Raw genomic sequence first — 57671 nt, 5'->3', positions numbered from 1 at the left:
GGTCCGATGGCGGAGCAGGCGGCGAAAACGGAGTCGTACTCACTGAGGTGGTCCAGGACCATCCGCACGGCACGCTCACGCTGGTCCTGGGGGTATCGCTTGGGCATGATCGCCATCCTTCACAAAAAGGAAGCGGCATCAAACCCGGTACGGTTCAATGCCCGGGATGAACGAGTCGTGACCGAATGAGAAAGCGCGCCAATGCGTCGGGCGGCCGCGATAAGCCGCGCTCAGTCGGGCCTCGTGGGTGAGCACGGCCTTTCGGGGACGGTGTTCAGCTGCCGGCCGGGCGCACCTAGAGCGAAGGCTCGCTCATTCTCGGTTTGAGCGAGCCGAGATTAGCGGCTATGGAGCCAGCAGCGCACAAACATCCGTGACTTTGCCGGGGCCGGTGAGCCCTGCGTTCGGATATACCGGCCCATTCAACAGATAACCCAACTGGCCGGAGGTGTAGAAGATCCCAGGGACCCCATAGACCTTCGGGACCGAAATCAGGTTCTTACCGGTCAAGTTGATGAGAAAGTCTGGAATGGTGAAGTCAAATGCCAGCCGGATAGTCCCGTTCAACTTGTAGGTCACGGATTTCGACGACGGTACCCGGCCTGTCAGCGTGACTGAGACGTCGGCACCGACGTTGGTGTAGAACTTCATCGGCTTGGAATCATCGACTATATGGTGGGGAAACTTTTCAAGCACCTTCATCTGGCCCGAATAGACGGCATCGACCTGGAACCCAGGGCAGTCGAGCGTCTCTGATGTCGGTTCCACCGGCGTGACCGGGGCGGCCGCGGCCGGTCCCGGTCCCGCGTAAAGGCCTAGAAGAAGAAAAACAGGAATCAGTGCGCGTTTCATGAGGTGGCTCCTTTTTGCTTTCGGAAAAAGTCCCCCCACGGGTACGGGAAATCCCTAACGTCTGTCCGCGCATCGTAGGCCCGCCGCGCGGTGGCGGCTAGGGCCAGTCTTCCTTGAGGTGCCCTCCTTCGTTTTCGCCGAGCGCCCGGCCACTTCAGGCCCAGAGGCGTGCGTTACTAGCATTGGAGGCCGCGCTTGGGGCGGCCCGCACGGAATTGTTGGCGCGGCGCTCAGTCCTCAAGCTTCGAATGCTCGCCCAGCCGGTGCCATGAACGGTTGTGGTAAACCAGTGCGTCGCCGGGTTCGCCAGCTTGGACCCTCACGCATCACTCGGGACTCCAGGGCGTGAACGGCGATGATTGTGGAGGTCCCTACCTCCATGCGATTAATAACGACGCAACGCACCCAGGCGCGGACATCCTCATACACCGCTTCGCCGGTTGGAAGGGGTGCCCAGCGGTGCGACTGATCAAATCGGTCGGCCCCGGGCGTCGCGCCACACTTCGCCAGGTCGACGTCGTGCGCGTCCAGCAGGTGCACGACGACGGTGTCGGCGCGCAGAAGTACCTCCGACGCAGAGGACAGTGCCGAGACCGAGAAAATCAGCAACGGAGGTTCGGCACTCACAGACACGACCGACGATACCGTCAGCGCCACCGGTCCATCGCCGGCGTCCGCCGTGATGACGGCGACACCTCCCGGGTGGCCACGGAACAGTGCCTTGAATTCGTCGGCCGTGAGGGACGACGGGAAGCGTTGCTCGGGTGGCTGTAGCCAGGTATCCGGAGGGTAGGCGTGGAACACGGTTACGACGCCCCGGGGGCGGAGCGGGCGAGCTCCTCCCGAACGATGTTCGTCCCGGCGCTCAGGGCACTCAGCTTCGCCAGTGCCACATCCCGGGGAAACGGCGCCATGCCGCAGTTGGAGCTGGGGATCAGCTTGTCCGCATCGACGAACTGCAGGGCCTTGCGGAGCGTGTTGGCGACCTCCTCCGGGGTCTCGATGGTCTCGCTGGCGACGTCGATGGCCCCGAGCATGACTTTCTTGCCGCGGAGGAGTTCGATGAGGTCCATGGGCACGTGCGAGTTCTGGCATTCCAGCGAGATGATGTCGATGCTGGAGGCCTGCAACAGCGGGAAGGTCTCCTCGTACTGCCGCCACTGCGCGCCGAGCGTCGCTTTCCAGTCGTTATTTGCCTTGATCCCGTAGCCGTAGCAGATATGCACGGCGGTCTCCGCGCGCAGTCCTTCTGCCGCCCGCTCAAGCGCTGCCACGCCCCAGTCCTTGACCTCGTCGAGGAAAACATTGAACGCGGGCTCGTCGAACTGGATGATGTCCACGCCGGCCGCTTCCAGTTCTTTCGCCTCCTGGTTCAGGATCGTGGCGAACTCCCAGGCCAGCTTTTCGCGGCTTTTGTAGTGGTCATCGTAGAGCGTGTCCACCATCGTCATGGGACCGGGGAGGGTCCACTTGATCGGGCGGTCGGTGGTTGCGCGGAGGAACTTTGCGTCGTCGACGAACACCGGCCGTTCGCGGCGCACCGGTCCGACGACGGTCGGTACGCTCGCGTCGTAGCGGTCGCGGATGCGCACGGTCTTGCGCTGTTCAAAGTCGACCCCGCTGAGATTTTCGATGAAGGTCGTGACGAAGTGCTGGCGGGTCTGTTCGCCGTCGCCGACGATGTCGATGCCGCGTCGGGTCTGCTCGTGGATTGCGATGCGGAGTGCATCCTCCTTGCCCTCGAGCAGTGCGTCTCCCTCCAGTTTCCACGGGGACCAAAGAGTTTCCGGCTGGGCGAGCCACGATGGTTTCGGCAGGCTTCCGACGACGGTGGTGGGCAAAAGTGTGTTCATGAGTGAGAATTCTCCGTGTGTCAGCTGACGAGAGCGGGGTAGTTGGCGGTCCACCGGTCCAGTAGATCCCTGTGGGGTGTGATGAAGTGCTCTTCCGTGTACTTCGCCTGGGTGATCGCGAGCTGACCGCGCTCGACGCGGTCGTAGGCGATCTGTGTCCGCGAGTAATCCTGCTCGCCCAGGCTCGGCTGGTAGACGGCGGCGGCGGCGGAGTTCGCGTTGTAGACCTCCGGGCGGTAGATCTTCTGGAACGTCTCCATGGTGCTGATCGTGCCGATGAGCTGCAGGTTGGAGTAGTCGTTGAGTAGGTCGCCGCGGAAATAGAAGGCAAGCGGCGCAACGCTGCCGGGTGGCATGAAGTAGCGGACCTGCAGCCCCATCTTTGCGAAGTATGCGTCGGTCAGCGATAACTCGTCCTGCTGGTACTCGACGCCCAGGACTGGGTGCCGGTTCTCCGTTCGCCGGTACGTCCTGCTCGTTGAGACGCTGATGCACACCACGGGCGGCTGCGGGAAGCGCTCGTGGCACGCCGGGGAATCGAGGAACTGCTGGAACAGTTTGCCGTGAAGGTCGCCGAAGTCCTCCGGGATGGTGGGCTTGCCGGACTCCGCTGCTGCCGCCGGAAGCACGACGCTGAAGTCGAAGTCACGGACGTAGGAAGAGAAGTTGTTCCCGACGATCCCATGGTGGCGGACCCTGTTCAGTCGGTCGACGATCGAGATGTCGAGAACCTCGAACAGGGGGAACTGCCGATCCGTACCATCCGCGGTGAACTCTATTTGTACGGAGACGATGTCGAGCTCGAGCGCATAGCGGTCCCTGTCAGGGTTGTCCCAGTCTGCGAGATCGTTGAAGCGGCGCCGCATCATTGTCAGGGCGTTGCGGAGGTTCTCCCGGCGGTGCTCGCCCCGTGCCAGGTTGGCGAAATTCGTCGTGATCCGGGAGTCCTCCGACGGGGTGTAGTCCTCGTCGAAGCGTGTCGTGGTGATGCTGAAGGTGAAGTCGTCTGCCATGTGCTGCCAATCCTTTGATGGGCCGGAGACGGCCGTTCCTACGCGGATGTACCCATGGTGCAGTGTCCCTGGGGGTATCGAGTAACTAGTGCTTACTATGCATTCATATAGAATTTGCCTATGGCCCAGATTTCGAGCGGACTGACCCTGCAGCAGCTCCGCTACTTCATAGAAGTTGCAGCTGAGGGGTCAATCTCCGCGGCCGCCGATCTTCTTTACGTAGCCCAGCCGACCATGTCCGCAGCGATGAAAGACCTTGAGGCCCGGGTGGGCCGCGCCCTGCTGGTTCGCTCCGCCCGCGGGGTCACCCTCACCGCGGACGGGGCAGAGTTCCTCGGGTATGCGCGGCAGGTCGTCGAGCAATTCGCCCTTCTCGAGCAGCGTTACCTTGGCAGGCCGCCGACGCGGCGCCTGCTGGGGGTGTCAACGCAGCACTACTCGTTCGCGGTGGACGCGTTCGTCCGGATGGTCAAGGCCACTGAGGTGGCCGAATACGAGTTCTCGCTCCGTGAGTCCCGCACCTGGGACATCATCGAGGACGTCCGCACGCTCCGCAGCGAGCTAGGCATCCTTTACCGGAACGATTTCAACCGCAAGGTCATCGACAAGCTGCTCCGGGAATCCGGGCTCGCGTTCACTCCACTTTTCCACGCCGATCCGCACATTTTTGTTGCACGGAACAACCCGCTGGCGTCCAAGGAGCGCGCGACTCTCGACGATCTCGCCGGCATGCCGCGGCTGACCTTCGATCAAGGTGCGAACAACTCCTTTTACTTCGCCGAAGAGATTCTCTCCACCATGTCCAGCAAGCAGGAGATCAGGGTTTCCGACCGTGCCACGATCTTCAACCTCATGATCGGGCTCCACGGCTACACGATCTCGACGGGCATCATCAGCGGGGAGCTCGACCCCGAGATCGTCGCCATCCCGCTCGACGTTGACGAACGCATCGAGATCGGCTGGATCGGTCACGCCGCAATCCCGCTGACCGAGCAGGCGAAGCGTTACCTCGGGGAATTGCGGGCCGTGGTCTCTGAGTTCGGCATAGGGCTACTCGGCTGACTGCAGTTGAGCGGGTGGGTCTCCCTCGGCGAAGGAGGCGCCCAGTCGCGTTCGATTCCCGCCGCAGTCGCAGTGTCCTGTCCTGTCCTTCTTTTGGCTCCGCGGCGCGTTCCTGTTGCGCCGAATGTGATCTGGGATAAGCTCCAAAGATGGCACCGCGGAGTTTTCTTGAATGGCCGGTCATCCGGCAGCTCAGCACCGGCGATTTGCTGGGGCGCGGTCCCTCCGTGACCTCGCCCAAGACCCGAAGCATCGCCCCGCGCACGGCCACCGCCGACAAGGTGGTGCAGAGCGTCTGCCCGTACTGCGCCGTCGGTTGCGGCCAGCGCGTCTACGTGAAAGACGAACGCGTCGTCCAGATCGAGGGTGACCCGGATTCGCCCATCTCGCGCGGCCGGCTCTGCCCCAAGGGATCCGCCAGCGAACAGCTCGTCAACTCTCCCGGCCGTCAGACAAAGGTCCTCTACCGCGCCCCGCGCGCCAAGGAATGGCAGCGGCTGGAACTCTCCACCGCCGTCGACATGATCGCCGACCGCTTCATCGAAAGCCGCCGCCGGACCTGGCAGCAGACCGACGATCACGGGCGCCTGTTGCGCCGGACCATGGGCATCGCCTCGCTCGGCGGCGCCACCCTGGACAACGAAGAGAACTACCTGATCAAGAAGCTCTTCACTGCCGCCGGAGCGGTACAGACGGAGAACCAAGCCCGTATATGACACTCCGCCACGGTTCCCAGTTTGGGAGCCTCGTTTGGACGCGGTGGTGCAACGCAATCACTGCAGGACATGGCCAACGCCGACTGCATCATCATTCAGGGATCCAACATGGCCGAGTGCCATCCGGTCGGATTCCAGTGGGTAGCGGAGGCGAAGGCACGCGGAGCCAAGGTCATCCACATCGACCCCCGGTTCACGCGCACCTCGGCGGTCGCTGACAAGCACCTGCCGATCCGGGCCGGATCCGACGTCGTGCTTCTTGGCGCCCTCATCAACTACGTCATCGCCAATGACCTGTGGTTTAAGGAGTACGTGTCCGCGTACACCAACGCGGCCACCCTGGTCCACGAGGATTACCGCGACGCCGAGGATTTGGGCGGCCTGTTCTCCGGTTTCGACCCGGAGAAGGGTGCCTACGACAACTCGTCCTGGGCCTACGACGAAGCCGAAGACGGCTCGATCGGCGAACCGGCCGGCCCGGAACACGGCGCTGAGGCCGGGGCCCGGGCCTCCGGTGATACCTTCGGCAGCGGCGGCCCGCCCCTTGAGCACGCCGAGGTGCTGCGGGACGACACGCTGCAGAACCCCCGGACCGTTTTCCAGATCGTGAAGCGGCACTACGCCCGCTACACCCCGAACATGGTGCGCGATATGTGCGGCATCAGCGAGGCGGACTTTGCCTACCTGGCGAAGACCATCACGGAGAACTCCGGCCGCGACCGGACCACCTGCTTCGCCTACGCCGTGGGCTGGACCCAGCACTCCCTGGGCGCCCAGTTCATCCGTGCCGCCGCCATCCTCCAGTTGCTGCTGGGGAACGTGGGGCGCCCGGGCGGCGGAATCATGGCCCTGCGCGGCCACGCCAGCATCCAGGGCTCCACCGACATTCCCACGCTGTTCAACCTGCTGCCCGGCTATCTGCCGATGCCCAGCGCCGGCCGCCACGACACCCTCGAGGAGTACCTCAAGGCCAACGCCTCGAAGAACCAAAAGGGTTTCTGGGCCGACGCCGACGCGTACACCATCAGCCTGCTGAAGGCGTGGTGGGGTGATGCGGCGACGGCGGACAACGACTGGGCGTACGACTACCTGCCGCGCCTGACCGGTGCGCACGGGACCTACGAGACCGTGATGAGCATGCTTCGGGATGAGGTGGAAGGCTACTTCCTGCTCGGCCAGAACCCGGCGGTGGGCTCGGCCCACGGCCGGATGCAGCGCCTGGGCATGTCCCACCTTAAGTGGCTGGTGGTCCGCGACCTGAACATGATCGAGTCGGCGACGTGGTGGAAGGACGGCCCGGAGATCGAGTCCGGGGAACTGAGCACCGAGGACATCGAGACCGAGGTCTTCTTCCTGCCGGCGGCGACCCACGTGGAGAAGGCCGGGTCCTTTACCCAGACCCAGCGGCTGCTGCGGTGGCGTCACCAGGCGGTGGCCCCCCGGGGGAGTGCCAGAGCGAACTGCAGTTCTTCTACGAACTCGGTCACCGGATCCGGGAGAAGCTCGCCGACTCCCAAGACGAACGCGACCGTCCGCTGCTGGACCTGACATGGGACTACCCGACGGACGAGCACGGCGACCTGGATCCCGAGTCGGTGCTGGCCGAGATCAACGGCCGTCACCTCACCGGACCGGATGCCGGGAAGCCCCTTTCCGCCTACACCGAACTCCGCGCCGACGGCTCGACGACGGCGGGCTGCTGGATCTACACCGGCGTCTACGCAGAGGGGATCAACCACGCCGCCAACCGTAAGCCGGGCCAGGAGCAGGGCCCCGCGGCCCCCGAGTGGGGCTGGGCCTGGCCGGCCAACCGCCGGATCCTGTACAACCGTGCCTCCGCCGACCCGGACGGCAAGCCGTGGAGCGAGCGCAAGAAGTACATCTGGTGGGACGAGGAACAAGGCAAGTGGGTGGGCGACGACGTCCCCGACTTCCCGCCGACCCTCGCCCCCGGGACCAAACCCGATCCGTCCGTGGGCGGGCCGGCCGCGCTCAGCGGAGACGATCCGTTCATCATGCAGTCCGACGGCAAGGGCTGGCTCTTCGCGCCGAAGGGACTCGTGGACGGGCCGCTCCCGACCCACTACGAGGCCCAGGAATCACCGGTCGCCAACGGCCTCTACCCGCAGCAGCAGAGCCCGTCACGCCTGAAATACCCCCGGAAGGACAACCTCAGCGCGCCCAGCGCAGGCGACCCTGGCGCTGACGTCTACCCGTTCGTGTTCACCACGTACCGGCTCACCGAGCACCACACGGCCGGCGGCATGAGCCGTTGGCTGCCGTACCTGTCCGAGCTGCAACCGGAGATGTTCTGCGAGGTCTCGCCCGAACTGGCCGCCGAGCGCGGACTGGAGCCCTACGGCTGGGCCACCATCATCTCGGCGCGGTCGGCCATCGAGGCGAAGGTGCTGGTCACGGAGCGAATGACGCCGCTGACCGTCGGGAACCACACCGTTCACCAGATCGGGTTGCCCTACCACTGGGGCGTCGGGAACAGCGCCGTCGTCAGCGGCGACGCCGCCAACGACCTGCTGGGCGTAACCCTCGACCCCAACGTCCAGATCCAGGAATCGAAGGTGGCCTCCTGCGACATCCGCCCCGGGCGCAGGCCGCGGGGACCGGAACTGCTGGCGCTCGTCGCCGAGTACCAGGAGCGCGCCGGGCTCACCGTGGAGACCAGCAACAGCACGGTGACCCATCCGGACGTCGAGGGTGAGCACCCCGGCGAGCATCCGGGCGGGCCGACGCCGTGACCCGCGCCCCGGGAGCTGCCCGGCACGCAGCAAATCTTGCCCGGTCCGGGCGGCGGCACCTCGCCGCCGCCCGGACACCGACCCGACGTTGGAGGACCGCATGGGCCAGCTGACCGGACCGACCGACCCCACCACCGACGCGCACTGGGAACACAACCATCCCCGCAAGGGATTCTTCACCGACACCTCCATCTGCATCGGCTGCAAGGCCTGCGAGGTGGCGTGCAAGGAATGGAACCACAACCCGCAGGACGGGAACCTGGAACTCCTGGGCTCCTCCTATGACAACACCGGGTCCCTCGGTGCCAGCACCTGGCGGCATGTCGCCTTCATCGAGCAGGGCCAGGAACGCATCGCCGAGGCGCGGGAATCCGGCCGTGCGCTGGTGAGCCTGGGCATGCCGCGCATCGGGCCGCCGCCGCGGCCCGGGACGGTCGTCGCGGGTGCGGACACCACGCCGCCGGACACCGCCGACTTCCGCTGGCTGATGTCCTCGGATGTGTGCAAGCACTGCACGCACGCCGGCTGCCTGGACGTGTGCCCCACCGGGGCGCTGTTCCGTACCGAATTCGGCACTGTGGTGGTGCAGGACGACGTCTGTAACGGCTGCGGCACCTGCGTGGCGGGCTGCCCCTTCGGCGTCATCGAACGGCGCAGCAACGGCACCGTCAAGGTTGCCACCAGCCGCGAGGAGCAGCACGCCGGGCACCCAGAGGTCCCGAACGCCGGCGTCGCGCAGAAATGCACGCTCTGCTATGACCGGCTCGTGGCCGACGAGACGCCCGCCTGCGCCAAGGCCTGCCCGACGACGTCGATCAAGTTCGGCGACCACGACGACATGGTGGAGACCGCGAAGGAACGGGTCGCCACCCTGCACGCCCAGGGTATGACCGAGGCGCGGCTCTACGGCGCGAACGAGAACGACGGCGTGGGCGGGACTGGCTCGGTCTTCCTGCTGCTCGACGAACCCGAGGTCTACGGCCTCCCGCCGGACCCTCGGGTTCCCACCGCCGACCTGCCGAAGATGTACCGGCGCGCCGCCGTCGCGGTCGCCGGCATGGCGGCGGCCGCCGCCGTGGCATTCCTTGGAGGACGCGAGTGACGCTTTCCGAATTCGACAGCTTCCGTCCCGCGGAACCCGCCCGACGCCGTCGTAACGGGGGCAAGCGGGGACCCGGCCGACGCAGGGACAACGGTGACGGCTCCCGCGAAATGCCGATGGTGCCGGAGCCGGAGTTCACCTCCTACTACGGCCGCCCCGTCGTCAAGCCGGCGCCGTGGGGCGACGACGTCGCCGCATACCTGTTCCTCGGCGGCGTTGCCGGCGGCTCGGCCCTGCTGGCCGCCGGCGCCCAACTGAGCGGACGGCCGCTGCTGCGGCGGAACGCCCGGCTCGGTGCCCTCGGCGCCGTCGGCCTCGGCGCCGTCGCCCTGGTCAAGGACCTCGGGCGCCCGGAACGCTTCCTGCACATGCTGCGCACCTTCAAGGTAACCTCCCCGATGAGCGTCGGCTCCTGGATCCTCAGCGCCTTCAGCGCCGGGGCCGGCGTCGCCGCCGCGGCGGAGGTCGACCGGCTGACCGGTGAACGGCTGCCGCTGGGACCGCTGCGGGGCGTGCTGCGCGCCGTCGAAGGCCCGGCCGGCCTCGAAGCCGCCGTCTTCGCGGGCCCGCTGGCGGCCTACACTGCCGTCCTCCTCGGCGACACCGCGACGCCGACCTGGAACGAGATGCACGGAGAACTGCCGTTCGTGTTCGTCAGCTCCGCCAGCCTGGCCTCCGCCGGGCTAGCGATGGTGACGACGCCAGTTCGAGAGGCCGGCCCCGCTCGGAACTTCGCGCTCCTCGGCGTGGTCGGGGACGTCGTGGCCATGAAGATCATGGAACGCCGGATGGACCCGGTGGCCGCAGAGCCCCTGCACCAGGGCAAGGCCGGCACCATGCTGACGTGGAGTGAGCGGCTTGTCCTGGCCGGGGGACTGGGAACCCTGCTCGGAGGCCGAAACAGGATCGTGGCGGCGGCGTCGGGACTGGCGCTGCTGGCCGGTTCGGCGCTGACCCGCTTCGGCGTGTTCGAGGCCGGGCTCGCCTCGGCCAAGGATCCCCGCTACACGATCGAACCGCAGAAGCGGCGCCTGGAAAAGCGGCGTGCCGCCGGGATCACCGGCGACGCCATCACCACCGGCAGCTGACGGAGCGGCCCGGGCGGTTGCGGACAGTCTTTCAGTCCTGCGCGGGCCGTCGGCGCGCCGGGCCTAGCGGATCCGGATGCCCTGGCCCGCCGTCGTATGCCCGATCACCGGGTAGCCGGGCACCTCGCCGACCACCAGCAGGCCGCCGGAGGTCTGCGCGTCCGCCAAAAGCAGCAGGTCGTCCTCGGTAATGCCGGCGTCGGCGTCGAGGTGGGCCCGCACCCAGTCCAGGTTGCGCTTGGTGCCGCCGGAGACGAACCCGTCGCGGAGCGCTTCGCGGGCCCCGTCCACCAGGGGGACGGACTGCAAGTCAATCACGGCACCGATTCCGGAGGCGCGGACCATCTTGTAGAGGTGCCCCAGCAGGCCGAAACCCGTGACGTCCGTGGCGGCCTTCGCCCCGGCGGCGACGGCCGCGTCGGAGGCATCCCGGTTGAGCCGCGCCATCGTCTCGACCGCCTCGGCGAAGACCTCGCCGGTCTGCTTGTGGCGGTTGTTGAGCAGCCCGACGCCGAGGGGCTTGGTCAGGGTGATGGGCAGGCCGGGCGCGGCGGCGTCGTTGCGCAGCAGGCGATCCGGGTGCGCGACGCCGGTGACGGCCATGCCGTACTTGGGCTCCGGATCGTCGATGGAGTGGCCGCCCAGCACCGGGCATCCCGCCTCGGTGGCGACGCTGAGCCCGCCGCGGAGCACCTCGGTCATGAGTTCCATCGGGAGCACGCCGCGCGGCCGGCCGAGGAGGTTGATGGCCGTCACGGGCCGGCCGCCCATGGCATAGATGTCGGACAACGCGTTGGCCGCAGCGATGCGGCCCCAGTCGTAGGCGTCGTCGACCACCGGGGTGAAGAAGTCGGCCGTGGTGAGGACCGCCAGGTCCTCGCGGACCAGGACGGCGGAGGCGTCGTCGCCGCTGTCCAGACCGACCAGCACCTCCGGCCCGGGGTGCCCGATCAGGCCGCGGACAGCGTCCTCGAGTTCGCCCGGCGGGATCTTGCAGGCACATCCTCCGCCGTGCGCAAAGCCTGTGAGCCGGATGGGCTCGGCGCCCTCTTCCGGCTCCCGGATAGTTGTCTGGGCCTCGGTCACCCGCCCAGCGTACCCCCAAGCCAACCCTGCTATATTGATGCGCGGTGGCGTCCGGGTCCTGGTGGGCCCCCCGGTCTTCAAAACCGGTGCGGCCGAGCATCTCGGCCTGGCGGGTTCGATTCCCGTCCGCCACCGCCAACTTTCAGGCGTGCCTGCCGCCGGCCGAGGAGGACCGTGGACCAGATCGACCCCCGGCGATTCATTCCGCGGACGAACGACCTGCTTGCCCTGCCCGCTGTCCGGGAAGCCGCCGGGCGGCTCGGCGGCCACGTCATCCGCGAGCTGGTCCGGGACGTCCAGGACCGGGCCCGGCGCGGCGAACTGGCCCCCGACCGGGTGGAACCCACCCTGACCGCGGCGGTGAACGCCCGCCGGGCCACCACCCTGCGGCCGGTACTCAATGCCACCGGCGTCATCGTCCACACCAACCTCGGGCGCGCCCCGCTCTCGGACGCCGCGAAGGAAGCCCTGCTCGCCGCCAGCGGCTACGTCGACGTCGAACTCGACCTCCGGGACGGCAGCCGTTCCAGCAGGGGAGCCGGCGCCCGCGCGGCGCTGCTCGCGGCCTGCCCCGCCGCGGAGGCCGCTCTGGTGGTCAACAACGGAGCGGCAGCCCTCGTCCTGGCCACCACCGCCCTGGCGGCCGGCAAGGAAGTGGTCCTGAGCCGCGGCGAACTGGTCGAAATCGGCGCCGGTTTCCGGCTGACGGACCTGATGGAATCCACCGGGGCCGTGCTGCGGGAGGTCGGCACCACCAACCGGACTCACCGGGCCGACTACGCGGACGCCATGGGACCGCAGACGGGGTGCGTGCTCAAGGTCCACCCCAGCAACTTCCGGGTCGACGGGTTCACCTCTGCCGTTTCGGTGCAGGAATTGAGCCGGCTGACCGGGTCCGGCGGCGTGCCCCTGGTGGCCGACCTCGGCAGCGGACTGCTGGCGCCCGACCCGCTGCTGCCGGATGAGCCCGACGTGACCTCGGCGCTCCTGGCGGGCGCCGACGTCGTGATCGCCAGCGGCGACAAGCTCCTGGGCGGCCCCCAGGCCGGCCTGCTGCTGGGCCGCAAGGACATCATCGACAGACTGGCCCGGCACCCCCTGGCCCGGGCGGTCCGCGCCGACAAACTCGCCCTCGCCGCCCTCGAAGCCACAGTCACCGCCGGCACCACGCCCGTGTCCGAGGCCCTGCACGCCGACGCCGACGAGCTGCGCCGGCGCACCGACCGTCTCGCTGCCGCCCTCGACGTACCGGTCGTGGCGCACGACGGCAGGGTCGGCGGCGGCGGCGCCCCCGGCGTGCCGCTGCCGGGCTGGGCGCTGCGGCTGCCGGAACGGCTCGCTAAGCCGCTGCGAACCGGAACCCCCGCCGTGCTGCCACGGGTTCACGACGGCGCCTGCCTGATCGACCTCCGCTGCGTGCCCGCCGCCGACGATGGCCGGATCCTCGACGCAGTCCGCCTAGCGCAGGCAGGCTCCGCTGGCGCCGGGGGCGCGGCCTGACCCATGCACGTCATCGCCACGGCCGGACACGTTGATTCCGGCAAGAGCACCCTGGTCCGCGCCCTCACGGGGATGGAACCGGACCGGTGGGAAGAGGAACGCCGCCGCGGGCTGACCATCGACCTGGGTTACGCGTGGACCGCCCTGCCTTCCGGCCGGGATGTGGCCTTCGTCGACGTCCCGGGACACGAGCGGTTCCTCGGGAACATGCTCGCCGGCATCGGCCCCGCGCCTGTCGTCTGCTTCGTGGTGGCCGCCGACGAGGGGTGGCAGGCGCAGTCCGGTGACCACCGGGACGCCGTCGTAGCCCTCGGCATCGAGCACGGCGTGATCGTCCTGAGCCGGTCCGACAGGGCCACGGAGCAGCGCCGCGCCGAGGTCCTGGCCAGGACCCGCGCGGAGCTGGCCGGAACCGGCTTGCGCGACGCGCCCGCCGTCGCCGTCTCCGCCATCGACGGCACCGGACTGGACGGGCTGCGGGCCGCGCTCGACGACGTCCTCGCCCGGGTGCCGGCGCCCACCCTGACCGGACGGGTGCGGCTGTGGGTGGACCGGTCCTTCACCATCACCGGATCCGGGACCGTCGTGACAGGGACCCTCGCGGCCGGAACCCTGGCCCGCGGCGACCGGCTGATGCTACTGGGCGACGCCAGCGAGCGGCCGGTGGCCATCCGCGGGCTGCAAAGCTGCGACACGGCGCGGACCTCGGTGGAACCGGTCAGCCGGGTGGCCCTGAACCTCCGCGACGTCGGCCCCGCCGAAATCCACCGGGGCGACGTCCTGGTCACCCCGGATGCCTGGCCCACCACCGCCGTCGTCGGCATCCAACGCGCCTCGGGCCTGGAGTACACGGAGGTGCCGGAGAACATCATGGTGCACGTGGGAACCGCCGCGGTCCCGGCCCGGCTGCGTCCCTTCGGCGCCGACCTTGCCCGTCTGGTCCTCGACCGGGCCCTGCCGCTGGTGCTGGGGGACCGGCTGGTGCTGCGGGACCCCGGCCGGCACTCCGTCCTGGGGGGCGCCCGCATCCTCGATGCCGACCCGCCCGCCCTGGAGCGCCGCGGCGACGGGGCGAAATGGGCGAGGCGGCTGGCCGCGATGGACCCCGCCGGCGACATCCCCGGCGCGGTCGCGGCCCGCGGGGCGGTCCGGGAGGACCACCTGCGGCGGCTGGGGCTGCTGACCAGCCAGGACCCCGCAGGGTTCGAGGACATCCGGGTTGTGGGGGACTGGTGGGTGCACGCCCCCGTCCTGGAGGCGTGGCAGCAGCGGCTGCGGGCGGCCGTCGAGGAGTTGCGGCAACGGGACCCGCTGGCCCCGGGGCTCTCCATGGGGGCCGCGGCCGGCCTGCTGAACCTGCCGGATGAACGGCTGTTGCCCCACGTGATCAAGGGAGCCGCGCTGGAGGCCGACGCCGGCCACATCATGGTGCCCGGCAGCCGCGACGATCTCGGCGCCGCCGAGCCCGCCGTCGCCGAGATCGAACGCCGGCTCACCGCGGACCCGTTCCACGCGCCGGAGGCCGAGGATCTCGCCAAGTTACGCCTGGGCAGCCGCGAACTGGCCGCCGCCGAGCGCGCCGGTCGGCTGCTGCGGCTGCGGGACGGGGTGGTGCTGCTTCCCGCAGCGCCGGCTCTTGCCATGCGTGCGCTGGCCCGCCTGGACCAGCCGTTCACCACCAGCCAGGCCCGGCAGGCGCTCGACACGACCCGCCGGGTGGCCATCCCGCTGCTGGAACACCTTGATTCCCGGGGCTGGACCCGGCGCCTGGACGCGGGTCACCGCACCGTGGTGCGCTGACCCGCTCCGGCCGGGCTACGGGTTGGTGCCGCCGCTCGGGGTGCCGCCACCCTGGGCGCCGTCCTGGGAGCCGTTTTGTGAGCCCGGTCCCGTCGGCTGACCCTGCCCGCCGCCGCGCCGGCCCTGGCCGTTGAAGCCGCCCTGTCGGCCGTTCTGGAACCGCTGCGCGGCCTGGTGCGCCGCGTCCGACTTACCCAGGGAGTACCCGATCGCGGCACCGCCGCCACCGGCGAGCAACACGGCGATTCCGGCGGCCACCAGGACCTTCGGCAGGCTCCACCAGGACCTCTTCGCGGGCCGTCCCGGCCCGGGGAGCCGGGGCCCGGGGCTCCGGGACCGGGGGTAACGGGACCTGCGGACCCGTTGCCCGGGTAAGTCGGGCCAGGGGTTCCCCACGCGGGGGCCGTCGGGGCGGACGACACCGGGTGCGGCCCGGCGCTCGGTGCAGGCGGCCGGGTGTTCGGTGCGGACTGCCCGGTGTGCGGCACCGGCATTGTGGGCGGCGTGGTGGGGCCATAGTGCGGGGTGCCGGGGGCCTGGCCGGCGCCCTCCGGGTAGCTCTGTTCGTCCACGGTATTTCTCCTCAAAACGTGATGTTTCCGCCCCAAGTAAAGGGCAGAAGACTGGGCGGATGCTGTGATCCGGCAGGGGATCCGCCGCGCACTGGCGGGACGGGGCGGACGACGGCGAGTCCGGTCCGCTATCCGGAACGCCGGGGCCAAACCCTTGGGCTGCCAACAATTTGCAGTTACGATGCAAATTGTTGCCCCGATGTGACCTGGATCGCAGGGGCCGCAAACCCTAGGCAAAGGAGCCCCGCAGTGTCCGGACCGGAAATCACCAGTGATTACTTCCTGCTCGACGACGAGCTGTCCGCGGAGGAACGCGCCCTGCGGGACCGGGTCCGCGCCTTCGTCGAAACGGACATCCTTCCCGTCATCAACGACCACTGGGAGCGGGCCGAGTTTCCCTCCGGACTGATCCCCGGCCTCGCGGGGCTGGGCATCATCGGCAGCACCATCCGGGGCTACGGCTGCCCGGGACTGAGCCGACGCGCCGCCGGCATCGTGGCCCGCGAGATCGCCCGCGGCGACGGCTCCATCAACACCTTCGTCGGGGTCCACTCCAGCCTGGCCATGGGCAGCATCAACATGCTCGGCTCCGAGGAGCAACGCCGCCGCTGGCTCCCGGCCATGGCGGCCATGCAAAAGATTGGCGCCTTCGCCCTCACCGAACCGCTGCACGGCTCCGACTCCGTCGCCCTGGCAACCTCCGCCCGCCGGGACGGGGACAGCTACATCCTCAACGGCCACAAGCGGTGGATCGGCAACGGCCACATGGCCGACGTCGTCGTCATCTTCGCCCGCGACGACGCCGACGGCCGCGTGAAGGCGTTCGTCCTGGAAAGGGACGACGACGGCAACCACCCGGCCGGCTACCAACCCACCGTCATCACCGGCAAGATCGGCAAGCGGGCCATCCAGCAGGCCGACATCGTCATCGACAACCTCCGCATCCCGGCCGGGAACCGGCTGGAGAACTGCACCTCCTTCAAGGACGTCACCACCGTCCTGTCCGCCACCCAGGGCGGCGCCGCCTGGGAGGCCATGGGCCACGGCATGGCCGCCTACGAGATCGCCGCCCGCTACGCGCTGGACCGGGAGCAGTTCGGCCGGCCGATCGGCTCCTTCCAGCTGGTGCAGAACAAGCTCGCCAACATGCTCAGCGAACTGACCGCCATGCAGCTGATGTGCCACCGCATGGCCGAACTGGCCGAGTCCGGGCGGCTGACCGGGCCAATGGCGTCCATGGTCAAAATGGCCACCGCACAGAAGGCCAAGTGGATCTGCTCCGAGGCCCGCGACATGCTGGCCGGCAACGGCATCCTCCTGGAGCGGCACGTCGCCCGCCACATGACCGACATGGACGTGGTCAGCACCTACGAGGGCACCGACTCCATCCAGTCCCTCCTGGTGGGCCGCGACATCACCGGCATCTCCGCCTTCAGCTGACCCCTCCACGCCGGAACGGCCTCGGCCGCCGGCAGAAAGGCAGGCACCCCGTGGGCGAACCTGCAGATCGAAGTGTCGACGTCTCAGTAGCGGACGGCATCGCGCGCCTCACCATGCGCAGCGGCAGCGTCAACGCCCTGGGGCGGGACCTGCGCCGTGAACTGGCCGCAGCGCTGGACCGCGCCTCCGCCGACCCGGACGTCACCGCCGTCCTGCTGCTCGGCCAGCCACGGGCGTTCTCCGCCGGCGCGGACATCACCGAGTTCAACAGAGCCGAATCACACGGTGCCGATGTCGAAAGTGCCGGCGCCGGGCAGGCCGGCCACGCGGACGGCCCGGACCTGCGCGCGCTGGTGGCGCAGGTCGAAGACTTCCCGAAACCCGTCATCGCCGGGATCACCGGCGTGGCCCTGGGCGGGGGCTGGAACTCGCGATGGCCGCGCACGCCCGGATCGCCGCCCCTGAGGCCCGGCTCGGACTGCCGGAAATCACGCTGGGCCTGATCCCCGGAGCCGGCGGCACCGTCAGGCTGCCACGCCTGGTGGGCCCCGGCCGCGCCCTCGCCATGATTCTCACGGGCAAGGACGTCACCGCGGCCGATGCGCTCCGCGACGGGCTGATCGACGCGGTGGCGGAAGACCCCGGCGCACCCGGTGCCGTCACGGAAGCCATCGCGCGCGTCAATGCCCTGACAGCGCGGCGCACCCGGGACCGTGGGGACAGGATCGCGGAGGCGGCTGCCGCCCCCGGCACGGTGGAACGGCTCGCCGGGGCAGCGCTCAGCAAGGCCAAGGACCCGTTCTCCGCCCGTGCTGCGGTAGACGCCGTCGCGGCCGGCATCGAGCAGTCCTTCGACCGCGGTCTGGAGGTGGAGCGGGAGAAGTTCCAGGAACGGCTCGCCAGCGCAGAATCGGCGGCCCAGCGGCACCTCTTCGCCGCCGAACGTGCGGCCCGCCGCCCGGCCGGCCTGGACCCGGAGGCGGCCCGGCCCGTCCGCCGGGCCGGGGTGGTAGGCGCGGGAACCATGGGCGGAGGCATCGCCATGGCACTGGCCTCCGCCGGCATCCAAGTCACGGTGGTCGAAGCCGAACGCTCAGCCCTGGACCGCGGCCTCGCCCAGGTGGACAAAAACCTTGCCGTGTCCGTCTCCCGCGGCAGCCGGAGCGAGGAGGAAGCCGCGGCACTGCGGTCCCTGATCACCGGAAGCCTCGACTACGCGGACTTCGCCGACGCCGACCTGGTCATCGAGGCCGCCTACGAGGACCTGGGCGTCAAACGGGGGATCTTCGCCATGCTGGACGCCGTGGTCCGTGCCGAGTGCGTCCTCGCCTCCAACACGTCGTACCTGAGCATCGACGTCATCGCCGCGGGCACCCGCCTGCCGTCCCGGGTGCTAGGCCTGCACTTCTTCAGCCCGGCCAACGTCATGCCCTTGGTGGAGGTGGTGCGCGGGGCCGCCACCGAGGCCGCGGCGTTGGCCACCGGGGTCGCCACGGCGCGGCGGATCGGCAAGACGCCCGTCGTCGTCGGGGTCTGCCACGGCTTTGTCGGCAACCGGATGCTGGAGGTCCGTTCCGCCCAGGCCGAGCAGTTGCTGCTGGAGGGGGCGCTCCCGGGCCAGGTGGACCGGGTCCTCAAGGACTTCGGATTCCGGATGGGGCCCTTCGAAATGGGGGACATGGCCGGCCTGGACATCGGGTGGCGCAACCGCAAGGCCGAGGGCACCACCGCCCCGGTGTCCGACGCGCTCTGCGAGGCCGGGCGGTTCGGCCAAAAGACCGGCGCCGGCTACTACGCCTACGACGGGCGGGAGGGCCGCGAGGACCCGGAGGTGGAACGTCTGATCGTCGAGGTCTCCCGCACCCAGGGCGTCACCCGGCGGGACCTCTCCGACGCCGAGATCCTCGAGCGACTGCTGTTCCCGATGATCAACGAGGGCGCCCGGATCCTGGCCGAGGGCATCGCCGAGCGCGCCGGGGACATCGACGTCATCTGGGTGAAGGGCTACAACTGGCCCGCCTACCGCGGCGGACCCCTCTGGTACGCCGGCCACGTGGGGCACGGGTACGTCGCCGAGCGGCTGCGGCACTACGCCGGGCAGACCGGCGACGCCACGCTGCTCCCGGCCGGGTTACTAGACGGCGCATGACCGCCACCGACGGGCGCAACGCGCGGACTTTGCGGACCCGGCAGGTCATCCGCGACGCCCATATGGCCCTCCTGAGGGACGGCGAACTCAAACCCTCGGCCCGGCAGATCGCGGCCCGGGCCGGGGTCTCGGTCCGTGCCCTCTGGGACCACTTCAAGGACCTGGAGAGCCTCATGGCCGCGACGGCGGCCCGCCAACTGGACGACCAGGATGCCGGCGTCGAACCCGTGCCGGCGGAGCTCCCGCTGGCGGAGCGGATAGAGGCCTACTGCGCCCAGCGCGCCACCGTGCTGGAAGCCCTGGCGCCGCTGGCGCGGGCGGCGGACGTGCAGCGGCCCTTCTCCGCGGCGCTGCAGGAGAACCTGCGCGGGAACCTGGACCGGATCAGGGCCGACGTCGAACGGCTGTTCGACGCGGAACTGGCCGCCCTGGACCCGGAACGCCGAACCCGCACGGTCCTCTCCGTCTGCGCCGCGGCGGACTGGGCCACCTGGAAACTGCTGCGGGACCAGCTGGGGCAGTCCCCCGAGCAGGCCCGGGCGGTCCTGGAGCACACCCTGACGGCCGTCCTGGCCGGACCCCTCACCGGACGTGAACACGAGAGAAAGCAGAACCCATGACAGCGTTGTCGCTCGCTTCGATCCTGGCCGAATCCACCCGCAAGTACCCGGACAAGACCGCCGTGATCAGCGGTGGCCGGTCCTATTCGTACGGCACCCTGTGGCGGCAGGCCCTCAGCTACGCCGGCCAGCTGGAGGACGCCGGGGTCCGCCCCGGGGACGTGGTGGGACTGATGGCCCCCAACGTCGTCGAATTCCCCGCCGCCTATTACGCCATCCAGGCAACCGGCGGGGTGGTGGTGCCCGTGCACCTGTTGCTGACCGTCCGGGAAGTCATCCACGTGCTCCGCGACAGCGGCGCCACGGCGCTCGTCTGCCACCCGGCGTTCCTCGAGGTGGGACGGCAGGCGGCGGGGGAGGCAGGGATTACCCTCCTGCTGGTCGGCCCCGCGGCGGCCGACGGCGGACCGGGCCCGGGCGCGACGGGCGGGAACGGCGACGGCGGTGTCCGGCACCTCGACCCCGAGGCCCGCGGCGGCCTGGAGAGCTACGTAAGCCGTGAGGCGGAGGACCCCGCGGTCATCTTCTACACCTCCGGCACCACCGGCCGCCCGAAGGGTGCCATCCTGACGCACCTGAACATGGTCATGAACGCCACCGTCTCCGCCGTCGACGCCAACGACGTCCGCTCCAGCGACGTCGCCCTCGGCTGCCTGCCCCTGTTCCACGTCTTCGGACAGACGGCCAGCATGAACGCCCTGTTCCGGCTGGGCGGCACCCTGGTGCTGCTGCCCAAATTCACCGGCGAGGCGGCGCTGGAGCTCATCACCACGCATCATGTGGACATCTTCCACGGCGTCCCGACCATGTACATGCAGCTGCTCGCCGCCGCCGAAGGCCGGCCCGACGTGCCGGCGCTGCGGCTCTGCGTCTCCGGCGGCGCGCCGATGCCGCTGGCCGTGATGGAGAAATTCAACGCCGCCTTCGACGTCACCATCTACGAGGGGTACGGCCTCTCCGAGACCTCCCCGGTGGTCTCCACCAACACGCCCCACGCCGGCGCGCGGCCCGGAAGCGTGGGCCAGGCGGTCTGGGGCGTGGAGGTCACGATCGCGGACCACCGCGAGCCCGAGCACGTTGTCCCCATGCCTACCGGCGAACTGGGGGAGATCCTGGTCCGCGGCCACAACGTGTTCGCCGGGTACCTGAACAACCCCGAGGCCACGCGTGAGGCCATGGTGGACGGCTGGTTCCGCACCGGCGACCTCGGCACCATGGACGAGGACGGCTTCATCTACGTGGTGGACCGGACCAAGGACGTCATCATCCGCTCCGGCTACAACGTCTACCCGCGCGAGGTGGAGGAGGTGCTCTCCCGGCACCCCGCCATCGCCCAGGTGGCCGTCGTCGGACTGCCCGACGAACTGCGCGGCGAAGAGGTCTGCGCCGTCGTGGTGCTGGACCCCGCGCACGCCGACAACCCGCCCACCGAGCAGGACATCATCGACTGGAGCCAGCAGCACCTGGCCAAGCACAAGTACCCCCGGCACGTCCGGTTCACCGGCGAATTCCCGCTGGGCCCAAGCCACAAGGTGCTCAAGCGGGAACTGCGCCGCACGCTGGCGGACGGCAAGGGAGAAGGAGACGACGCGTTGTAGGGAGACAACGCAGAAGGCGACGACGGCGGCGGGGCCGGGTGAGGGGGCGGTGCGAGACGGCCACCGCCGCGCAGTGTGATGTTCGCCGGCAGTAGGCCCGGCCGTTACCTTGCACTGGAACAGTGCGGCGGGGATCAACTGTAGAACAATGCATGAGGAGCAACTCAGTGCCAGCCGTGAACCGCCGTCGTTTCCTTCAACTCTCCGCCGCCGCCGGTGCGGCCGCCGCGATCTCGCAGATGATGGGGCAGAGCATCGCCCGCGCCGCCGGGATCCCTGCGAACCGGGCGACCGGGTCCATCAAAGACGTCGAACACGTCGTGATCTTTATGCAGGAGAACCGCGCCTTCGACCACTACTTCGGCACGCTCAAGGGCGTGCGGGGCTTCTCGGACCCGCACCCGGCCCTGCTGCCCTCCGGCAAGGATGCCTTCCACCAGGCCAACGCCACCCGCGAAGTCACGCCCTTCCACCCGCCGGCACCCGACCTCGGCATGCAGTTCATGGAGGACCTCGACCACTCGTGGCAGCTCACCCATGAAGCCTTCAACAACGGCCGGTACGACAAGTGGCTGCCGGAGAAGACCGATGCGACCATGGCGTTCTACGGGCGCAAGGACATCCCGTTCCACTTCGCCCTGGCCGACGCGTTCACCGTCTGCGACCAGTACCACTGCTCGGTGCTCGGCCCCACGGACCCCAACCGCTACTTCATGTTCACCGGCGGCGACGACCCGGGCCGGAAGGGCGGCGGCCCCGACCTGTGGAACGGTGAAAAGGGCTACTGGTGGAGCACCTACCCCGAAGAGCTCGAGAAGGCCGGGGTGAGCTGGAAGGTCTACCAGGACATCGGACAGGGCCTCGACCCGGCGCACTACGAGGGCTGGACCGATGACGCGTTCATCGGCAACTACGGGGACAACTCGCTCCTGTACTTCAAGCAGTACCAGGACGCCAAGCCCGGTTCGCCGCTGTACGACAAGGCCCGGACCGGGACCAACGCCAAGGCCGGCGACGACCTGTTCGGGATCCTCCGGCAGGACGTCAAGAACGGGAAGCTCCCGCAGGTGTCCTACATTGTGGCGCCCGAAGCCTACTCGGAGCACTCCAACTGGCCGCCCAACTTCGGCGCCTGGTACGCGGCCAACGTCATGGACATCCTGACCTCTAGCCCGGAGGTATGGAGCAAGACCGCGGTGTTCTTCATGTACGACGAGAACGACGGCTTCTTCGACCACATCGTCCCGCCGCACCCGAACACCCCGCAGATCCCGGGCGCCTCGACCGTACCGACCGACGGCGAGTGGTACGACGGTACCCCCACCTTCTACGGGAGCAAGGACGTGCCGGGCCACTTCGGCCTGGGCGTCCGGGTGCCGATGATCGTGGCGTCGCCGTGGAGCATGGGCGGGTTCGTCTGCTCCGAGACCTTCGACCACACGTCCATCATCCGGTTCCTGGAGACCCGCTTCGGCGTCGCTTCGCCGAATATCACGCCGTGGCGCCGCTCGGTCAGCGGCGACCTGACCAGCGCCTTCGACTTCTCGACCGCCGGTGGAGCGGCGCCGGCCCTCCCGGACACCTCCGGGTACAAGCCTGCCGACCACGCCCGCCACCCGAGCTACGTACCGAAACCCCCGGCGACGAACACGGTGCCGACGCAGGAGAGCGGAACGCGCCCGTCCCGCCGCCTCGGTTACGCGCTCGGCGTCGAGACCACCCTCGACGGCGGGAAGCTCGCCGCCCGCTGGACGAACCGGGGCACGCTCGGGGCGCAGGTGCAGGTCCGCTCGAACCTGCTGCCGGCCGCGCCGTACTCGTACACCATCGGTGCCGGCGCAGCCCTCGACGCGTCGTGGGCCCTCGGTCCCTCCTACGACGTGCAGCTGCATGGCCCGGCGGGCTGGTTCCGGCGCCTCGCGGGAACGACGGCGTCCCCGGACCTCCGCGTCAGCGTGGCCTCCGACGGCAAGTCCCCGCACGCCCAGTTCCGGATCGAAAACACGGGCCGCTCCGCCGCGCCGCTGACCCTCAAGGACGCCTATGGCGCCGGCAACCAGTCCCTCACGCTCAACCCGGGCCAGGCGAAAACGGTCACCATCCCCACCCAGGGCGGCTGGTACGACCTCACCATCACCTCGGCCGCGGACCCCACGCTGGTCCGGGTCCTCGCCGGCCGGTTCGAAAACGGCGCCGGGCTCACCAGCGACCCGCAACTCGGCACCGCCTCCACCGGCCGCTAATCCCGGCCCGGCCTGCCGCGGTTATCACGCGGCCCCTCAGCGACACTCCACAACTCCTGCGCCGGGCTCACCCCGGCGCGCCCCGAAGGACCACCCATGCCCACCATCACGAAGAACAGGCGGGCGAAGGCAGCGGCTCTCGCCGCCGCCGTCGCCCTCACCGGCCTTGCCTCAACCGGCGCCGCCGCTCCCGCTGACGCACGGACGCCTGCGAACGCCGCCGCACCGTCCGAGGGTCAGGGCGCCAACGGCCCCGACCACGTTTTCGTCATCATGATGGAAAACCACGGCTACGACCAGGTGATCGGCAACACGGCGGACGCCCCGTACATCAACTCCCTCGCCCAGCGGTACAACACGGCAACGAACTACCAAGGCGTCACCCACCCCAGCCTGCCCAACTACCTGGCCAGCATCTCCGGAAGCTCACAGGGGATCTGGGACGACTGCAAGGCCGGAGCCGACGTCACCTGTGCACCCGAGGAATTCGTGCCGGGCTCCAGCGACCCCGGTGCCACCGGAAGCCTTACCGCCGCCCAGGCCGCGAGCGCCGCGTCGACCCCGCACATGTTCGCGGGAAAGACCATCGTGGACCAGCTGGAGGACAAGGGCCTGAGCTGGAAGGCCTACATGGAGAGCCTGCCGGCCACCGGTTCCCAGGTGGAATACGCCCCAACGGTTGGGTCCAGCCCGGTCAAGCTGTACGCGCAGAAGCACAACCCCTTCATGTACTTCTCCAACATCAACTACCCCGGCAGCCCCGGCTGCAGCACATCGTGCCGCAGGAAAACAACCTCACCGCTGACCTGTCCAGCGGCAAGGTGCCGAACTTCGTCTGGATCAGCCCCAACCAGTGCCACGACATGCACGGCATGGCACCCTCGGGCGCGGACCTGATCGGGATGCCCGATTGCGGATACCCCGCATCCGGCCTGGACCACAGCGTGATCCAGCGCGGCGACAACTACGTCAAGAGCACCGTCCGGCAGATCATGGACTCGACGACGTGGAAGACCAGCAAGTCCAGCATCGTCCTGGCCTGGGACGAGAACGACTACTCCGGTTCCACCGGCGGTCCCGGCAGCCCCGTGGGCCAGAACGGTGACGTGCTGGGCGGAGGCCACGCCCCGATGATCGTGATCAATTCGGCCGCCGGACCGCAGAAGAGCACCAACCGCGTGTCGGATCACTACACCCTGCTGTCCACGATCGAGCACATGTGGCACCTGGGGTGCCTGGCCAACACCTGTTCGCCCGAAACCTCGGGCACCTTCGAGGAACTCTTCCGGCCCTGACACCAGGGCTCTGACTCCAGGGGGCGCCAGCGGCTCGGCGTCCGAATGACGGCTCCTCCAACGGCCCGTCCGCGCTTCGGCGCGGGCGGGCCGCTCTGTTCGCTCCGCCTTGCCGGGCGGCCTCCGCTTGGGGCGCGCTGCGGCAGGAGGAAGCAGTAACCAGCGTTTCCCCAGCAATCACGTAGCGCGTTCCCACCCGGCAGACCGACAATGGGGTCGACACCACCAGATGGTGGCGCACGGTATGGTTCGGGGAGATACCCCGAACAGCTCGAGAAGGACCGGCCATGACTGTCCCGCCAAGCACCCCAAATCCCGGGTACGGCGCACCCGGTAACCTGCCCGCGCCGGGTTGGTACGCGGACCCTGCGGGATCCGGTTCCCTGCGCTGGTGGGACGGGACGGCCTGGACCGGCCACCTCAGCGTGGGGCACCAGGGCGTCCCTGCCGCCCCGTACCGCCCCGGGCGCCCGCAGATCAGCCCGTCCACCCCGGTCTACAACCCGTTCATCTGGCTGATCGCCACCCTGCCGATCATCCCGCTGATCAGCCTGGCGTTCTGGAACCCCGTTCTGCGGACCAGGACGACGGGGCTGCGCCGGGTGCAGACCATGGACCCGGCGTCGATCCTCACCCTGCCCTACCTGCTGGCTCTGGGCACCGGCCTGATCATCTACGCCGTCTCCGCCGTGCTGGCCTACCTCGACTGGCAGAAGCTCCGCCGCGACGGCGTGGTCCGCCCGTTCCACTGGGCCTGGGTCTTCCTCAGCCGGGAGCTCTACGTGATCGGCCGCTCGGTGGTGGTGCACGAGGCCGCTCCCCGCCGCGGGCTGGCGCCCGTCTGGGTGACCCTCGGCATGATCGTCCTGACGGCCGCACTCATCGGCATCAAAGTCTCTACGCTGGTCACCGCCGTCGCCGGGCACACCATCATCTGAGTCCCCGGCGACGCCGCTCCCGGCATCGGCGGTTAGTCCTTCTTCCCGGCGATGTTGACCAGCCAGGCGACGCCATACTTGTCGTTGCACATGCCGAACGCGTCGCCCCAAGGCGACATGGACAGCGGCATCGTGACGGTGCCGTCCTGGGAGAGCTTGTCCCAGTAGCCGCGCAGTTCGGCGTCGTCGTCGCCGCTGAGCGAGACGCTGAAGGTGTTGCCCGGCGTGTAGTCCATCCGCGCCGGGGTGTCGGAGCCCATCAGGACGAACCCGCTGGGGGACTCGAGCTGGGCGTGCATCACCAGGGTGTCCTCGGACGGATCCTGGCTGGCCTGGAAGTCGGCGAAGGTGCTCACGGTCAACTGGCCGCCGAAGACATCGCGGTAGAACTCCATGGCCTCGCGGGCGTTGTCGCGGAAGCTCAGGTAGGGGTTGAGATGTGTGGCCATGGCGGTTCTCCTTGCGGGCTGGGGTGGGACTCCGGGATGCGGACGCCTGACCGGGTTTCGGCGGCGTCCGCGCCCATGCTAACAACGCGCTGCCGTCCCGGACAGGGGTCCCGGGACACTTCGGAGGACGCGGCGCCGGGACAGGGCGTACGGGCGTCGCCCACGGCCCGGGCGCGGGAGTCTGCCGACGTCGGCGCCGGATGGTTTGATTAGTCGGTGCTCCGACTCAAACGCCTCCTCGTCTTCGGCCTGCTGGCCGTGGCCGTCATCGCCGGTTTCTCGTTCTGGGCGGTGGGCCGGTCCGGGGAGGGCATCCGGACCGCGGTCGCCGCACCGCCGAGCGCGGTAGCGAAACTCGAGGGCGCCGACATCACCACGGCGGTCAACGTCACCCCCAGCCCGGATGCGCAGTGGCTGACGGGCGCCGCCGCCAGGACCGGCGTGCCGGCCCGGGCACTGCGGGCCTACGTCGCCGCCGCGGTGACCGCGAACGCCACCACCCCCGGCTGCGGCATCGGCTGGAACACCATAGCGGCGATCGGCTTCGTCGAAACGGCGCACGGCAGCTACGGCGGCGGCAGCCTCAACGCGGCCGGCCAGGTCAGCGGCCCGATCGTGGGGCCCAGCCTCAACGGCGACGGATTCGCGGCGATCCCGGATACCGATGGCGGGGCGCTCGACGGCGACCCGCACTGGGACCACGCCGTCGGACCGATGCAGTTCATCCCCTCCACCTGGCGGCTGGCCGGCCGGGACGGCAACGGCGACGGCGTCGCCGATCCCTTCAACATCGACGATGCCGCCCTCAGCGCCGCCGACTACCTCTGCGGGCACGGCCGGGACCTCACCACCCCGCGCGGATGGACCGACGCCATCTACGCCTACAACCAGTCCGACGCCTACATCCGCAACGTCCAGGCCCGGGCCACCGCCTACGCCGCGCAGGCCGCCGCCCAGGGCTGAGAGCCCGGCAACGGCGGCGCACCGGACCGCACCGCGGCCGCCGCCGGCCGAGACCGCAGTGCCGAAGCCCTTGAGCGGGCCGCCCGCCGCTCCTAGAGTGGGCACGGAAACCCGGCCACCGCCAAGGAGCTCACATGTCCCTCGTCCGTGTTCACAACTTCTCTATGTCCTTGGACGGCTACGGCACCGGCGAGGGCCAAAGTCTCGACGCGCCCTTCGGCCACGCGGGCACCCGTCTGATGCAGTGGGCGTTCGGCACCCGCACCTTCCGAGCCATGGGCCTGCCCGGCGACGGCGAACCATCCTTCGGCGTGGACGAGGCGTTCGCCGGCACCTGGGCGCCCGGCATCGGCGCCGAAATCATGGGCCGCAACAAGTTCGGACCGCAGCGCGGACCCTGGCAGGACGAGGACTGGAAGGGTTGGTGGGGAGACAACCCGGTCTTCCACACGCCCGTCGTCGTCCTCACCCACCACCCCCGGCCCGTGCTGGAGATGGAGGGCGGGACCACGTTCCACTTCCTCGACGCCGGCCCCGCCGAGGCGCTTGAACGGGCCCGGGAGCTCGCCAGCGGCAAGGACGTCAGGATCGGCGGCGGGGTCGCCACGGTGCGTCAGTTCCTCGCCGCCGACCTGATCGACCACCTGCACCTGGTCCTGGTGCCGATCCTCCTCGGCCGCGGGGAGCGGCTCTGGGACGGGCTGGAAGATCTTGAGCAGCGCTTCGAGATCGAGGCGACGCCCTCGCCGTCGGGCGTCACCCACCTGGTCTTTACCCGGCGTCCGCGGGACTAATTCCCGTCCCGCCGGAGTTATGACCTCGGAACCGCGCGGTTCCGGGCGCCGTACGGCGTGGACGACGACGGGAACGAAACCAGTGACGACAACAAGCGACGGAGTCGGCTTCCGCTCCACCCGGGGACCGATCCTCATTGCCCTGATGCTCTCGACCGGCCTGGTGGCGATCGATTCGACGATCGTGGCCACCGCCGTGCCCTCGATCGTGCGCGATGTGGGCGGCTTCTCGTCCTTCCCGTGGCTGTTTTCCGCCTACCTGCTGGCCCAGGCCGTCTCCGTACCGGTCTACGCGAAACTCTCCGACGTGGTGGGCCGCAAACCCATCATCCTGATCGGCATCGGCCTGTTCCTGCTCGGATCCATCCTCTGCGGCATCGCGTGGAGCATGCCCGCACTGATCGCCTTCCGGGTGCTGCAGGGCCTCGGCGCGGGCGCCGTCCAGCCGATGGCCATCACCATCGCCGGCGACATCTACACCCTGACCGAACGGGCCAAGGTGCAGGGCTACCTCGCCAGCGTCTGGGCCATCTCCTCCGTGGTCGGCCCCACCCTGGGCGGCGTGTTCTCCACCCTCGGCATCTGGCGGGGCATCTTTCTAGTGAACATCCCGCTCTGCCTGCTGGCCGGCTGGATGCTGCTGCGTTCCTTCCGGGAGGACGTCAAACGCCAGGGCCACACCGTGGACTACCTCGGCTCCGCGCTGCTCACGGCGGCGCTGACCCTGCTGATCCTCGGCGCCCTCGAGGGTGGCCAGGCCTGGGCCTGGAACTCCGCCCCCAGCATCGGCGTCTTCGCGGGAGGCGCGGTGCTGCTGGCCGTCTTCGTGCTGGTGGAACGCCGCGCGGCCGAGCCCGTCCTCCCGCCGTGGGTGGTCTCCCGCCGGCTGCTGGCGACGACGGCGCTGGTCTCCTTCGGCGTCGGCGCCGTCATGCTGGGCCTGACCTCCTACGTGCCGACCTTCCTCGAGGGATCCATCGCGACGTCGCCGATCCTGGCCGGGCTCGCCCTGGCGGCCCTGACCATCGGCTGGCCTATCAGCGCCTCCCAGTCCGGCCGCTTCTACCTGCGCCTGGGCTTCCGGACCACCGCGCTGATCGGCGTCAGCATCACCGTGGTGGGGACCGCGGTGCTGGCGCTGACAGCTTCCACGCCGAGTGTGCTCCTGGTCGCGGCCAGCTGCTTCATCGTGGGGCTGGGCCTGGGCCTCGTCGCCACGCCCACGCTGATCGCCGCCCAGTCCAGCGTGGAATGGAACGAACGCGGCGTGGTGACCGGCACCAACCTGTTCGCCCGCTCGATCGGCAGCTCGATCGGCGTGGCGGTTTTTGGCGCCGTCGCGAACGCCATCTACGCCGGGACCCCGGGCGGGGACACGAATCCCGGGACCGTCGTCACCGCCTCCGGCGCGGTGTTCCTGGCCGTATTGGTGGGCGCGGTCCTGACCGTGATCGCCGTCGTCGCGATGCCCGCCACGGGCCGGAAGCCCGCCGAGCAGGCCCACGCCGGTGACGCCGCGGATTCCGCGGTGGCGGAGCGCAGCTAGGCGCTTTGCTTGTTAGGGACGGGGCTGGTTAGAGACGGGGCGGGCTAGGGACGCTGCGAGGCGGCGGCCTCGGGGCTGAGATCCGAGAGTTCGAGACGGTGCCGGGGCCCGTCCGGGAACGGAAACGTGGACGTGACCGCCAGATCCGGGCCCACCCGCAACAGCTCCCCGGGGGCCAGCGCCCGCCAGCCGGGATCGTGGTCCATCGGTTCGGTGGCGATCAGCACCTGCGGTCCGGCGGCGAGGTCCTCGCTGCGGGCGTGGATGCGGTGGCTGCGGGCCTCCAGCGGCGCGGAGGGGCCGTGGACGCGCCCGGGATCACGCTCCAGCACGTGCAGCTCGTGGGTGTCCGGGTACCGCAGCGCCCACAGCTCCGTGGCCGTGGTGACGATCAGGTTCAGGCTGAACACCGGCAGCTCCGCGGCGGCCCAGGCCACGGCCCGTGTGATCCCGGCGCCGACGTCGCCGTCCGCCCGCCGGGTCTCGGCGGTGATCAGGGCGAAGAGGCGTTCGCTGTCCGTCTGCCCCCGGACCAGGTCCGCGACCCCCAGCGCGGCGAGCCGCGCGTCCAGCCGGTCCAGGCCGCCGAAGGCACCGTTGTGCGCGAACACCCGCCCGTCCTGCTCGAACGGGTGGGTGTTGGCCACGGTATGGGCGCCGGTGCTGGCGTAGCGGACGTGCGCGAGGAACGTGGTGCTCCGCAAGGTCCTGGCCTCCCGCGCGAAGGCGTGGTCCTCCCACGCAGCGAGCGGCTGTTTCGCCACGTGCGGTTGTCCGAGCTCATCGAAGGTGCCGATGCCCGCCCCGTCCGGCTCGCGCCGGCTCTGGACGGACAGGCTGTCCGGCGCGTCCAGGAGCCAAAACGTGGCGCGGACTGTTCGGGCGCCGGCGTGGAGCCCGAACAGTCGGCACATGCTGGCTCCTCCGTGGTTGGCGCGGCGTTATGGGAGCCAGTGTACGTCCGTGTCAGGGGCCGCGGGTCAGGGTCCGCGGCGTCCCGGCCAGGCAGAATGCAGCAGCGGGAGCGCGGAGATGGCCAGGAGTACTGTTCCGAGCGCCGGGTCGTCGTGCCGGAGGATGGCGCCGGCGATCAGCAGGGCGGCGAAGAGGACGGCGGACACCGCGCGGCGCACGGTGCGGTCCAGCCGGGCCACCTGGCGCTCCAGCCGAGGGTTTCCCGCGGTCAGGGACCCCTCCTCGGCGCGCGCCGCCAGCCGGTCGAGGCGCTGCGGCAGGCGGAAGGCCACCGCCGCGGCGTCGACCACCTGGCGGGAGGCGTCCTGCAGGAGGTTTCCCCGCTCCTCGCGCAGCAGCCGAGCCGCGTATGGCTCCACCGAGTCCCAGAGGTTGAAGCGCGGGTCGAGGGAACTGCACACCCCGGAGGTCAGCGACATCGCCCGGATGATGAGCAGGAAATTCTCAGGCACCTGGAACGGCAGCGACCGGACCAGTTCGCCGAACTCGTTGGCGAAGGCCAGGAACTCCCGGGGATCCACCTCGCGCAGTTCGGCGAAGCCCATGCCGCCGAAGCGGGTGAACAGCCGGGACATGGCCCGCTCCAGTTCGGCGGTGTCCGCCGAGGGCAACAGCACGCCGATCTCGCCGATCGCCGAGACCAGGCCCCCGCCGTCGCGCGCGGCTGCCGCGATGAGCAGCTTCCTCAGCCCGCTCCGGGTCCCCGCGGGCACCTCGCCCATCATGCCGAAGTCGATGAAGGTCAGCCGCCACGGAAGCCCTCCGGCGCCGGGGGTCGGGGTGACGAAGATGTTCCCCGGGTGCGGGTCGGCATGGAAGAACCCGGTGGTGAAGAGCTGGTCGAACATCACCGACGCGAAGACGGGGGCCACCTCCACGGGATCGATTCCCGCGGCGCGGAGGGCCTCCGTGTCCGTGATCTTGATGGCCGTCACGTCCTCCAGGGTCAGGACTCGGCGGGTGGTCCGTTCCCAGGCGACGCGGGGGACCGCCACCCGTTCGTCGCCGGCGAAGTCGGCGTCGAAGCGCTCGGAGTTGGCCGCCTCCTGCAGGTAGTCGACCTCCTCGAGGCTGGTCTGGGCGAACTCCTCCACCAGGGAGGGCATGTCCGCCCGGTCCGAGACCAGCCGGAAGTGGCTTAGCCAGCCTCCCACCCGGCGCAGGGCGGCGAGGTCGACGTCGACGATCGCCTCGATGCCGGGGCGCTGCACCTTCACCACGACGCCGCTCATGCCGGCGTCCTCCGCCGCCGCGGGCAGCAGCCGCGCGCGGTGCGCCTGGCCAAGGGACGCCGCGGCGATGGGGGTCTCCTCGATCACGGCGAAGATGTTCCCCAGCGGTGTGCCCAGCTCTGCCTCGGCCAGGTCCCGGATGGCCGGGAAGGGGACCGGGGGAACCTCGTCCTGGAGGTCCTCGAGTTCCTTCGTGATCTCCGGCGGGAGGACATCCAGGCGCGAGGAGAGGAACTGGCCGACCTTGATCATCAGGCCGCCCAGCTCCACGGCCAGGGCGCGGAAGCGCCGGGCGAAGCGGATCATCCGCCGGGTCCGGGTGCGCTCGGTGATCCGGCGCAGGCCCAGGCGGGGGAGCAGCAGCTCGTACCACCAGGTCAGGGCCAGGTGCCAGGCCGCGAAGCGCAGGATCCGCCGGTAGCGGGCGCGGGTGCTCCCGGCCCCGGCCGCCGGGTCCGCCCGGGCCCGGTCAGCCTCCGCCACCCGCGTCAGTCCTGGGCCAGGATCGAGTACAGCCGGCGCCGTGCCTCGTCCAGTACGGCCACGGCCTGCTTGACCTGCTCCGGCGTGCCGGTGCGGCCCACCTGGGACGCCGCCTGGGCCAGCTCGATGCCGGCCTTCGGGAGTGACCCGAAGGCGGGGCCCTGGTCCGTGGCGGCGGACTCCCAGGGAGCGGAGGTGCCGCCGGAGACCTCTTCGCGGCCGGCGTCCGTCAGGGAATAGATTTTCCGCCCGTTGGACTCCTCGGCGCGGATCAGGCCCTCGTCTGCCAGCAGCTGCAGGGTCGGGTACACGGAGCCGGCGCTCGGCTTCCAGCTGCCGCTGCTGCGCTCCTCAATCTCGCGGATGATCTGATAGCCGTGCATGGGCCGCTCCGCCAGGAGTGCCAGCACGGCCGAGCGGACCTCGCCGCGGCCGGCGCGGCTGCCGGTGCGCTTTTCGAAGCGTGAACGCAGATCCTCGACGGCCTGCCACATGCCATCAAAGCTGGGGGCGCCGAAGCCGCCCATCGGGTATGAGTTACGCATGATGCTCTCCTTCAGGGGTTCGCTAACGATACTTAACGATACGTCCCGATATGCGGAAACAACAGGGTTGCGCTGTGGGCGATAGGGCGGCCGCCGTCAGTGCCCCGACGCCCTGCGCGACGCCAGGCGCCACGGGGGCTGAGCGCAATCGGGTGCGCCGCGTTGACGCCGCTGCGCGTCAGGCGGCGGCGGGCCGGGGAAGGTGGACGAAGACCTCGCCGCGCTGCTTCATCGCATCGAGCGCGCGGGCCAGGCCGGCCGCGGTCCCGCCGGCGGGGTGGTTGGCGTGGGAAATGACGATGTCCCCGGCGTGGGCGCCGGAGATTTCCTTGGTCACGGCCGGGGCGGGAAGCGTCGCGCCGGCGTCGCCGTTGATGGAGAAGCCGACGGGCGTGACCCCGAGGGCATGCACGATCTGGGCGGAGACGTCGTCGAGGTAGGCGGTCCCCGGCCGGAAGAAGAGCGGGCGCTTTCCGGTGAGCTCCGCGATGCGGGCGTCGTTGGTCATGATCTCGTCGTAGACCTCGCCCGGGCTGCGGGTGCCCGGAATGTTGTAGGCGCTCTTGCCCGACACGGACAGCGGCCGGTGCGAGGTGCCGTGGTTGCCCAGCTCGAAGAGCGGATCCGCGGCCAGTTCCGCGGCCAGGGAGGCGTTGGCGGCGATCCAGCGGTGGTTGAGGAACAAGGTTGCCGGAACCCCGTGACGGCGGAGTTCGGTGAGGACTCCCGTGTCCGCGGCGTTCCCGCCGGGACCGCCGCAGAAGTCGAAGGTCAGGGCGACGCCGGCGGGCGCGGCCAGGCGCGACAGCACGCCCGGGGCGGCGAGCCCCCAGTAGCCGGCGGCGCGGTGGGAGAACGACGCAATGACCTGGTCGCGGGACGGGGCACCCGGGGGCTGGGCACTGGCCGGGGCCGGGGCGGGCTGCGCGTCGGCGCCGGCCGTCTCGACGAGCGGCCCGTCGGCCGGAGTGGCGTCGGGCTCGCGGAGATCCTTCGGGCGGCTGTCCTGCGGCAGAGCCGCCAGGGCCCCGAGGGAAAGGGCGGCGGCGGCCGCCAGGAATGACCTCCGGTCAGGGGTCCACGCCACGTCCATGTCCGTTCTCTTCGCGGCCCGGCTACTGGGTAGTCTGCGGAATCCTGCCATCTCAAACCTCGCCCATCGTAGTGGACTCCGGGGCGTGCTGATGGCCCGGTGACGAGGTGTACCGCTGCGTGTCGCCCGCTACCCGCCGGCGGTGGCCTGGCAGGTCGTGTCGCTGCCGGTCTGGGACACTGCCCCGCCTGCCTGCGACGGCGGCGCCGCGGGCTTGGTACCGGTGGCGAAGTCCTCGCCGGCGTAGAGCTGGACGCCCTGCACCCCGGGGACCTGCTGCACGCTGGAGGCCGGCAGGCCGAACACCGCCGCAACGTCGGCGGCGACGTCCTCGAACCCGGCGCCGAAGTAGACCATGGTCTGCTGGCGCGCCTCGGCCGGTATGCGGGAGAGCTTCGTGAACCCGGCGTCGGAGAGGATCGTGCCGATCTCGGCGGCCCGGCTGGCGACGTTGGTGCCGTTGGCCACGGTGACCGGCTGCAGTGCCTTGTTGTAGGCGGGGGCGGCTGGGGCGCTGGAGGTTTCCGGGGCCGCGGAGGCCGGGGCGGGCTGGGACAGGTCAGGGCTGCGGCGGAGGGCGGCGAAGAGGTTGTCCGCCGCCGGCTCGTCCAGCGTCAGCCGGTTGGGATCCGACGGGGCCGGGACGGTGGGGGCGGTGATGAAGTTGACCTTGGCCGGATCGATGTTCTTCAACCGGTTCGCGAGGGTCAGCATGGTCGGGACCGAGGCGAGCCCGTCGTCGACCGTGAGGTTCTTGGTCATGGTGTCCGCGATGCTGAGCACCTTCTGCGGATCGCTGAGCGTGCCGTCGGCCTTCAGCTTGCGGGTCAGGGAGGCCAGGAAGGACTGCTGGGCCTTGATCCGGCCGAGGTCCCCGCCGTTGGCGAAGGCGTGCCGGGTACGCAGGAAGGCCAGGGCCTGCTCGCCCTGCACCTGGGAGGTGCCCTTGGGCAGCTTCAGGCCGGAGTCGGGGTCGTTGACGGCGGTGTCCACGCAGACGTCGACGCCGCCGACCGTGTTGGAGAGTTCCTTCACGGCGTTGAAGTCGGCCATCATGAAGTGGTCGATTTCCATGCCGGTGAGCTTGTTGACGGTGTCCACCGCGCAGCCGATGCCGGCCTCGGCCATGGCGGAGTTGATCATGACGCCGGAGCGGGCCGCGTGCTGTTCGTTGGTGGCGGTGTCCTTGCAGGCGGGGACGTCCACCAGCAGGTCCCGGGGGAAACTGACGACGTTGACGTGGTTGTTGTCCGCCGAGATGTCCAGCAGCATCATCACGTCCGACTGTCCGTAGCCGGAGGAGTCCGCCGTCGAGCCGTACTGGCCGTTCTTGCCGCTGCGGGTGTCGCTGCCCAGGACCAGGATCTGCAGCCGGTCCTTGCTGTCGTTGACCGGGCCCTCGGTGCGGACACCGCCGGCGCCGAGCGCCGAGGTGCTGATGTTGGACTGGAGCCGCCAGAGCCAGTAGCCGCCGAAAGCGATCACGCCCACGAGGAGCACGGCCGCGGTGATGCCGGTGATCTTGAGCCAGCGCGGCCGGCGGGGCCGCCGGTAGTTGCTGCTGCCCTCCACCAGGGTGCCGTAGCCCGGGTAGGGCTCAGGGGTCCCCTTGCCCGGGGCGGACGATTCGTGACGCAATGGAGCAACCTCTCAACAGACTCTCGAACCCGGCCATGATACTGGCCGCCGCTGGAGATTTGCCCTGAAAACGCCAGCGGCACCGGCCGGGGGTATCAAGTCCCCCGCCGGTGCCGCAGCCAATAAGCGGGTGGTTTCTCAGTCCACCTGGGCGGTCAGGCCGGCCGCCCGGACGGCGGTTGCGGCCGCCGTCTCATCGTTGTCCGAGGTGTCCCCGCTGATACCGACGGCGCCCAGCAGCGCGCCGTCCGCGTCGCGGATCAGGACCCCGCCGGGGACCGGGATCAGCCGGCCGCCGATCGCCGCGGCGGCCGCGGCGATGAAGTACGCCTGCTGTTCAGCGCGCGCCATGATCGAACGGGAGCCCATGCCCAGGGCCAGCGCCCCGTAGGCCTTGCCCTGGGCGATCTCGAAGCGGTTGTTCGACGCTCCGTCCTGGCGTGCGGCGGCGGTGACGTGGCCGCCGGCGTCCAGGACGACCACCGTGAGCGGCTTGAAGCCGTGCTCGGCGCCCGTGGCGAGGGCCTGGTCGATGATGGTCCGGGCGGTGTCCAGGGTCAGGGTCATGAGGCGTTCCTTGCGAGGTCGTTGGCGTGCTTGTGGGCGGCCCGGCGGCGGTGCAGCACGGGTTCGGTGTACCCGGAGGGCTGGGCGGCACCCTCGAGGACCAGTTCGCGGGCGGCGAGGAAGGCCTCGCCGTCGAACGCGGGGGACATCGGCTGGTAGCCGGGGTCGCCGTCGTTCTGCCCGTCGACGACGGCGGCCATCCGCCGCAGCGAGGCCTCCACCTCCTCCTGCGTCACGATGCCGTGGAGCAGCCAGTTGGCCACGTGCTGCGAGCTGATGCGGCAGGTGGCGCGGTCCTCCATCAGGGCGGTGCCGTGGATGTCGGGAACCTTGGAGCAGCCCACACCGTCGTTGACCCAGCGGACCACGTAGCCCAGGGTGCTCTGGATGTTGTTGTCCAGCTCGTTCCGGCGGTCCTCCGCGGACCAGCCGGCCGGCTCGCCCAGCGGGATGGTGAGCAGCTGGCGCAGGGTGGAGCGGCGCTTGCCGGCCAGTTCGGCCTGCCGGGCGTCGACGTCCACCTGGTGGTAGTGGATGGCGTGCAGCGTCGCCGCGGTGGGGGACGGGACCCAGGCGCAGTCCGCGCCGGCCTGCGGGTGGCCGGCTTTCTGAGCCAGCATGTCCGCCATGTTGTCCGGGGCGGCCCACATGCCCTTGCCGATCTGTGCGCGTCCGGCGAAGCCGCAGGCCAGGCCCGTGTCCACGTTGGACTCTTCGTAGGCCTTGATCCAGCTGGAGTTGCGCATATCCGCCTTGCGGACCATCGGCCCGGCGAGCATGGAGGTGTGGATCTCGTCGCCGGTGCGGTCCAGGAAGCCGGTGTTGATGAAGGCGACGCGGTCCCGGGCCTCGTTGATGCAGGCCTTGAGGTTGGCCGAGGTGCGGCGTTCCTCGTCCATGATGCCGATCTTCAGGGTCAGCGGCTCAAGCTTCAGCACCTTTTCGGCGCCGGCCAGCAGCGCGCAGGCCACGGCGACCTCCTCGGGGCCGTGCATCTTGGGCTTGACCACGTAGGCGGACCCGGCGCGGGAGTTCCGGCCGGCCGTGGCGCCACGCAGGTCGTGCACCGAGCCCAGTCCGGTGAACAGCGCGTCCAGGATCTCCTCGGGGACGGGCTGCCCGTCGGCGTCCAGGACGGCGTCGCTGGTCATCAGGTGGCCCACCTGGCGGATCAGCAGCAGGGAGCGGCCGGGCAGGACCAGCTCGGAACCGTCCGGGGCGGTGTAGCTGCGGTCCTCGTTCAGCCGGCGGGTGTAGCTGCGGCCGCCCTTGGACACCTCGGCGGTGAGTGTGCCCTGCATCAGTTTCAGCCAGTTGCGGTAACTCGTCAACCTTGTCGCCGCCGTCGACCGCAGCCACGGAGTCCTCGAGGTCCATGATGGTGGTCAGTGCCGATTCGAGGACGATGTCCTTGACGCCGGCCGGATCACCGGAGCCGATCGGGTGCCCGCGGTCCACCTGGATCTCGATGTGCAGCCCGTGGTGGACCAGCAGGATGGCTTCGGGCTGGTCCTCGCTGCCGCGGTAGCCGGCGAACTGGGCGGGATCGGCCAGGCCGGTGCTTCCCCGGGGGTCTCGGCGGCGAGCGCACCGTCGGTGATCCGGTAGGCCGTGACGTCGGCGTGGGAGCCGGAGGCCAGGGGAGTGTGCTCGTCCAGGAGCCGGCGGCCGAAGTCGACGACGGCGGCGCCGCGGACGGGGTTGTAGCCCTCCGTGTGCCCGCGGCCGTCGGCGTCGTCGATGGCGTCGGTGCCGTAGAGCGCGTCGTAGAGCGAACCCCAGCGGGCGTTGGCGGCGTTGGCGGCGAACCGTGCGTTCAGCAGCGGGACCACCAGCTGCGGGCCGGAGACGCTGGCGATCTCGCTGTCCACGCCGTCGGTGCTGATGCTGAAGTCGGCCGGTTCCTCCACCAGGTAGCCGATCGAGCGCAGGAACTCCTCGTACGCCTCGGGATCAATCTCCGCGCCGCCGTGCGTGCGGTGGTACTCGTCGATCTGCTGCTGCAGCCGGTCACGGACCTCGAGGAGTTCGCGGACGCGGGGAGAATTCGGCGATCAGGCCGGCCGCGCCGTCCCAGAACTCCTCGGCGTCGAGTCCGGTGCCGGGCAGCGCCTCGTCCCGGACGAAGGAGTACAGCTCCTCCGCGACGTGGAGTCCATTGGTCTCCAGGTGATTCGACATTCCGGTCACGCTCCGTTCAGTTGCTGTGGTGCATTGCGGGTGTCCCTGCGGGTGTCTTCGGCAGTTCCGTAATGCGGAAAGAAAATATCAATAAGTAAAAACTATCCAGCCCCGCGGCGGGCTGTCAACGCCTGTCCGCGGACCGTCGGCGGTGGTCCGACCATTCTGCGGCAAGCTGTTGACTGTGATGTGGATCGCACATATGGTCTATCCACACAATAAGAGATTTATTTCGCCATGCGGAAAACTTTCTTGTCACCCCGTGACGCCCGGGTCAGAGGCCCGCCACCACTCGTAAAACAAAGGAGTTTTTGTGAGTCCCAGGTTTGAGCCGTTTCAGCAGGTCGTAGACCCGATTGCCGGGTCCCTTGCTGTTTCCGCCGTGGTGGCCGCGCTGCCGCTGCTCCTCTTGTTCGTCCTCCTTGGCGTGTTCCGGGTCAGGGCGCCGAAGGCAGCCATCGCCAGCCTGCTGCTCTCGATTGTCCTGGCGATCGTGGGCTGGCATATGCCGATTGTCCAGGTCCTCAGCGCCACGGCCCAGGGCGCCTTCTACGCGATCTTCCCGATCCTCTGGATCCTCATCAACGCGCTGTGGGTCTACAAGCTGACCGTGGCCACCCCCTGGTTCGAGGCCCTGGGCCGGACCATCCGCTCCATCTCCAACGACCTGCGGATCCTGGCCATCCTGGTGGCGTTCTGCTTCGGCGCCCTGCTCGAGGCCCTCGCCGGCTTCGGCGCGCCGGTGGCCATCTCCGGCGCCATGCTGATGGCGGCCGGCATGAAGCCGCTGAAGTCGGCCATCGTCGCGCTGCTGGCCAATACCGCGCCCGTCGCGTTCGGGGCCATGGCCGCGCCGATCATCGCACTCAACGGCGTCACCAACATCCCGCTGCACGAGCTCAGCTCCATGGCCGGCCGGCAGACCCCGTTCGTCGCGGTCCTGGTCCCGCTGATCCTGGTCTTCATCGTCGACGGCAAGCGCGGCGTGCGCCAGACCTGGCCCGTCGCGCTGGTCTCGGGCGTCGTCTTCGGCGTGGCCCAGTTCCTGGCCTCGAACTTCCTGGTGGTGGAACTGACCGACGTGATCGCCGCGATCGCTACCGTGGCGGTCGTCCTGGTGATGCTCCGCTTCTGGCAGCCCGCCGAGATCGTCGGCATGCACAATGTCAAGGGCAGCGACGCCGCCGAAGCCGAGCTGGTGGGCGCCACGGCCACCGGCCGCACCGGCTACGGCACCTCCTCCGGCCTGGGCGGCGTCAGCCGCAACGGCCAGCCCGTTCCGGCTAACGCAGCCTCCTCCGGCGCCGCCGGATCGGACGCGGCAGGGACCGGCACGGACACGGTTGCCCGGCCGCCGGCCCGCGACGTGTGGATGGCGGTGGCCCCGTATCTGATCATCATGGCCGTCTTCTCCATCGCCCAGCTTCCCGGCGTCAAGAACTGGCTCACCGCCGTCGGCTCCGTCACCTTCGACTGGCCCGGCATCGACGCCGTCGACCCCTCCGGCCACCAGGTCTCCGCCCACAAGTTCAAGCTGGACCACCTCAAGGCCACCGGCACCCTGCTGCTGATCTCCGGCATCATCACCATGGTCCTGTACCGGCTCAAGCCGCTGCAGGGACTGCGGATCTACCGCGACACCCTCTTCCAGCTGCGCTGGACGATCGTCTCGGTGACCTCCGTCCTGGCCCTGGCGTTCGTCATGAACGTCTCCGGCCAGACCAACTCGCTCGGCTTCGCCCTCGCCTCCGCCGGCGGCTTCTTCGCCTTCCTCTCCCCGCTGCTGGGCTGGATCGGCGTGGCCCTCACCGGGTCCGACACCTCGTCCAACTCGCTCTTCGGCCAGCTCCAGGTCACCGCCGCGCAGCAGACCGGCCTCTCGCCGGTCCTGATGGCCGCGTCCAACTCCTCCGCCGGCGTGCTGGGCAAGATGCTCTCCCTCCAGAACCTCGCGGTGGCCTCCGCCGCCGTCGGCCTGGACGGGGCCGAGAGTGTCCTGTTCCGCAAGCTGCTCGGCTGGAGCCTCGGCCTGCTGGCCTTCATCACCATCCTCGTCCTGCTGCAGTCCACCCCGGTCCTGGGCTGGATGGTCCCCTAGGGACCCCGCCGCGCCGATCACCTCCTGCACCCCATAGAAAGCAGTCCCCGTGAGCACCACCGCCAATGACACCACCGCCATCCGTTCCGCCGCCGGCCTGATCGCCGCGGCACGGAACGGCTCCACCGAGGAGGCCGACCGCCGGAGCGTCAATACGGACCGCTCCGGCTACACGCCTGCGTCCCTGCCGGACGGCGTCGTGTACGCCACCGCCGTCGAGGACGTGGTGGACACCATGGTCCGGGCGACGGCGGACCGGATCCCCGTCGTCGCCCGGGGGCGGGGACCGGCCTCGCCGCCGGCTCCTCCGCCCAGGCGGGGGAGATCGTCCTGGACCTCTCGCGGATGAACCGGATCCTGCGCATCGATCCGCTGGAGCAGCTGATCGTCGTCGAACCAGGGGTGCTCAACGCCGAGGTCAACGCCGCCGCGGCCGAGCACGGCCTCTTCTATGCGCCGGATCCGGCGAGCACGGCCATCTGCTCGATCGGCGGCAACATCGCCACCAACGCCGGCGGCATGCGCTGCGCCAAGTACGGGGTCACCCGCGAATCCGTGCTGGCGCTCAAGGTGGTGTTGCCGGACGGCCGGATCCTGGAAACCGGCCGCGAGACCATCAAGGGCGTCACCGGCTACGACCTGAACGCGCTGTTCATCGGCTCCGAGGGCACCCTGGGCGTGGTGGTGGAGGCGACGCTGCGACTGCGGCCCATGCCGGTCTCCACCGCCACCGTGGCCGCCTACTTCCCGGACATCGTCGCCGCGGCCGAGGCGGCGTCGGCGATCATCGCCTCCCGCATCACGCCCTCGGTGCTGGAACTGATGGACGGGCCCACCCTCGCCGCCGTCGACGCCGCCCTCGGCACCGACTACCGCAGCCGGGGCGGAGCCTTCCTGCTCGCCCAGACCGACGGCTACGGCGCGTTCCTGGAACAGGACGTGCTGATCAAGGCGATCGAACCGTTCGCCACCTCCTACGAGAAGGCCACGGACCCGGACCACACCGCGGAGCTGCTCCGGGCCCGCCGCGAGGCCATCCCGTCCCTGGAACTGCTGGGCACCGTCTGCATTGGCGACGTCGGCGTTCCGCGCGGCCGGCTGGCCGAGATGGTCACCGGCATCGAGGAGATCTCCCGCCGCACCGGCATGCGGATCTTCACGGTGGCGCACGCCGCCGACGGGAACCTGCACCCGATGATCGTCCTGGACGAGGGACAGCCCTCCACCGAGGGCCCGGCGAAGGCCGCGCTGGCGCAGATGTTCGAGCTGGCCCGGAGCCTGGGCGGAACCCTGACCGGAGAGCACGGGGTGGGACTGCTCAAGCGCGACTGGCTGGTGGACGAACTGGGCAACGATTCCCTTGGGCTGCAGCACGCCATCAAGGGCGTCTTCGATCCGCTGGGCATCCTCAACCCGGGCAAGGGCATCTAGGAGACATCCATACGGGGGGCTCCGGGGGCGGGCGCCTGGCCCTGCGGTATCGTGGGCCTCGGAAACTTTCACGATGCGGATATTTCGCTCCGCGGGTGCGTTCACGCGGCGCGACGGGTGTCCACGCAGCGTAAGTACGGAGAAGGTGCCGGCCGGCGACGGCCGGCACCGTGGAGGAGGGGTGGCATGGCGGAACGGGCCGCAGGCGGCGTGCAATCGGTGGAGCGCGTCTTCGAGCTGCTGGAGCTGATCGCCGACGCCGGGGGAGAGGTGATGCTCAGCGAGCTCTCCTCGGCCACCGAGCTGCCGCTGCCCACCATCCACCGGTTGCTGCGGACGCTGGTGACGTTGGGCTATGTCCGCCAGTTGCCCAACCGACGGTATTCCCTGGGCCCGCGGCTGATCCGGCTGGGCGAGGGGCATCGAAGCAACTGGGTGTCCTCGCCCGGCCGCAGCTGAAGCCCCTGGTGGACCGACTGGGTGAGACCGCCAACGTGGCCATGCTGGACGGGGACATGGTGGTCTACGTCGGCCAGGTTCCCTCCCGGCACTCCATGCGGATGTTTACCGAGGTGGGCCGGCGCGCGCACCTGCACTCCACCGGCGTCGGCAAGGCGATCCTCGCCCAGCTCGACGACGAGCGGGTGCGGGCGATCGTCTCCCGGACCGGCATGCCGGCCGCGACGCCGAAGAGCATCGGCGACGTCGAGACCCTGCTGCAGGACCTGGACACCATCCGGCGCCGCGGCTACTCGATCGACGAGGAGGAACAGGAACTCGGGGTGCGGTGCTTCGCCGCCGCGGTGACCGACGCCCCGACGCCGATGGCGATCTCCGTTTCCGGCCCGGTCTCCCGCGTGGATCAGGCGTTCGCCGACCGAGCCGTCCCCCTGCTGCAGGAGGCCGCCGCCGCGATCTCGGCGGAACTGAGCCTCGCCTAGGCCCCTCGCGGGTCTGCTCCCGGGTCTACTCCGGACCGTCCCGACCTTCCGTCTGACCTTCTACCTGCGGTCGGAGCGCCGCGGCGTAGGACTCGAGCCGGTGCTGCATGTCCCAGTACGGGGTGGCTGACGGGGCGGTGCGTCCGTCCCGCAGGGCCGCGACCGACGCGACGGCGGCGTCCACCGCCGCGCGGTAGGGCAGTGACCCGGAACTGATGCGCCGCACCCCGAGCCCGCCAAGTTCCGCCACGGTCAGCGTGGGATGGGGCAGGACGTTCACCGGCAGCTCCAGGGCCCCGGTGATGGCCTCGATCTCGGCCGGGACCGCAAGCCCCGGGACGAAGATGCCGTCCGCCCCGGCGTCGGCATAGCGCCTGGCCCGTGCCAGCACGGCATCCACGGTCGGGTCCTCCTTGAACCACAGGTTGTCCACCCGGGCGTTGATGAACACGCCGGGGCAGCGCTGCCGGACGGCGGCGATCTTCGCGGCGGCGTCCTCCGGATCCACAAGGTGCCCGTCGAGGCTGTCCTCCAGGTTGATGCCGGCCACGCCCGCCTCCACCAGGCCCGCGACGAAATCGGCCGCCTCGCCGGGATCCGTGGAGTAGCCGTCCTCGACGTCGGCCGTCACTAACACCGGCAGCCGGCACAGCAGCGGCACCAGCGCCGCCGTCGCCGCCTTGCTGGCCCGCCCGCCGTCGGGATGCCCGGCGCTGGCCGCGACGCCGAAGCTGGTGGTGCCGATCGCCGGGTAGCCGTCCGCCAGGAAAGCCACGGCGGAGCCCACGTCCCACGCGTTGGGCAGCAGCAACGGTGACCCGCCGTGGTGAAGCTCCCGAAAGGTGTCCATGTGTCCTCCCCGCCGTTGTCCCCGCCGGTGCCCGGCCCTGGTATGGGTCTACGCCGACGCCCGGAGTCCGTCAACGGCTGTCAGGGTGTGCGGCTAGCATGGCCGCATGAACGAGACGACGAAGAACACCACCCGCACCGTGGCCGTGCTCGGCCTGGGCATCATGGGCGCCGCGATGGCCCGCAACCTGCTCCGCGCCGGCCTCGACGTCCGGGTCTGGAACCGTGACCCGGCCAAGACCGGCCCCCTGGCCGAGGACGGTGCGCACGCGGCCGCGACCCCGCCGAGGCTGTCGAGGGGGCCGACGTGGTCCTGACGATGCTCTACGACGCCGCTGCGGTGACGGAGGTGATCCGGCAGGCAGCCGCCGGCATCACGCCCGGCACGGCCTGGGTGCAGTCCACCACGGTGGGCGTCAACGACGCCGGTGCGCTGGCTGAGCTTGCCCGGGAGGTCGGGCTGGAGCTGGTGGAGGCGCCGGTCTCCGGCACCCGCGAACCCGCCGAGGCCGGCCAGTTGCTGGTCATCGCCGCCGGTGCGCCCACGGTCCGGGACACGGTGGCGCCGGTCCTGGACGCTATCGGGGCGCGCACCACCTGGACCGGCGAGGATGCCGCCGCCGGTACCGCCACCCGCCTGAAGCTGGTAGTCAACAGCTGGGTGATTGCGGCCTCCAACGCCACCGGCGAGATCCTGGCCTTGGCCGGGGCGCTCGGGGTGGAGCCGCAGCAGTTCCTCGACCTGATTGAGGGCGGCGGACTGGACCTGCCCTTCCTGCGGGGCAAGGCCGGCCTCATCCTCGGCGACAAGCTGGACCCGGCGTCGTTTGCCGTGGACACCTCGCTCAAGGACGCCCGGCTGATCCTCGCGGCGGCGGAGGAACAGGGTATCCGGCTCGACGGGACCGAGGCCGCGGCGGCCCGGCTGGAGCGGGTGGCCGCCCAAGGGCGGTCCAAGCAGGACATGGCCGCCGCGTACTACGCCAGCACGCCGGCGGACGGCGGGTCGGGGACTGACGGTAACCGTCAGGACCTGCCGGCCCAGGGATCGTAGTCGGCCAGCAGTTCTTCCTGCGGCGGCCGCCGGTCTTCCGGGATGTGCTGGAGGTTGATCCGGACCCGGTACCAGAGCGAGCTGGAGCCGCGCATCCCGTCGACCATGACGTCGGCGGGGTGCAGGGCCGCCGCCGTCCCGGCATGGCCCGCCTTCCACACCTCGAGGGCCGCGAGCGCCTCCGCCTTGGTCTTGGTCCTCGCCACCTCGATCAGCGGCATCACGGACTGGCGCCGGCCGGAGCCGTCCTTTGCGGCGACTCGCGGCGCCTTCTCCGCAGGGCCCAGCGCCTCGGCCAGATCCAGCAGGGCCGCCAGGCTGCCGGCGGCCTCATCGATGCCCGCATGCGGGTCGCCGCCCCTCGCGTACCGGTCCGGAACGGTCAGCACGGTGAACTGTTCCGGACGGGCGGACGGCACCTCCTGCCATGTCAGCGGCGCTGACACCCGGGCGTCGGCCAGCGGCCGCACCGAGTAGGCGGAGGCCACGGTGCGGTCCTTGGCGTTCTGGTTGAAGTCGACGAAGACGCTCTCACCGCGTTCCTCCTTCCACCAGCGGGCGGTTGCCAGGCCCGGGGCCCGGTTCTCCACCTCCCGGGCCAGGGCCTCGGCGGCGAGGCGCACCTGCGGATAGGACCAGTCCGGCGTGATGCGAACCAGGATGTGCAGGCCGCGGGAGCCGCTGGTCTTCGGCCATCCCACCAGTCCGACGTCGTCGAGCACGCCCCGGGCGATCAGCGCGGTGTCGACGATCTGCTCCCACCCGACGCCCGGCATCGGGTCCAGGTCGATCCGCAGCTCGTCCGGGTGCTCGAGGTCCGTGGCCCGGACGGGGTGCGGGTTCAGGTCGAGGCAGCCGAGGTTGACCAGCCAGGCCAGCCCGGCGGCGTCCCGGATCACGGCCTCCTCCGCGGAGGTCCCGGAGGCGTAGTGCAGGGTGGCGGTATCGATGAAGTCCGGGTGGTTCTCCGGGACCCGCTTCTGGAAGAACGGCTCCGCGTCGATGCCCTTGGGGAACCGCTTGAGGACCATCGGCCGGCCGGCCGCGCCGCGGAGGGCGCCGTCGGCGACGGCGAGGTAATAGTGCACCAGGTCCAGCTTGGTCAGCCCCGGCCCGGGAAAGACCACCTTGTCCGGGCTGGAGATGCTCACCTCGTGCCCGGCCGCAGTGATGATCTCTGGCGGAGTCTTCGACGGGCTCATGCGGCCACGCTAGCAACGTTTCCGTGCCCCAACCAGAGGCCGCCGCGGCGGGCTGCCAGCCGGCCATCAGGTTCTGCCGGGATAATTCGCAGTCAGCAACGGTAGACACCACGTGCGCCCGGTCCGCGGGCTGCGCCGGCGGTGACGAAGGAGGATTCCCTATGTCCGAGCAGGAAAACCCGTCGGCGGTCCCGGAGGGTACGGCACCGTCCGCCACAGGACCGTCCGCCACGAGGCCGGCGACTACGCCGGCGTTGGCCACCCCGTCCCGGAATCCGGCGCCGGAGCCCACCGCGCCCGCGAAGGGCCCGGCGGCCCTCTGGTCCGACGGGCTGGGCCGCGCCGGGACCCGGGCCGCCCAGGTGCTGCTGCTGGTGGGCCTGGCGTGGGTGGTGATCCGGGTCCTGACCCTGGTGCCGCTCGTGGTCATTCCGGTGCTCCTGGCGGTCATCCTGGCCGCCGCCATCTCCCCGTTGGTGCGCTGGCTCGCCGGCCACGGCTGGCCGCGGGCCCTGGCGGTCCTGACCTCCTTTGTCGCGGTCCTGGCCGTGTTCGGCGGCGTGGTCACCGCCGTCGTCGCCCTGGTACGGATGCAGTTCAAGGAGCTGGTGACCCGCGCACTGGCCGGAATCGACCAGCTGCACGCCTTCCTGAATAACGGGCCGGTCCCGGTCTCGGACCAGGAGCTCGCCAACGCCAAGGAGTCGGTGCAGAAGTTCTTCAGCAGCGGCAACCTGGGCTCCGACGCCCTCACCGGCCTGCGCACCGGCGGGGAGATCCTCGCGGGCATGGTCCTGATGGCCGTCATCCTGTTCTTCTTCCTCAAGGACGGCGCCGTGATCCGCGGCTTCCTCTTCGGATTCCTCCCGGCCCGGCACCGTGACCGGGCGCACCGCGCTGCCGCGGCCAGCACCCGCGTCCTCGGCGGCTACGTGCGGGGGACAGCGCTGATCGCCGCGATCGACGCCGCCATTGTCGCCGTCGCGCTGTTGATCCTCGGCGTCCCCCTGGCGGTGCCCCTGGCGGTCTTCGTCTTCATCGGCGGATTCATCCCGATCATCGGCGCCACCGCCGCCGGCAGCCTGGCCGTGCTGGTAGCCCTGGTCTCCAACGGCCCGGTTCCCGCCGTCGTGGTCCTCGCCGTGCTGGTGGGCGCCAACCAGCTCGAACACCACGTGCTGCAGCCGCTGCTGATGGGCAAGGTACTGAACATCCACGGGCTGGTAATCCTGCTGTCCCTGGCCGCCGGGACCATGCTCGCCGGGGTCATCGGGGCCCTGCTGGCGGTGCCGCTGGCCGCCGTCGGCTGGACCATCATCAAGGTCTGGACCGGCCGCGACGCAGTCGACCAGCGGGCAACCGGCCAGTTGTCACCCGGCCAGGCGGCGGCCGTTCAGTAGACCAGCCGTCCAGCGGGCCCGTTCAGGGACACTACTCCGAACGCGCGTCAGTACGTCGCTGCGTTCGAGAGGATCAGCGGCGGCTGCGGTGCCTGGTTGAAGTCGAACGCCTTGGTCAGGTCGCCCAGCAGGGGGCTGTTCTCCCGCACGCTGGGCCTGCCGTCGGGGCGCCCGTCGGTGGCGGGGTCGATGCGCTGGCCGTGCAGGAAGTCGTCCTCGATGAACTTGATGTAGGCGTCGTGGCTGGCGGTCTGGTGGTCGATGTAACCCTTCCGGGCGTACGGGCTGATGATCAGCCCGGGCACCCGGAGCCCGTAGCCGTTCACGTCCGCCACGGGCGGGGCTACGTGGTCGTAGAAGCCGCCCCAGTCGTCCCAGGTCAGGAAGATCGCGGTGCTGTCCCAGTCCGGGCCGGACATGACGGCGTTGACCAGTCCTGCCACGTAGGCCTGGCCGGCGGCGATGCTGTTGGGCGCGTGCTCGCTGACCTTGTCCGTGGGGGCCACCCAGCTGACGGCCGGCAGGGTGCCCTGCTTGGCGGCGTCGTAGAAGTTCCCCAGAGCCTGGATGTTCCCCAGCTCGCCGTCCTGCTTCACCGTGTCGAAGTACAGCAGTGGATTCCAGAGGCCCGGCGTCTTGGCGTCCTGTTTCACCGGGGCGCAGGTCGCGGCGTCGTCCCGGCAGTCCGGTTCGGTGCCGTTGAAAACGTAATAGGCCCAGGGGACGTGCTGCTGGTGCAGCAGGTAGGTCAGGTCCGTCCAGGCGTAATCGGGGAGTTCGAGCTTCTTGGCGGCGTCGCTGAGTTTTTCTTCAGCGCGTCCGGGACCTGGGCGGCGTCCACGGCGGCCTGGCAGCTGGGGTAGGAGTCGGTGGGCTTGCAGCTGGCGCTGATCAGCTGGTCGATTTCGGCGGCCAGGTCAGGGCTGATCCCGGCCGCCTTGAGCGCATCCTGGCACGGCTGCAGGTCCAGGCCGGTCTGGCACTTGCCGATCAGGGTGTTGCGGATGATCTCCGGGTCGGGTCCGCTTTCCGGGTTTTGGAGTTCGTTGACGCACGACGACGGGTCCCCGGCCTTGCTGCACTTAGCGGACCATTCCGAGACGAGGTAGAGGTGGGCGGGCAGGCTCCAGGCCGATGCCGCGGCGAAGAGGTGGTCCTGCAGGGTGAAGTTCTGGGCGTAGGCCCAATAGTTCGGCAGGTCGCTGCCGTCGTGGTACCCCATGATGTCGGTGGCCTTGGAGTTGTACTGGCACGCCGTTGCCGTGGCGGAGCAACCGGAGAGCCCCTTCTCCGCCTGGGCCACGAAGCCGTCCATCGCGCCGCCGTTGACGTCGGCGAGCTCGTCGGAGTGGCTGTGCGGCGCCCCCGCATTGTTGACCTCAGGGTTGTGGTACGGCCGGATGCAGCCGCCGCGGCCCGGATCGGGCAGGCAGACCGACGGCCTCCCGTCCTGCATGGGGATCCCGTCCGCCCCGGGGTAGGTGCCGAAGTAGCTGTCGAAGGACCGGTTCTCCTGGGTGATGATCACCACGTGCTTGATCTTGGCGATGCCCTGGGGCGGTGTCTGCAGCAGTTGAAGTCCGCCCACGACGTTTCCGATCAGCCCGGTGCCGCCCATTCCGGCGCCGGCGAGCACCGCCACCAGCACCAGCAGAGCCACGGTCGAGCCGGCGGCGATCACCAGGCGGCGCCGCCCGAACCGGCCGAGGCGGCCTCGGAGGATGCGCTGGCTCATGACTTCCCCTGGGATCCGGAGCGGTAGACGTCGCTGCCGAAGGCGTTGACCCCGGGCTCGGCCGCGCCGGCCAGGCGGGGCAGGCCGAAGATGTCTTCCATGCTGGCCAGCAGGCTGTAGTGGTTGTACGCCCGGTCCGAGCTGGCGCCCGGGACCGTGAACGGCGAGAGCACCAGGGCCCCGACCTTGCCTCCCGCCGTGCCGCCGGTGACGCCCGACGACGGTCCGACGGCGCCGCCGTCGGCCTCGTCGAAGGTGATCACCAGCATCCCGTCCTGCTGGTAGGCGGGGGAGGCGAGGATTGCCGGGACCTGGCTCTTCAGCCAGGCGTCGGCGGTGCCGAGGCCGCCCGCGGTGCCGTCCACGCAGGGGCTGTCGTGGCCGTCGTGGCAGAGGTTTGGCGTGATGTAGGACAGGTTCGGGGTGGTGGCGGCGGAGGTGAGGTCATGCGCCAGCGACGAGTAGTTGACGACGTTCCGGCCGCAGCTGGAGCCGTCCGTGATGGAGCGGAAGTAGACGAACGGGTTGTGCCGGGTGGCGTACTGGTCGCCGGCGGAGGCGGCGACGTGGGTGTCCACGGCGCCCGTTTCAGGGTGCTCGCACGGGGTGGCCATGTCCTCCATGTAGCCGCGCCAGGTCTTGTGCGCCGCGTCCAGTTGGCCGGCGAGGGTGGGAACGTCGGCCGGGAAGAGGCACCCGTCGCCCAGCAGTTGGCCCTGGGAGTCCAGCCCCGTGCCGCTGAACGGCGTGTAGGTGTGGCAGTCATGTTCGGTGCTGGTGTTGGGCGGCTGGCCGGAGATCTGGGCGAGGTAGTTCGGCAGCGAGTTGTGGGAGATGCCGTAGTAGCTGTCCAGCAGGACGCCCTGGGCGCGCAGGGTTCCGGACAGATACGGGGCCGGGGAGCCGCTGTCCCAGACCCGGTCGAAGCCCTTGTTCTCGAGGTTGATCACGAAGATGTGCCCGGGGGTCCCGGTCCGTTGCGGGGCGGCCGCGGGGCCCTGGCAGGCCGTGACCGCGGTAAGGAGCAGGGCGAGGAGGAAGGCGGCCCGTGCAGTGCGGCGGTGCGCGCTCCGGTGGGGAAGCAGGGTCACGGTCAGCTCCTCTCGGACTGCCGGGGACGCCGTGTCCGCGCCTCCGGGCGGGAGGAGCAGCGGGGTACCCGGTTCAAAAACTGTGCCATGCCGCGGGGGCCTCATTCCCGCGTTAAGTCTGTGAGTTCCCCATGAATTTCGGTGGCCCGAAAATTGCGGGGCCGTCCCCGGCTACTCGGCGGTGGGCCGGCGGCGCTGCTGCTTCGTCGCGGAGCGCAGTTTTTCCCGGCCAGCCGCCGCCGGGTGGAGCCGCGCGTGGGGGAGGTTTTGCGCCGGGCAGCGGGCCCGGGCGCCAGCGCCTCCGCCACCAGGTGCGCCAGACGGGCCGCGGCGGCCTCCCGGTTGCGGAGCTGGGACCGGCGCTCGGAGGCGGCGACGGTCAGGACACCGCCGGTCAGCCGGCCTTCCAACCGGCGCGCCAGCAACTCCCGCTGGTCCTCCCGCAGCGAGGGCGATCCGGTGATATCCCAGGACAGTTCCACCCGGCTGTCCGAGGTGTTCACGTGCTGGCCGCCGGGGCCGGAGGAACGCGAGAACCGCCAGCGCAGTTCCGACTCCGGGATTGTCAGGGAATGGTTCACCTCCAGGTCCATGCCACCAGCGTGTCACAGAACAGCGGGCCGTCGGCGAAACGATTGACGGGGCGACCCGGAGCCGCACCCGCCGCCGTCGGGCTACTCAACCGGCCGTCCGCCCTGCGGTGCGGCGTGGCGCGGGGCCGGGTGCGGCGTGTAATCTCTGAACACGGCGATGGATCCCGCCGGAACGGCCTGCACTCCGCACCCCGTTCGAACCGCCTCCTGGCTGATGGTTCCTGCCTTTGCACCAACGAAGGTGGGTGACCCGTGCTGACAGCCGCGTCGCCGCGACGCCTCACACAGACGCCACAGGACAGGAGCATCATGACACCTACAGGACCCGTCCCCGGTCCGGCGGACCCCGCCGCCGGGCAGCATTCCGCTTCCGAACACACCTCCGGCCCCGTCGATCGCATCGCCGGGCCCGTCGTCATGGGCGCGGTCCCGGGACAGCCCCAGGCCGTCGCCCACCGGGCCGCCGAGCTTGCCCTCAGCCTGGGTGTTCCCCTGATCTGCGCCTACGTGGATGTCACCAGCTACCTCGCCGACGACCCCGGCGGCCGCCGTCCTAATGATCCCAGCGGCGCCCGGCCGATCGATCCCGACGGCATCGACGACGACGTCGAGGGGATCGCCGCGGCGCTGAAGGCCCGGCTGGGGGAGACCCTGGACGCCGGCGGCGTGCCCTGGTCCTTCGTCGCCCTGGCCGGGGACCCCGCGCGGGCACTCGGCCGGCTCGCCGAGGCCAGCGGCGCCTCGATCATCGTCGTCGGGACGCGGGAGCGCGGCCTCGGCGCCCGCTTCGAGGAGCTGTTGGTCGGCTCGGTGGCGGTGCACCTGACCCACCGCCAGCACCGCCCTGTCCTGGTGGTCCCGCTCGCCCCGCAGCCCCGGCACCAGGCGCGGGAGGACCGGTAATGGAACCCCGCACCCCGGACACCGTCCCCGCCGCCCGGCCGGACGGCACCCACGCCGTCGCCCCCGGCACCGGACACTCCGCGCAGGAGCCGGCACGCAGCCGACGCCCGCTGCACCTGCACCCGGGCTTCCTGCTGCTGGTGGTGGCCGGCGGGATCGCCGGGACGCAGGCCCGCTACGGCCTCGGCTCCGTCCTGCCCGCCCCCGGCGGCTGGCCGCTGCCCACGCTCGTGATCAACCTGGCGGGGGCATTCCTGCTGGGCCTGCTGCTGGAGGCCCTGATCCGCCGGGGCCCCGACGCCGGACGGCTGCGCGTCATGCGGCTGCTCCTGGGTACCGGGTTCATGGGCGCCTTCACCACTTACAGCACCCTGGCCCTGGAAAGCAACGGACTGCTCGCCGCCGGCCGCTCCCTCGACGCGCTGGCGTACGTGGGAGCCTCCCTGGTGGTCGGTTTCCTCGCCACCTTCGCCGGCATCCGGCTGGCCTCCGCGCGGCAGGGGGCACCCGAATGAGCCTGGTCACCGTCGCCCTGCTGGGCCTGGCCGGCGGCCTCGGCGCAGCCTCCCGGTTCCTGCTGGACGGACTGATCCGCAGCCGGGTCCGCGCCGCCCTCCCCGTGGCCACCATCGTCATCAACGTCACCGGCTCCTTCCTCCTCGGCCTGATCGCCGGAGCTGTCGGAGCCCACGCCGCACCGGCGGAACTCCAGCTGATCGCCGGGACCGGGTTCCTGGGCGGCTACACCACCTTCAGCACCGCCAGCTTCGAGACGGTGCGCCTGGTCCAGTCCGGCCGGTCCGGGCTGGCGCTGGTCAACGGCCTCGGCACGGCCCTCGCCGCGGTCGGTGCGGCCGCCGCCGGCCTTGTCCTGGGCGGGCTGCTGTGAGCTCCTCCGGCCAGCCGGCACAGGCCGCGCCGGCAACGGCCGCGCGCCGGGAAAACCGGTTCGGCCCGATGGGCTTCGTCCTGTCCTTTGGTGTGGTCAGCATGCTGGCCGACGTCGTCTATGAGGGCGCCCGCGCCATCACCGGACCGTACCTGGCCACGCTCGGCGCCAGCGCCGTGATGGTCGGCTTCATCACCGGCGTCGGCGAGGCCGTGGCGCTGGTCCTCCGGCTCGGAACCGGGCCGCTGGCGGACCGCACGCGCAAGTACTGGCCGCTGACCATCACCGGGTACGCCCTGACCGCCGTCGCCGTCCCGCTGCTGGCCCTCGCCGGGTCCCTCTGGCAGGCCTCCGCCCTGGTGATCACCGAACGCTTCGGCAAGGCCGTCCGGACCCCGGCGCGCGACACCATGCTCTCCCACGCCGGGGCGACGCTGGGCCGCGGCCGGGCCTTCGCGATCCACGAGGCGCTGGACCAGTCCGGCGCGCTGGTGGGCCCGCTCCTGGTAAGCCTGATGATCGCGGTTTCCGGCTACCAGCTCGGCTTCGGCGTCCTGGCCATCCCGGGCGCGCTGGCCATCGCCGCGGTCGTCCTGCTCCGGCGCTTCGTCCCGGCCCCCGAGCGGTTCGACGCCGGCCTGGCCGGCGACGGCGAGGCCGCCAATGCAGCCGCCCGCGTGATAGTGCCCGCGGCACCGGCCGTCCCGCACGCCGCTGCCGGCCCGGTTCTGGTGGTACAGCGGCTTCACCGCCGTGTCCATGTTCGGGTTCTCCACCTTCGGCGTGGTCTCCTACCACCTGGAGGTGGAGAAGGTGCTGGCGCCGGCGCTGATCCCCGTGACCTACGCCGTGTCGATGGGCGCGGCGGCCCTCGCGGCGCTGGCCTCGGGCGCGCTGTATGACCGGATCGGATTGCGTGGACTGCTGGTGGCCCTGCCGCTCACCGCCGCCGTGCCGTTCCTGTCCTTTTCGGACTCGCCAGCCCTGGTGTGGGCCGGGGCGGCGGTCTGGGGCGCGGCGCTCGGCATTCACGAATCCACCCTGCGCGCCGCCGTCGCGGACCTGGTCCCGGCCGCCCGGCGCGGCACCGGGTACGGGATTTTCACCGCAGTCTATGGCCTCGCCTGGCTCGCGGGCTCGACCATCATTGGCGCCCTCTACGCGACGTCCCCTGCGGGGCTGGCGGTCTTCACGATCGCCACCCAGGTGGCCGCCCTGCTGGTCTTCATCCCGCTGCTGCGTTCCGGCGCGGGACGGCCCGCCGCGCCGGCGTAGGCGCCTATCCTGCCGGGTCGGCGGCGAGTTCGCGCTTGAGGATCTTGCCGCTGGGACCCAGCGGCAGTTCATTCAGCAGCCGGATGATGCGCGGGTACTTGTAAGCGGCCAGCTGCGAGCTGGCGAACTCGACCAGTTCGGCCTCCGTCACCGTGGCCCCGGCGTCGAGCACGATCGCCGCGGCAACCTCCTGGCCGTGGACCTCGTGCGGGACACCATAGACGGCGGCGCTGACCACCTGCGGGTGGGTCAGCAGCAGCTCCTCGACCTCCCGCGGGTAGACGTTGTAGCCGTTGCGGATGATCATGTCCTTTTTGCGGTCCACGATGGTGAGGTAGCCGTCGTCGTCCTTGGTGCCCAGGTCGCCGGTGCGGAACCAGCCGTCGACGACGGCCTCCGCGGTGGCCTCGGGACGGTTCAGGTAACTCCTTCATCAGCAGGTGGCCGCGGACCACCAGTTCGCCGAGCTCGCCGTTGGGCAGAAGTTCGATGCTCTCCACGGTCTCGGCCCGGGCGATCTCGATGTCCACGCCCCAGATCGGGATGCCGATGGTGCCCGGCCGCGGCGTCATGCCGACGTGGTTGAACGCCGCGACCGGGGAGGTCTCGGTCAGGCCGTAGCCCTCGTGGATCTCGACGCCGAACACGTCGCGGAACCGGTCCATCACCGCCAGCGGCAGCGACGCGCCGCCGGAGATGCCGTAGCGCAGGTCCGCCGGCCGCACCGACGTCGACTTCGCGGCCTCCAGCAGCGCCACGTACATGGTGGGCACCCCGACGAAGACGTTGACCTTGTGCTTGGCCACGAGCTCCAGGGCGCCCTGGCCGGTGAACCGCGGCAGCAGCACCACGGTGGCGCCGGCGCGCAGCCCGGCGTTCAGGACCACGGTCTGGCCGAAGGTGTGGAAGAGCGGCAGGCCGCCGAACAGCACGTCCCCGGGCTTGAAGTCCATCACGCTGGTCAGGATCACGGAGGTCTGCTCCACCAGTGCGAAGTGGGTCCCCAGCGCCCCCTTGGGCTTGCCCGTGGTGCCGGAGGTGTAGAGGATCGTGGCGGTGTCCGAGGGCCGGCAGGGTTCGTAGCTGCGGATCGGTTCCGCCGCGGCGGCTTCCGCCTCGAGCCGGGGCAGGTCCCCGCCCTCGGGCGACATGACCGTCAGGACGTCGACGCCGCTGGCCGCGGCCCCGGCGGCGCCCTCGGCCAGGAGGGCGTCGGCGCAGATCATCAGCCGCGCGCCGCTGTCCTGCAGGACGTACTCGATTTCGCGGGCCTTGAGCAGGGCGTGCACCGGCACCACGATCGCACCGAGGGACAGCACCGCGTAGTACACGCGGGCGAAGTCCGGCACGTTCGGGATCAGCACGGCGACGGCGTCGCCCGGGCCGATGCCGCGGGCGCGCAGGGCGCCGGCGTACTCGCGGGTCTGCCGCCAGAGATCGCCGTAGCTGGTCCGGTCCTCCCCGACGATCAGGGCCGTGCGGTCCGGGGAGCGGCGGGCGGATTCCGCCAGGATCGCCGCGACGGAAATGGTGGCGAAACCGTCGCCGCTGGTGGTGTTGGTCATGTCCTGCTTCTTCGTCTGAGGGGGTGGTTAGGCTTTGAGGACCAGGGCGTCGCCCTGGCCGCCGCCGCCGCAGAGGGCGACGACGCCGGTGCCGCCGCCGCGGCGCTTTAGGGCGAGTGCCTGGTGCAGGACCAGGCGGGCCCCGGAGGCGCCGACGGGGTGGCCGAGGGCGATCGCGCCGCCTTCGGCGTTGACGACGTCGGTGTCGATGCCCAGGTCGTTGGCGGACTGGATCAGCACGGAGGCGAAGGCCTCGTTGATTTCCACCAGGTCCAGGTCCTTGGCGTGCAGCCCCTCCTGGGCGAGGGCGCGGTCGATGGCCCGGGCCGGCTGGGAGTGCAGGGAGCCGTCCGGACCGGCGGTCTGGCCGTGGGCGCCGATCTCGGCGATCCACTCGAGGCCAGCGGCGATCGCGGCTTCCTTGCTGGCGATGACGAGGGCCGCGGCGCCGTCGGAGAGCGGCGAGGCGGAGCCGGCGGTGATGGTGGCGGCGGCGCCCTTGGAGAACGCCGGGCGCAGCTGCGCGAGGGACTCCGCGGTGGTGTCGGCGCGGATGCCCTCGTCGTGCTCCAGGGTCAGGGCCGGGCCCTTGCGCTGGGGCACCTCGATCGGGGCGATTTCCTCGGCGAGGATCCCGGCGGCGCGGGCGGCCTCGGCGCGCTGGTGCGAGCGGGCCGCGACGGCGTCCTGTTCCCCGCGGCTGATCTGCCGTTCGACGTTGCCGGCGTCCGTGGCCTCGCCCATCAGCTTGCCGCTGACCGGGTCCTGCAGGCCGTCGTGGTTCAGGGAATCGAGCATGGGCGCGTCGCCGATCACGACGCCGGCGCGCAGTCCGGGGACCAGATGCGGGGCGTTGGTCATGGATTCCTGGCCGGCGGCGACGATGAAGTCGGCCTCCCCGGCGCGGATCATCCGGGCGGCGTCGATCACGGCGGTGAGCCCGGAGAGGCAGAGCTTGTTGATGGTGACGGTGGGGACGTCCCAGCCGATGCCGGCGGCGAGGCTGGCTTGGCGGGCCGGGCCCTGGCCTGCGCCGGCCTGGATGACCTGGCCGACGATCACGGCGCCGACCTGTTCGGGGGCGACGCCGGTGCGCGCCAGTGCGGCGCGGATGGCGTGGGCGCCCAGTTCGCTGGAGGAGAAGGCGGACAGGCCGCCGCGGAAGCGGCCGAAGGGGTGCGGGCGCCTCCGAGGATGACCGGGGTGATGGCGTTCTGGTTCATGGGTGGGTCCTTTGGTGGGTGGCGTCTGTCTGGGGACGGCGGATCAGGCGAAGAAGTGGACGGGTCAGGCGAAAGCGGAGGTGCCGGTGATGCCGCGCCCGATGATGAGCGCCTGCATGGTCTCGGTGCCTTCGTAGGTGTGGATGGCCTCGATGTCGGCCAGGTGGCGGGCGACGCGGTTGGCCAGCAGGATGCCGTTGCCGCCGAGCAGGTCGCGGGCGTTGGAGGCGATGCCGCGGGCCAGCCGGGTGCAGGTGTACTTGGCCAGCGCGGCCTGTTCGGCGGTCAGGGTGCCGGCCTCGTCCAGCCGGGTCATCTGCATGACCATCAGCTGCATGGTGGAGAGCTCGCTGAGCATGCGGGCCAGCCGTTCCTGCACGATCTGGGAGGAGGCCAGCGGGCGGCCGAACTGCTTGCGCTGCTTGGCGTACTGGACGGCGGTCTCGTAGCAGGCGGTGGCGTGGCCGACGGCGGACCAGGCGACACTCAGCCGGGTGGCCAGGAGGACGCGGGCGGTGTCCTTGAAGGTGCGGGCGCCCGGCAGGATGTTCTCCTCCGGAACGAAGACGTTCTCCAGCCGGATGTGGGCCTGCCAGATGGCGCGCAGGGCAAGCTTGCCCTCGATGGTGGTGCCGGTGTAGCCGGGGGAGTCCTGCGGGACGAGGTAGCCGTGGACCTGCCCGTCCTCGCCGCGGGCCCACACCACGCTGAGGCCGCCGATGGAGCCGTTGCCGATCCACTTCTTCTCGCCGTTGAGCAAGACGCCGCCGTCGGTGGTGGTGGCGGTGGATTCCAGGCCCACGGAGTCGGAGCCGTGGGTGGGTTCGGTGAGGGCGAAGGCGGCGTACTCGGTGCCCTCGGCGATCGGGGCCAGCCAGCGCCGCTTCTGCTCTTCGGATCCGCATTCTGCGACCGAGCGGAGGGCCAGGCCGCCCTGCACGGCGATCATCGTGGCGACAGAGCCGTCGCCGCGGCTGATCTCCATGGTGACCAGGCCGGCGGCCATGCTGCTCATCGGGGCGTGGCCCTCGACATCGATCCCGTCGCGCAGCAGGTCCAGTTCGCCGAGGCGGCGCAACAGGTGCACGGGGTATTCGGCGCGTTCCCAGTAACCGTCGATCACCGGCAGGACCTCGTCCTGGACGAAGCCGCGGGCGCGGTCCCAGTAGGCGCGGTCCTCGTCGCTGATGCCGGTGAAGAGGGCTGCCGGGTCGGTTCCCAGCGCTTCGGTCAGGAGGTAATCCGGCTCGACGGTGCCAGCGGGGAAGCCGGCGGG

At 70.3% G+C, this 57671-nt stretch carries 45 protein-coding genes, 1 tRNA gene, 10 pseudogenes and 1 riboswitch (2 of these 57 cut by a window edge); of the genes and pseudogenes, 31 read left to right on the top strand and 25 right to left on the bottom strand.

Features of this window, described 5'->3' with window-relative positions; all coding sequences use genetic code 11:
* The 5 genes and pseudogenes from ACRQ5B_RS15270 to ACRQ5B_RS15250 form a co-directional block, all read right to left on the bottom strand.
* Positions 1–107: pseudogene (locus ACRQ5B_RS15270) on the bottom strand (IS3 family transposase); it reaches 1157 nt to the left of the window's first position.
* A gap of 238 nt (positions 108–345) precedes the next feature.
* On the bottom strand, positions 346–852 hold the full coding sequence (locus tag ACRQ5B_RS15265; protein ID WP_432395301.1) for a hypothetical protein: 507 nt from the start codon (positions 850–852) through the stop codon (positions 346–348).
* A 230-nt stretch (positions 853–1082) separates the two neighbouring features.
* Positions 1083–1656: pseudogene (locus tag ACRQ5B_RS15260) on the bottom strand (flavin reductase family protein).
* A 2-nt stretch (positions 1657–1658) separates the two neighbouring features.
* Positions 1659–2705, bottom strand: coding sequence for a methionine synthase (locus ACRQ5B_RS15255; RefSeq protein ID WP_432395299.1), 1047 nt, complete (start codon positions 2703–2705; stop codon positions 1659–1661).
* Between the two features lie 20 nt (positions 2706–2725).
* Positions 2726–3718 (bottom strand): DUF1852 domain-containing protein, encoded by a 993-nt coding sequence (locus ACRQ5B_RS15250; protein ID WP_432395296.1) that lies wholly within the window; start codon positions 3716–3718, stop codon positions 2726–2728.
* 120 nt (positions 3719–3838) lie between these two features.
* Here ACRQ5B_RS15250 and ACRQ5B_RS15245 point away from each other — a divergent pair, with 120 nt between their 5' ends.
* From ACRQ5B_RS15245 to nrfD, 4 genes and pseudogenes are all read left to right on the top strand, one after another.
* Entirely contained in the window at positions 3839–4780 is a 942-nt protein-coding gene (locus ACRQ5B_RS15245; RefSeq protein WP_432395294.1) for a LysR family transcriptional regulator, read from the top strand.
* Between the two features lie 149 nt (positions 4781–4929).
* Positions 4930–8249: pseudogene (gene fdh, locus ACRQ5B_RS15240) on the top strand (formate dehydrogenase).
* A 100-nt stretch (positions 8250–8349) separates the two neighbouring features.
* Positions 8350–9351, top strand: a complete 1002-nt coding sequence (locus tag ACRQ5B_RS15235; protein ID WP_432395291.1) for a 4Fe-4S dicluster domain-containing protein — start codon at positions 8350–8352, stop codon at positions 9349–9351.
* Positions 9348–10439 carry an NrfD/PsrC family molybdoenzyme membrane anchor subunit gene (gene nrfD / locus ACRQ5B_RS15230; protein WP_432395288.1) on the top strand — a complete coding sequence of 364 codons (1092 nt, stop codon included), beginning with the start codon at positions 9348–9350 and terminating at the stop codon, positions 10437–10439. Before ACRQ5B_RS15235 ends, nrfD begins: the two co-directional genes overlap by 4 nt.
* A 63-nt stretch (positions 10440–10502) precedes the next feature.
* Here nrfD and selD read toward each other — a convergent pair whose 3' ends face one another.
* Positions 10503–11504 carry a selenide, water dikinase SelD gene (gene selD, locus ACRQ5B_RS15225; RefSeq protein WP_432398786.1) on the bottom strand — a complete coding sequence of 334 codons (1002 nt, stop codon included), beginning with the start codon at positions 11502–11504 and terminating at the stop codon, positions 10503–10505.
* Between the two features lie 64 nt (positions 11505–11568).
* On the opposite strand from selD, the gene ACRQ5B_RS15220 reads away from it, so the two are divergent.
* From ACRQ5B_RS15220 to selB, 3 genes are all read left to right on the top strand, one after another.
* Positions 11569–11663, top strand: a tRNA-Sec gene (locus ACRQ5B_RS15220).
* Positions 11664–11699: 36 nt separating this feature from the next.
* Positions 11700–13025: an L-seryl-tRNA(Sec) selenium transferase gene (selA, locus tag ACRQ5B_RS15215; protein WP_432395285.1), complete on the top strand. Its 1326-nt coding sequence runs from the start codon at positions 11700–11702 to the stop codon at positions 13023–13025.
* A 3-nt stretch (positions 13026–13028) separates the two neighbouring features.
* A complete protein-coding gene (selB, locus tag ACRQ5B_RS15210; RefSeq protein ID WP_432395282.1) occupies positions 13029–14825 on the top strand; it encodes a selenocysteine-specific translation elongation factor in 1797 nt (598 codons plus the stop codon).
* A 15-nt stretch (positions 14826–14840) separates the two neighbouring features.
* Here selB and ACRQ5B_RS15205 read toward each other — a convergent pair whose 3' ends face one another.
* The gene (locus ACRQ5B_RS15205) at positions 14841–15083 is read right to left on the bottom strand and encodes a hypothetical protein (protein WP_432395279.1); all 243 of its coding nucleotides are present in this window, start codon (positions 15081–15083) and stop codon (positions 14841–14843) included.
* A gap of 563 nt (positions 15084–15646) precedes the next feature.
* Here ACRQ5B_RS15205 and ACRQ5B_RS15200 point away from each other — a divergent pair.
* The 9 genes and pseudogenes from ACRQ5B_RS15200 to ACRQ5B_RS15160 all read left to right on the top strand — a co-directional run bounded on the left by ACRQ5B_RS15200 (position 15647) and on the right by ACRQ5B_RS15160 (position 25680).
* A complete protein-coding gene (locus ACRQ5B_RS15200; protein WP_432395277.1) occupies positions 15647–16837 on the top strand; it encodes an acyl-CoA dehydrogenase family protein in 1191 nt (396 codons plus the stop codon).
* 113 nt (positions 16838–16950) lie between these two features.
* Positions 16951–17624, top strand: a pseudogene (locus ACRQ5B_RS15195) (enoyl-CoA hydratase-related protein); the annotation flags it as partial.
* A gap of 81 nt (positions 17625–17705) precedes the next feature.
* Complete coding sequence (locus ACRQ5B_RS15190; protein ID WP_432398785.1) at positions 17706–18986, top strand: 3-hydroxyacyl-CoA dehydrogenase NAD-binding domain-containing protein; 1281 nt, start codon at positions 17706–17708, stop codon at positions 18984–18986.
* On the top strand, positions 18983–19606 hold the full coding sequence (locus ACRQ5B_RS15185) for a TetR/AcrR family transcriptional regulator (protein WP_432395274.1): 624 nt from the start codon (positions 18983–18985) through the stop codon (positions 19604–19606). Before ACRQ5B_RS15190 ends, ACRQ5B_RS15185 begins: the two co-directional genes overlap by 4 nt.
* On the top strand, positions 19603–21204 hold the full coding sequence (locus tag ACRQ5B_RS15180; protein ID WP_432395272.1) for a long-chain-fatty-acid--CoA ligase: 1602 nt from the start codon (positions 19603–19605) through the stop codon (positions 21202–21204). Before ACRQ5B_RS15185 ends, ACRQ5B_RS15180 begins: the two co-directional genes overlap by 4 nt.
* 167 nt (positions 21205–21371) lie before the next feature.
* A complete protein-coding gene (locus ACRQ5B_RS15175; protein WP_432395269.1) occupies positions 21372–23447 on the top strand; it encodes a phosphocholine-specific phospholipase C in 2076 nt (691 codons plus the stop codon).
* Positions 23448–23543: 96 nt separating this feature from the next.
* A complete protein-coding gene (locus ACRQ5B_RS15170; protein ID WP_432395266.1) occupies positions 23544–24344 on the top strand; it encodes an alkaline phosphatase family protein in 801 nt (266 codons plus the stop codon).
* Entirely contained in the window at positions 24320–24742 is a 423-nt protein-coding gene (locus ACRQ5B_RS15165; RefSeq protein ID WP_432395264.1) for an alkaline phosphatase family protein, read from the top strand. Before ACRQ5B_RS15170 ends, ACRQ5B_RS15165 begins: the two co-directional genes overlap by 25 nt.
* 287 nt (positions 24743–25029) lie before the next feature.
* Complete coding sequence (locus tag ACRQ5B_RS15160; protein WP_432395261.1) at positions 25030–25680, top strand: DUF2510 domain-containing protein; 651 nt, start codon at positions 25030–25032, stop codon at positions 25678–25680.
* 32 nt (positions 25681–25712) lie between these two features.
* On the opposite strand, the gene ACRQ5B_RS15155 is transcribed toward ACRQ5B_RS15160, so the two are convergent.
* Positions 25713–26129, bottom strand: a complete 417-nt coding sequence (locus ACRQ5B_RS15155; protein WP_412882822.1) for a VOC family protein — start codon at positions 26127–26129, stop codon at positions 25713–25715.
* A gap of 216 nt (positions 26130–26345) precedes the next feature.
* Between ACRQ5B_RS15155 and ACRQ5B_RS15150 the strand changes: the two genes are divergently transcribed.
* The 3 genes from ACRQ5B_RS15150 to ACRQ5B_RS15140 all read left to right on the top strand — a co-directional run bounded on the left by ACRQ5B_RS15150 (position 26346) and on the right by ACRQ5B_RS15140 (position 29432).
* Complete coding sequence (locus ACRQ5B_RS15150) at positions 26346–27092, top strand: lytic transglycosylase domain-containing protein (protein ID WP_432395258.1); 747 nt, start codon at positions 26346–26348, stop codon at positions 27090–27092.
* A 134-nt stretch (positions 27093–27226) separates the two neighbouring features.
* The gene (locus ACRQ5B_RS15145) at positions 27227–27886 is read left to right on the top strand and encodes a dihydrofolate reductase family protein (protein ID WP_432395255.1); all 660 of its coding nucleotides are present in this window, start codon (positions 27227–27229) and stop codon (positions 27884–27886) included.
* Between the two features lie 145 nt (positions 27887–28031).
* Positions 28032–29432, top strand: coding sequence for an MFS transporter (locus ACRQ5B_RS15140; protein WP_432398784.1), 1401 nt, complete (start codon positions 28032–28034; stop codon positions 29430–29432).
* Positions 29433–29476: 44 nt separating this feature from the next.
* Here the strand turns inward: ACRQ5B_RS15140 and ACRQ5B_RS15135 are convergent, their stop codons facing one another.
* The 8 genes and pseudogenes from ACRQ5B_RS15135 to ACRQ5B_RS15100 all read right to left on the bottom strand — a co-directional run.
* On the bottom strand, positions 29477–30346 hold the full coding sequence (locus ACRQ5B_RS15135) for a class II glutamine amidotransferase (RefSeq protein ID WP_432395252.1): 870 nt from the start codon (positions 30344–30346) through the stop codon (positions 29477–29479).
* Positions 30347–30412: 66 nt separating this feature from the next.
* A complete protein-coding gene (locus ACRQ5B_RS15130; RefSeq protein WP_432395249.1) occupies positions 30413–32122 on the bottom strand; it encodes an ABC1 kinase family protein in 1710 nt (569 codons plus the stop codon).
* Between the two features lie 5 nt (positions 32123–32127).
* Positions 32128–32667, bottom strand: a complete 540-nt coding sequence (locus ACRQ5B_RS15125) for a PadR family transcriptional regulator (protein ID WP_432395246.1) — start codon at positions 32665–32667, stop codon at positions 32128–32130.
* Positions 32668–32845: 178 nt separating this feature from the next.
* Complete coding sequence (locus ACRQ5B_RS15120) at positions 32846–33760, bottom strand: polysaccharide deacetylase family protein (protein WP_432395244.1); 915 nt, start codon at positions 33758–33760, stop codon at positions 32846–32848.
* A 129-nt stretch (positions 33761–33889) separates the two neighbouring features.
* On the bottom strand, positions 33890–35398 hold the full coding sequence (locus tag ACRQ5B_RS15115; RefSeq protein WP_432395241.1) for an LCP family protein: 1509 nt from the start codon (positions 35396–35398) through the stop codon (positions 33890–33892).
* Positions 35399–35536: 138 nt separating this feature from the next.
* Entirely contained in the window at positions 35537–35965 is a 429-nt protein-coding gene (locus ACRQ5B_RS15110; RefSeq protein WP_290258002.1) for a GlcG/HbpS family heme-binding protein, read from the bottom strand.
* Complete coding sequence (locus ACRQ5B_RS15105; RefSeq protein WP_432395237.1) at positions 35962–37266, bottom strand: malate synthase G; 1305 nt, start codon at positions 37264–37266, stop codon at positions 35962–35964. Before ACRQ5B_RS15105 ends, ACRQ5B_RS15110 begins: the two co-directional genes overlap by 4 nt.
* 241 nt (positions 37267–37507) lie before the next feature.
* Positions 37508–38146: pseudogene (locus ACRQ5B_RS15100) on the bottom strand (malate synthase G); the annotation flags it as partial.
* A gap of 313 nt (positions 38147–38459) precedes the next feature.
* Between ACRQ5B_RS15100 and ACRQ5B_RS15095 the strand changes: the two are divergent.
* From ACRQ5B_RS15095 to ACRQ5B_RS15080, 4 genes and pseudogenes are all read left to right on the top strand, one after another.
* Positions 38460–40244, top strand: a complete 1785-nt coding sequence (locus tag ACRQ5B_RS15095) for an L-lactate permease (protein ID WP_412882831.1) — start codon at positions 38460–38462, stop codon at positions 40242–40244.
* A gap of 49 nt (positions 40245–40293) precedes the next feature.
* Entirely contained in the window at positions 40294–40593 is a 300-nt protein-coding gene (locus tag ACRQ5B_RS15090; protein WP_432395234.1) for a hypothetical protein, read from the top strand.
* Entirely contained in the window at positions 40569–41675 is a 1107-nt protein-coding gene (locus ACRQ5B_RS15085; RefSeq protein WP_432398783.1) for an FAD-binding oxidoreductase, read from the top strand. Before ACRQ5B_RS15090 ends, ACRQ5B_RS15085 begins: the two co-directional genes overlap by 25 nt.
* Positions 41676–41861: 186 nt before the next feature.
* Positions 41862–42616 (top strand): annotated as a pseudogene (locus ACRQ5B_RS15080) (IclR family transcriptional regulator).
* A gap of 25 nt (positions 42617–42641) precedes the next feature.
* On the opposite strand, the gene ACRQ5B_RS15075 reads toward ACRQ5B_RS15080, so the two are convergent.
* Positions 42642–43466, bottom strand: a complete 825-nt coding sequence (locus ACRQ5B_RS15075) for an isocitrate lyase/PEP mutase family protein (RefSeq protein ID WP_432395231.1) — start codon at positions 43464–43466, stop codon at positions 42642–42644.
* 106 nt (positions 43467–43572) lie between these two features.
* Between ACRQ5B_RS15075 and ACRQ5B_RS15070 the strand changes: the two are divergent.
* Together ACRQ5B_RS15070 and ACRQ5B_RS15065 are read left to right on the top strand one after the other, a co-directional pair.
* Positions 43573–44012: pseudogene (locus ACRQ5B_RS15070) on the top strand (NAD(P)-dependent oxidoreductase); the annotation flags it as partial.
* A 12-nt stretch (positions 44013–44024) separates the two neighbouring features.
* Positions 44025–44519: an NAD-binding protein gene (locus ACRQ5B_RS15065; RefSeq protein WP_432398782.1), complete on the top strand. Its 495-nt coding sequence runs from the start codon at positions 44025–44027 to the stop codon at positions 44517–44519.
* Here the strand turns inward: ACRQ5B_RS15065 and ligD are convergent.
* Positions 44492–45721 (bottom strand): non-homologous end-joining DNA ligase, encoded by a 1230-nt coding sequence (gene ligD / locus ACRQ5B_RS15060; protein WP_412882836.1) that lies wholly within the window; start codon positions 45719–45721, stop codon positions 44492–44494. The genes ACRQ5B_RS15065 and ligD overlap by 28 nt on opposite strands.
* Before the next feature lie 161 nt (positions 45722–45882).
* On the opposite strand from ligD, the gene ACRQ5B_RS15055 reads away from it, so the two are divergent.
* Entirely contained in the window at positions 45883–47121 is a 1239-nt protein-coding gene (locus ACRQ5B_RS15055; RefSeq protein WP_432395224.1) for an AI-2E family transporter, read from the top strand.
* A gap of 47 nt (positions 47122–47168) precedes the next feature.
* Here the strand turns inward: ACRQ5B_RS15055 and ACRQ5B_RS15050 are convergent, their stop codons facing one another.
* From ACRQ5B_RS15050 to arfB, 4 genes and pseudogenes are all read right to left on the bottom strand, one after another.
* Positions 47169–47873 (bottom strand): alkaline phosphatase family protein, encoded by a 705-nt coding sequence (locus tag ACRQ5B_RS15050; RefSeq protein WP_432398781.1) that lies wholly within the window; start codon positions 47871–47873, stop codon positions 47169–47171.
* A complete protein-coding gene (locus ACRQ5B_RS15045; protein WP_432395221.1) occupies positions 47870–48856 on the bottom strand; it encodes an alkaline phosphatase family protein in 987 nt (328 codons plus the stop codon). Before ACRQ5B_RS15045 ends, ACRQ5B_RS15050 begins: the two co-directional genes overlap by 4 nt.
* On the bottom strand, positions 48853–49947 hold the full coding sequence (locus ACRQ5B_RS15040; protein ID WP_432395218.1) for an alkaline phosphatase family protein: 1095 nt from the start codon (positions 49945–49947) through the stop codon (positions 48853–48855). Before ACRQ5B_RS15040 ends, ACRQ5B_RS15045 begins: the two co-directional genes overlap by 4 nt.
* A gap of 171 nt (positions 49948–50118) precedes the next feature.
* Positions 50119–50540: pseudogene (gene arfB, locus ACRQ5B_RS15035) on the bottom strand (alternative ribosome rescue aminoacyl-tRNA hydrolase ArfB).
* A gap of 144 nt (positions 50541–50684) precedes the next feature.
* Positions 50685–50771, top strand: a riboswitch (Fluoride riboswitch).
* A gap of 78 nt (positions 50772–50849) precedes the next feature.
* Here arfB and ACRQ5B_RS15030 point away from each other — a divergent pair.
* From ACRQ5B_RS15030 to ACRQ5B_RS15010, 5 genes are read left to right on the top strand one after another with little or no spacing between them, the layout of a single operon-like run.
* Positions 50850–51443 (top strand): universal stress protein, encoded by a 594-nt coding sequence (locus tag ACRQ5B_RS15030; protein ID WP_432395215.1) that lies wholly within the window; start codon positions 50850–50852, stop codon positions 51441–51443.
* Complete coding sequence (locus tag ACRQ5B_RS15025) at positions 51443–51958, top strand: fluoride efflux transporter FluC (RefSeq protein ID WP_432395213.1); 516 nt, start codon at positions 51443–51445, stop codon at positions 51956–51958. The genes ACRQ5B_RS15030 and ACRQ5B_RS15025 overlap by 1 nt, the downstream gene beginning before the upstream one ends.
* On the top strand, positions 51955–52332 hold the full coding sequence (gene crcB, locus ACRQ5B_RS15020; RefSeq protein ID WP_432395210.1) for a fluoride efflux transporter CrcB: 378 nt from the start codon (positions 51955–51957) through the stop codon (positions 52330–52332). The genes ACRQ5B_RS15025 and crcB overlap by 4 nt, the downstream gene beginning before the upstream one ends.
* A complete protein-coding gene (locus tag ACRQ5B_RS15015) occupies positions 52329–53234 on the top strand; it encodes an MFS transporter (protein WP_432395207.1) in 906 nt (301 codons plus the stop codon). The genes crcB and ACRQ5B_RS15015 overlap by 4 nt, the downstream gene beginning before the upstream one ends.
* Positions 53116–53607: an MFS transporter gene (locus tag ACRQ5B_RS15010; protein WP_432395205.1), complete on the top strand. Its 492-nt coding sequence runs from the start codon at positions 53116–53118 to the stop codon at positions 53605–53607. Before ACRQ5B_RS15015 ends, ACRQ5B_RS15010 begins: the two co-directional genes overlap by 119 nt.
* A 4-nt stretch (positions 53608–53611) precedes the next feature.
* Here ACRQ5B_RS15010 and ACRQ5B_RS15005 read toward each other — a convergent pair.
* The 3 genes and pseudogenes from ACRQ5B_RS15005 to ACRQ5B_RS14995 all read right to left on the bottom strand — a co-directional run.
* Positions 53612–55172 (bottom strand): annotated as a pseudogene (locus tag ACRQ5B_RS15005) (long-chain-fatty-acid--CoA ligase).
* Between the two features lie 27 nt (positions 55173–55199).
* A pseudogene (locus tag ACRQ5B_RS15000) lies at positions 55200–56395 on the bottom strand (acetyl-CoA C-acetyltransferase).
* A 64-nt stretch (positions 56396–56459) separates the two neighbouring features.
* Positions 56460–57671: the 3' portion of an acyl-CoA dehydrogenase family protein gene (locus tag ACRQ5B_RS14995; protein WP_432398780.1), read on the bottom strand. The gene runs 51 nt beyond the window's last position; only the last 1212 of its 1263 coding nucleotides appear in the window; its start codon lies beyond the right edge, outside the window; its stop codon occupies positions 56460–56462.

The sequence above is a fragment of the Pseudarthrobacter sp. L19 genome, from assembly GCF_050859435.1.
GTDB lineage: Bacteria > Actinomycetota > Actinomycetes > Actinomycetales > Micrococcaceae > Arthrobacter.
The sequence above is the reverse complement of the archived record's forward strand: the minus strand, read 5'-3'. Positions and strand labels throughout refer to the sequence as shown.

What these genes read in the sequence shown, in the direction of transcription:
- ACRQ5B_RS15245 (WP_432395294.1), top strand. Translation starts at nt 3,839, where the DNA reads ATGGCCCAGATTTCGAGCGGACTGACCCTGCAGCAGCTCCGCTACTTC.
- ACRQ5B_RS15185 (WP_432395274.1), top strand. Translation starts at nt 18,983, where the DNA reads ATGACCGCCACCGACGGGCGCAACGCGCGGACTTTGCGGACCCGGCAG.
- ACRQ5B_RS15120 (WP_432395244.1), bottom strand. Translation starts at nt 33,760, where the DNA reads ATGGACGTGGCGTGGACCCCTGACCGGAGGTCATTCCTGGCGGCCGCC.
- ACRQ5B_RS15075 (WP_432395231.1), bottom strand. Translation starts at nt 43,466, where the DNA reads ATGGACACCTTTCGGGAGCTTCACCACGGCGGGTCACCGTTGCTGCTG.
- ACRQ5B_RS15235 (WP_432395291.1), top strand. Translation starts at nt 8,350, where the DNA reads ATGGGCCAGCTGACCGGACCGACCGACCCCACCACCGACGCGCACTGG.
- ACRQ5B_RS15165 (WP_432395264.1), top strand. Translation starts at nt 24,320, where the DNA reads ATGGCACCCTCGGGCGCGGACCTGATCGGGATGCCCGATTGCGGATAC.
- ACRQ5B_RS15025 (WP_432395213.1), top strand. Translation starts at nt 51,443, where the DNA reads ATGGAACCCCGCACCCCGGACACCGTCCCCGCCGCCCGGCCGGACGGC.
- ACRQ5B_RS15170 (WP_432395266.1), top strand. Translation starts at nt 23,544, where the DNA reads ATGCCCACCATCACGAAGAACAGGCGGGCGAAGGCAGCGGCTCTCGCC.
- ACRQ5B_RS15030 (WP_432395215.1), top strand. Translation starts at nt 50,850, where the DNA reads ATGACACCTACAGGACCCGTCCCCGGTCCGGCGGACCCCGCCGCCGGG.
- ACRQ5B_RS15055 (WP_432395224.1), top strand. Translation starts at nt 45,883, where the DNA reads ATGTCCGAGCAGGAAAACCCGTCGGCGGTCCCGGAGGGTACGGCACCG.
- ACRQ5B_RS15125 (WP_432395246.1), bottom strand. Translation starts at nt 32,667, where the DNA reads ATGCGTAACTCATACCCGATGGGCGGCTTCGGCGCCCCCAGCTTTGAT.
- ACRQ5B_RS15045 (WP_432395221.1), bottom strand. Translation starts at nt 48,856, where the DNA reads ATGAGCCAGCGCATCCTCCGAGGCCGCCTCGGCCGGTTCGGGCGGCGC.
- selB (WP_432395282.1), top strand. Translation starts at nt 13,029, where the DNA reads ATGCACGTCATCGCCACGGCCGGACACGTTGATTCCGGCAAGAGCACC.
- ACRQ5B_RS15250 (WP_432395296.1), bottom strand. Translation starts at nt 3,718, where the DNA reads ATGGCAGACGACTTCACCTTCAGCATCACCACGACACGCTTCGACGAG.
- ACRQ5B_RS15140 (WP_432398784.1), top strand. Translation starts at nt 28,032, where the DNA reads ATGCTCTCGACCGGCCTGGTGGCGATCGATTCGACGATCGTGGCCACC.
- ACRQ5B_RS15145 (WP_432395255.1), top strand. Translation starts at nt 27,227, where the DNA reads ATGTCCCTCGTCCGTGTTCACAACTTCTCTATGTCCTTGGACGGCTAC.
- ACRQ5B_RS15180 (WP_432395272.1), top strand. Translation starts at nt 19,603, where the DNA reads ATGACAGCGTTGTCGCTCGCTTCGATCCTGGCCGAATCCACCCGCAAG.
- ACRQ5B_RS15135 (WP_432395252.1), bottom strand. Translation starts at nt 30,346, where the DNA reads ATGTGCCGACTGTTCGGGCTCCACGCCGGCGCCCGAACAGTCCGCGCC.
- ACRQ5B_RS15265 (WP_432395301.1), bottom strand. Translation starts at nt 852, where the DNA reads ATGAAACGCGCACTGATTCCTGTTTTTCTTCTTCTAGGCCTTTACGCG.
- ACRQ5B_RS15105 (WP_432395237.1), bottom strand. Translation starts at nt 37,266, where the DNA reads ATGCAGGGCACACTCACCGCCGAGGTGTCCAAGGGCGGCCGCAGCTAC.
- crcB (WP_432395210.1), top strand. Translation starts at nt 51,955, where the DNA reads ATGAGCCTGGTCACCGTCGCCCTGCTGGGCCTGGCCGGCGGCCTCGGC.
- ligD (WP_412882836.1), bottom strand. Translation starts at nt 45,721, where the DNA reads ATGAGCCCGTCGAAGACTCCGCCAGAGATCATCACTGCGGCCGGGCAC.
- ACRQ5B_RS15110 (WP_290258002.1), bottom strand. Translation starts at nt 35,965, where the DNA reads ATGACCCTGACCCTGGACACCGCCCGGACCATCATCGACCAGGCCCTC.
- ACRQ5B_RS15255 (WP_432395299.1), bottom strand. Translation starts at nt 2,705, where the DNA reads ATGAACACACTTTTGCCCACCACCGTCGTCGGAAGCCTGCCGAAACCA.
- ACRQ5B_RS15160 (WP_432395261.1), top strand. Translation starts at nt 25,030, where the DNA reads ATGACTGTCCCGCCAAGCACCCCAAATCCCGGGTACGGCGCACCCGGT.
- ACRQ5B_RS15155 (WP_412882822.1), bottom strand. Translation starts at nt 26,129, where the DNA reads ATGGCCACACATCTCAACCCCTACCTGAGCTTCCGCGACAACGCCCGC.